The organism is Sphingobacterium sp. BS-2 (assembly GCF_046161205.1).
Classification (GTDB): Bacteria; Bacteroidota; Bacteroidia; order Sphingobacteriales; family Sphingobacteriaceae; genus Sphingobacterium; species Sphingobacterium mizutaii.
Genome location: NZ_JBIXGO010000007.1, coordinates 1 through 57,671, shown reverse-complemented (window position 1 = coordinate 57,671; position 57,671 = coordinate 1). Strand labels below are relative to the sequence as shown.

The window sequence follows — 57,671 nt, the reverse complement described above, 5'->3', positions numbered from 1 at the left end:
ATTGACCCATTGGCCTTGTAAGAATTCCATGGTCCCCATTGCATCGGCACTGATGGCAAGAAAATATTGGCCACGTTCCTTGCCATCATTCTTGGTGACTTCCGGTGGAACTATATCCCCAAAAGTGACACTCTTACGGATGATACGGTGCAAGCGAACATCTTCCATAACGAAGTTTTTAGAATCCCTTGGATTCATCCTGCGTATATGGGAAGAGAAAGGACATTTCTTTCCATATTCATCATGCTTGAATGAAAAGTCATTGTTCTTATGCATGTTCGCACCCAATTCCTTATCATCCTCTTCAGGACTCAATACCAAAGGAGCACCACTTCGCCAACGGCCAACCGTTTTTGCTGCCAATAATTCGCCTTCCTCAGGACTATTGCTGTTTTCTTTGATAAACTTATTGAACTCTGCAACTTGGCTTTGGTATTTTCGTACAGCCAAGAAAGAACCGTTCTTTCCCAAAACTTCGGGTTGAGGGAAAGGGGCTACTACACCGGCTTCGCCAGGGTATCCTAAAATAAATTCACCTGCTTTGATTGGACGATCGTAGCTTGCGGGTAACTCAATCCCGCTGCCTTCAATCTCAGGATTGCTGATGCCATCTCTAAACCCGAATACATTTTTGACCTCTTCTGTCGCTCCAAAATCATGTTGAAACAAGATCTCAATACCAGATTTGCCCTCCAGCTCCTTTCTAAACTCTTGCAATAATGCTTGCCATGACTCCTTCGAATCTGCTATTACAGCTGCCGCGACATGGATCTCCTGCTTAAATGCCTTTTCCCAATGCTTGGGATCATTGACATCAATGTCCTTTAAAAACTTGGCTCGAGCAGCCATACCTTCCTTAAAGGATACAGGGAAAGAGTCCAAAGATTCCTTAGGCAAACCCAAAGCTTCCAACCCTTTGTAGGTAAAGGTTAAAAATACAGTCGCACCTTCGTTTTTATCCCAATCTTGGGCAGAATGGACCAAAGGTAAAACGGCTCTGACCAATTCTTTACCAGCCTCTGCAGACTTGATTCGGATGGCCGCCGTGGTGCCATAGTAGGGGATAGGACGACTCCTCAGAATCATGGATTGGATATCGTCCAATTCTATTTCAACCTTATTCGGGTTGAAAATCCTTTTTAATATCTCAAATGCCATATCTTAACTCTTATTTGCCTCATCAATCACCTTATTCAATCCAGATACGATCTTATCTTGCCTACGGATGTCGTTGACCGTTAAATGTGGTACACCGACATACCAACCGGTTGCCGTAATCTGATGGTCAATGATAAATTGTTTAACACTTGGATCCTTGATCCCAGGCCATCCTTCTACATTACCAAAGATGATATCCATCAATTCCGGGATTTTGGTTGCAAAATCATCGATATAAGCATCCCAATCACCATCATAGGCGGTACAGAACAGTATTTTGCTGTCATTATCCAACAGGACGATCCGTAGGTCATGTAAGGTACCTACGCGTGTTGCTCCTCCAAGATTACCATCGGCAATCTCCATGATTTTCTTTAATCGCTCTCCACCTCCAGGTTTTAAATCTGCAATAGCTGTCAGTTCAGACACACGGCCAGAACGAAGACCTTTTTTTCCCGCAGACTCAATCGAATGGTCATAACCATCGTTTGCTGCTTCCTTGAAATTGGCAATAATCAGGTCCTTCTTTAGTTTCAAATCTTCTAACATACTCATCGTTTAATCATTTAAATTTTAAAACTCTGTTTCTTATACTCTTAAAAAACAGGCTGCTTTATTAAATGTTTTAAGAAAGATAGATGAGTTGAGCTAATCAATTTGTTGTTTAAACTCATAAATTTAACCAGGAAAAGAACCACAAATTGCTGACTTATTAACAGGATTAAGGTCGGGAATCCATTGAAATCAAATCCCTGAGTTTAGCAATATCTTCATCCCTTCGATTTCCAAAAATTGGAATCTTTGAGATTTCATCATCCAATAATTTAAATTCTTCATCAGTGAAGGATATTTCAGATCCAGCAAAATTTTCTTTGATCATGTTCAATTTCTTAGCACCAGGAATGGCTACCATATTCTGGTTTTTTTGCAACATCCAAGCTAGAGAAATCTGTGCTGGGGTCGCTGCTTTTTTACTGGCAAAGCTGTTTAATAAATTTAGAAGTGGTTCATTTGCAAGCATGTTTTTCTCTTCATATCGATTGATTACCCTTCTGGCATCAAAACCTTCAAATGTACTCTTGGAAGTGATTTTTCCAGATAAAAAACCTCCAGCGAGTGGTGAAAAAGCAACAAATCCAATTTTTAATTCATTGCAAAGCGGGATGATTTCTTTTTCAAACTGCCTTGCCATCATCGAATATTCGCTTTGGATACAGGTTAATGGAGTAATCCTGTGGGCTTTGATGATTTCATGAGGTTGGGGCTGTGATTGTCCCCAACCCATGATTTTTCCTTCATCAATAAACTTACCCATGATTTCTGCAACCCATTCCACGGGAATATCCTTATTGACGCGGTGCTGGTAATAGATGTCCAGGTATTCAGTCTGCAATCGTGAGAGCGAATTTTCCAATCTTGTTCTAAGCTCCTTTTCTAGGTTGGCTTTACTCTTGTTTTCCCAAGGTTCTTGGATCATGAACTTAGTGGCCAAAATAATCTCTTTCCGATTGCTCCTTAAGGCTTCGCCAATCATTTCTTCATTTTGCCCATTAGCATAGATTTCCGCGGTATCAAAGTGTCTGTAACCTGTATCGTATGCTTCCTTCAACATTTTGATGGCATCTGAGGGTGAAGGAGCTTGACCATAACCCATACTTAATCCCATAGCTCCAAATCCAATTGGAGGTACGGTTAATTTTCCGAATTTTCTTTCTTTCATCATTGATATAAATTTTCCACCGGTAAAGTTTGGTCTTTTCCGATGGAAAGGATTTACCATTTGGTAAAAAGAAAATTATCTGATGTTTTTTCTAATCCTACTTAAAGATTGTTGGGTAATTCCAATATAAGATGCGATATAAGCCAAAGGGATCTTATTTGCCAATAGGGGATATTTAATTAAAAATTCCTTATATCGAGTACTTGCGTCTTGAGAAACTAAAGGGCTGACTAATCGTAGTTTCTTTATCAGGGCAGATCTTTCTGATTTCTGGACCATTCCTTCCCAATTAGGAATAACTTGATTTATTTCTTTCCAATCTTCCAGTTTAAAAACCAGCATCTTGCAATCTGATATTGCCTGTATATATTCAGAAGATGGAACATTTTCCATTCCCAACAAGAGATGGACCGGCTCTAAGAATATCTTCGTGATTTCATTTCCTTTGTTATCGAAATAACAAATCCGCATTATTCCTTCGAGAATAATTCCGACAGATTTAAAAACCCGCCCAGCCTCAATAAAATATTCGTCTTTTTTCAGATCTAAATAAGAGGCCTTTTGCTGTACAAAATCAATTTGTTCTGTGGAGAACTCTTCAAATTGGTTTATGTATTCAATGAAATTATTCATGATTGTTCATCTTATATCTCATGCCATTAGGAGGGACAGGCCATTTATCTTCAATTTTAAAATCATGTTGTAAAGCTCTATTGATCATTGCGCGCATTTTTTGTCCGCTGAGTTTCTCCACTAAATATAGTGCTGCATCAATGCCTGATGTTACTCCAGAAGAACTGATAATATTACCATCTTCTACAAAACGAACATCTGTAATTAAATTTACCTTTGGAAATCTTTCCTTAAAGTCTTGTGCAACAAAAAAGTGAGTGGTTGTTTTTTTATTGTTCAGCATATCTGATTTTGCCAATAAATAAGCAGCTGTACATACGGAAATGATATTTTGATTTTTTCCCGACATCGCTTTTTTAAATTTCTCCATTAAACTTGAGTTAGCCAAGATTTCTTGTATTTTTTTCATATTGGCTCCAGGAATTATTAAATAATCAATCTTAGGGGCGTTCGCAAGGATGTATTCTGTTTCCACCACTAACATTTCATTGTCAAGTTTTATGATCTTATTTTCTAAACCAATACTAAAAGTTTTGTATTTGCCATGACTTAAGGATTTTGCTTTTGAAAAAACTTCCATAGGTCCGGCAAAATCTTGTAAAACAGCACCATCATATAAAAGGAAACCTATATTGATGGTATCATGCTTAATTTGACTGGCTAAATTATCCATAAGCTTTTCATGGTTTTCAGGATGGTTTTGAGCATTTGCATGTTGAAAGAAATTAAATAGAATTAGGAATAATATTTTTTTCATGTGTGTAATATTTATTGTGAAAGCAAAAAACTCCTAGTCTACTAATAGACTAGGAGCAACATTATTTACTATTTATTATTGGGAATTCATTAATCAAGCCTTGGAAATTGTGAAATCCTTAATTGTGTACAACCATAGGGGACTAAGGTGATTTCTTCGGTGTTTTTTGCGGCTTGCATTCTATAAGTTCCACTATAGGGGAGTGGACCAGCCATCCCATTATAGAGTTGCCAAGAAGGAATACGTTTTGCCTTTGTTTTGATTCGGATTGGAGCATTTTCTAAATTCCAAGGGTAATTCACTCCAGGGTCATTGAATTCAACAATAAAATTATCTTCAAATTTTCGATGTTCTTGGACTAACCCATAGTTCCAAGGAGTGGTAGGGTAGATTTCATAAAATTCTTTGCCACCATACGATCCTGGGGGATTATCATTTTGGACTAATTCCATTTTTTCACCCATTTTTAGAGCAAAGGTAAGTGGGCCTCTTTGGATACTAATTGAGTTTTCATCCCATTTTTCTTGATAAAGATTCATTGGCAAGTGTAATTGCACAACATCATTACTATTCCATTTCCTTTTTAAAATAGCAATACCATCTTTTTGACTAAAACTTACGGGTAAACCATTTATCCTAATTTCAGCAGATTGGCACCATGAAGGAATCCTTAAATGGAATGGGAATTCACTATCCTTTACACCTTTTTCAAAATGGAAGGTAAAATTGATGTCCTCTTGGAAAGGATAGTTAGTTTCTTCCACTATTTTAACCGCAATGTTTCCGGCAACTGTCGTGTTCACCTCATTCGGCGAATAGAGGAGGGCTGCAATACCATGATCAGCGGTTGAATACCATAGGTTTTGGGCAAATTTGGGCCAGCCTTGATGCATATTGGCCGTGCAACATGGGAATCCGGTCAATAAGCCATAACAATTATCTGTTCCATCATGGTTGGTTTGGAAATTCCTGATTTGGTTACTCACCATTACTTGGTTTGCCTGTTGGAAATATTGTCTATTCATGAAATCATCCGTCGCTTGCGCCGGTAGAGCATTGAATGCTATTTTTTCGATTTGGTCGGCATATTTGTTTTCTCCCGTAATCTGTAGGACAGTTTCCATAGAAAACATCATTTCAACTGCTGAACAGAATTCTGAACCTTGCGTTGGATTGTTTCCATGTAGTGCTTCATCACCTCCAAACATGCCATGTGCCATCCCATGGAATTTGCGAATATCAGCTAGGGCAGTTTCAACAGATTTTCTGTACTTTTCTTCAGGATGTCTTTGATAATAAACCAGTGGGGCTTTAATACCTTGAGCGAGATTGACACAATGTATACTTCCTTCTGTGGTCAGCATTTCCCTTTCGTTAAAAGCTGTGGTATAATCAAAGGTTTGTTTATGGATGATTTCCCCTAAGTCCAATAAAAATTCGTCTTTTGTGATATTATAGAGCCAATAAACCACCATTAGGTTTTCCGCTCCACGGTATCTAGCCCAAAAGGTCCAATTATCCAATCGTGTGCTCGGTAAATGTTCCAATTGATATTTAAAGTAATTGGTCAATAATTTGATTACCCTTTTGTCTTTAGTTGCTGAATAATATTGTTTTAAAACCTTCAACATGACCATTTTCGGCCACCAGTCCCGGCTATTGTTTCTTTGCAGGCCAGTCTCTTCATCATAATCCTGTGATGGCCCAAAATAGCCATCTGCTTTTTGGCTTTTGATTGCCCATTCCACCCAGGGTTTTGTTTTTTCGATCAACTCTTTATCTTCCAAAATATAGGCTAAAGGTAATAGGCCATCTATCCAGTATGGTCCTCTTTCCCATTGATCACCATCACCACCTAACCAGCCATTTCTTTCGCCCATCACTTCAGGATAGAGTACATCCAATTGACCAGTTAATCCAGACTTTTGGCGCTTTAACATTTCCAATAACCATCCCTTCGGTTTTATTTCACCTAATGAAAGTTCTATATAAGGATTTTGTCTTAAACCTTTCGTTGTATCACTGATTAGCCTATTACCTGGTCTATCTCTTGCAATTGCTGTGGTTTGTACCAATCCTAGAGTTATTAGGATCATAATTTTGAAAATAGATTTCATGCTCTGTTTTTATTTCTAATTATTATTTAAGATTTGGATTTGCGTCTACAGCTGCTTGTGGAATCATAAATGTTATCCGATCATTACCTTGGGGTTTATGTGATAACCAACTTTTCTTTGTAAACACACCATATCTAATGATATCTCTTCTCCTTTGAGCTTCCCAAGCAAACTCCCAACCTAGTTCATCAAGTAGACCACCGTATTTAATAACTTCTGTATTACCTTTGTCAACTAATTTATAGTCTTTGATAAGCCCATATTGGTATTTTGAATTTCCAAGAAGATTTTCTTCAGTTACCTTTGCTTTAGCGTCATCACTGAAATTCCTAGCCCGAACTTGATTAACTAATTTGACTGCTTCGGCGGATTGTCCTAATCTTAGTAGGCACTCGGCTTTTATTAGCAAGACCTGTGCATATCTGAAAAATGGAAAATCATTGCTTAAATCAAAGCGAGCACCTACCTTTACTTCGAATTTATTTTGTCTATAGCCTTCTGATTCTCCTGTAAATAGACCGTCAGGCAAGTCTTTAGTGAAAATTAAGGGTTGGCCTGCTTTATCATATGAACCTTTTAAAACTGTGGTTCCGTTTAGAGCATACTGCTGTCCCATTAGCCAGGAATCTTCTAATCTTTTATCAGAAGGGTCATAAGTGTCAATAAATTGTGAAACTCCCATTGCTGATCCACTTCCCCAAGGGGTACTTTGGGTAGCCCTTTTATCCCTTAATGCCGCATGCCAGGAAAATTGTTGAACAAAGAAGCCCCCGGCTTTATTTTCATCAAACGGAATGGCAAAAACTATTTCTTTGGAATTTTCATTATTCGTAATGAAATTATTCTTATAGCTGCTTTCCAAACTGAATTTATTGGAGGCAATAATTTCATTCACCTCCTTCAAGCAATCACTCCATCTGTTTTCGCCGGAATAGACCTCGGCGTTTAAATACAGGTTAGCAAGTAAAGTTTTTGCAGCCCATTTGTTAAAACGACCATAAGTTTTGCTGCTTTTTTCTTCCGATAACTGGGGGATGGATTCCTTGAGTTCCTTTTCTATAAATTTAAAAATATCCTTTCTAACGGTCTTTTGGGGCAAATCAGTGGAAGGGTTTGTCACCAAGGGTGCGTCTCCAAAATTGTCGCAAATTAACCAATAGAAAAACGCACGAGCAGCTCTCATCTCTGAAATATATTGTGATTTATTTTGATCACTTTTTAATTGTATCTGGTCATTTTCAAGTTGAGAAATTAATCGGTTTGAATTGATTACCCCTCTGTAAAAAACATTCCACATGTTTATTAATTGAGGATTTTCTGAATTCCAAGTATGTAAATGTAGGGTTTTGAAAATTCCACCATCATCCCATCCAGAAGGATTAGCAGGCATAACTATTTCATCGGAGGTAGTTTCCTGAACCATATAAAAGTTGGTGTGGCCAAACAGACTTCGCATATTAGCATATACAATTCCTATGGCTGCATTCGCATCAGTATAGGAATAGGAGTCTTCAGTAATATCTGAATAGACCACCTCATTCAGGTCAGTGTCGCAAGATCCAAGACTAAGGAACAGCGAACTCATTAATATATAATATAAGATTTTCATTTTTTTAATGCTTAAAAGGTTAAAGATGCTCCAAGGGTGAAAGTGCGACTTGACGGATAACGATCCCTTTCATCCACCCCGGGTGTCAGGCCAACAATGGGTGTTTCTGGGTCAATACCACTATAGTTTGTGATGGTCACCAAGTTTGATCCTGAAAGATATAAACGCATTGACTTAATTTTACTTTGGTTAAAGTTTAGGCGATAACCTAAGGTCACATTGTCTATTTTCCAATAATCACCCTTTTCAATATAATAGCTTAGATAGTTCAGGGATTGATCGTCAGCTAAAGGTCTTTTGCCATATATTTTATCATACGAATTGGCTAGAATATTTCCTCTTGTCAACATTACTGGTGCTGAGTAAAACATTTGTGGTAAGTTTAAAATATCAAATCCAAAAGCACCACGCATGCTGATTCCTAGGTCAAAATTTCCATATTTGAAATTGTTGTTGAAATTTAAATAATGCTTTGGAAGACCATTTCCGATAATTTGTTTGTCTTCAGCTTTTTGATCGGCAATTGGTTTTGGTTTGCCATCTTTACCTTCAATAATCCAATATCCGTTCTCATCAATGTCCACTGATTTGTATCCATAGAAATTTCCTATCGGTTGACCGATCTGGATCCTGGTCAATGGTTGTTGTATTGGTTCTTCAGTTGTTCCTGCATCAAAATATCCTGCAGCCAATTGGAAACTTTTATCTGACAAAGACAAGAGCTTGTTTCGGTTTGTAGAATAATTGATCGAACTATTCCATTGGAATTTTTCATGCATAATGGGCGAATAGTTCAATTGGACTTCTACTCCCTTATTTTCCATCGAAGCTGCATTCGCCCTGATTCTATTATACAAGTATGGTGGAGTAGGAACAGAATAATCAAATAATAAATCGTTGGTCTTTCTTTGGTACAAGTCAATGCTTCCTGTTAATCTATTGTTCCAGAAACCAAAATCCACGCCTAGGTTGGTTTCTTGTTTCCTTTCCCATCTCAAATTAGGGTTGGCATTAGATGACACATTCACCACTTGTGACCAAACCCCATTTAAAAGAGCGTTGCTGTCAAAATTCAAACGATTGAGAGAGAGATATGGGGTTTCAGGTTCAGTTCCTGTTATTCCAAAACTAGCTCTTAATTTAAGGGTACTCAGGACTTGGTTGTCCATTAAAAATCCTTCATTCTTGATATTCCAACCTGCAGAAATGGCCGGAAAATTTCCATATTTATTGTTTTTTCCAAATTTTGAAGATCCTTCTCTCCTGATACTGGCCATTAATAGGTATCGGTTTTTGTAGGCATAATTAAGTCTAAAAAAATATCCAATTAACCTATTGCTACTTTGGTAGGAATTCTGTGGTGCTTCACCCCGAGATAAAGCAAGACCAGCCCCAATATTGTTGTATGAAAAATCATCAGATGGAAAATCCCAGTTTTGCATCCAATAGTCTTCATGATTTGTTTCTCTCCAACTGTATCCCAGCAACCCTTTCAAGTCGTGATTGCCAAAATTCCTTTGATAATTTGCCGTCAATTCCATCAATGATTCCTCCCGTCTAGTTGTCCCTCTTGATGCAAAACCATTTTTACTGTCCCTTCTCGTCGAATAATGATTTTTTGTCTCATAATACCCTCTTACACTATTAAAGATTTCCCTAGATCCCATGGCCATGATATCTAATCCTTGAATAGGTCTATAATTTATAGAACCTAGTGATCTGAGTGTCGTATTTTGGTTTTTCCCTTTGGTCTCCATTAATAATGCAAGTGGGTTTGCATAGTTTGTTTTATCTGTATGCTCAGTCCAATTGCCATCTTCGTCCTTTAATGGGTCGGTTGGATTGTAGGTGATAGCATTTCGGTAAACATCACCCCGATAGCTACTTCCGTCTGCACCAGCAAAATATTTTTGTTGTGACCCAGTTAGGTTGGCAGTTAATTTCAACTTTCCATCAAACATTTGATGACTGACTTCAACTCGAGGTATTATCCTTTGGTTATCTGATTTTAGGATGATACCCTGATCATCTCTTAGGTTCAGGTTAGCCAGATAGCTGGTGTTTTTACTTCCGCCACTGATACTAAGGTTATGGACTTGGGATATAGCGTTACGACTGATTTCATCTAACCAATTGGTGGAATGTCCATAATCATAAGCTCCAGCTTTTTTCTGAGCCACCAGCTCTCTATAACCTTCCGGACTCAAGAAATCCAATCTTCGATTAATTTGTTGAGAAGAAATATAACTATTGATCATAATGGAGGGTTCCAGATTACCATCTGGTTTTCGCGTAGTGATCAAAATTACCCCATTTGTACCTCTGGTTCCATAAATAGCAGCTGCTCCACCGTCCTTAAGAACGTCAATGGACTCAATGTCCTGTGGAGCAACTGACTGTAAACTGCCAGGAACCCCATCTATAATAACCAGGGGCGAGGTCCCTGCAGTTAGGGTCGTAATTCCTCTTAAGTTGATTTGGGAATTTCCGACCGGGTTTGCGTCGGGGGTGACAATATTTAATCCGGCTACTTTTCCTCGGAATAATTGAGCTGGATCTTGGACAGCTCCTTTAATAAAATCTTCTGCTTTAACTGAAGCGACTGACGTAGTGATTTGATCCCTTTTTTGAGTTCCATAACCGACAACAACTACAGCATCTAACGAGGTGGAAGTCGTTTTTAAAGTAATATTTATTTCGGTTTGATCAGAAACTTGAATTTCAGCAGTCTGGTAGCCCAACATGTGGACACTGATCCAATCTCCATTTTTGGCTACTTCAATTTCAAAGTTTCCATCTGCTGTGGAAGAGACTGCATTCTTGGTCAATTTAGTTCTAATGGTAGCCCCGCTCAATGGTTTCCCCATTTCATCCCTTACGGTTCCTTGAATTCTTTTTTGCTGCTGGAAACTGGCCGGCATGGAAATTAGATGCGACTTGTTCCCTGCAAATACTCCAGAACTGGAGTTAGGTAAGGTCAAGAAAATCAAACAGAGGCATTTTAAGGAAACTCCGTAAATTTTCGAATTTGTTTTTTTCATAACATTTATTGTTGAATAGGTTATTCGATGGGTTAGTAATCATAAATGGTTCATCGAATTGTATTTTGATTTTTCCCTTCAACAAAGTAAAAGCGAAAAAAAATGGGAAGATTAGCAATCTGTTTCAATAATCTAGCAATTTGTTCCATTGACCTATGTGCGCAGGAATTCAAGTCTGATCTCCTTATATTTGATTAATTAATCTATCGTTATGAGGCTTGTGCTAATACTGTTGTTGCTGTTCTCACAACAGTTAAAAGGAATTTCTGATCCGGTTTATTTCCGCCATTTGCAAGTAGAAGATGGGCTGGCCAATAATACCGTGTTTGTAAGCTTTCAAGATTCTTGGGGATTTATGTGGTTTGGAACCAAAGAAGGACTATCAAGATATGATGGGACGAATTTTCGGTCCTTTAAGATAATCCCAAATGCCGAAAATGAGGGGAATGAATTTGTCTATTCCATTGCACAAACAGACGATAATATGCTGATACTTGGAACCCGTAGTGGCCTATATGAATTTAATCCCATCACTGAAAAATCCAGTAGCCTTTACAAAACTAATACAGATGAAATATTAAAGGTTTGCAAAGCAAAAAAAGGTAAAATATTTTTTTTGGTTTCGGGCAAGCTATATGAATATCAAGCCCATGGCAAAAAAATAAGGAATATCAATAAAATGGATATTTTCAAAGATCAAAGACTCTTAGGGATGACTTTGGACTTTGAAAACAATCTATGGTTGATTTCTCAGAATGGAGAGCTATTCAAATATGATGTAGATTTAGAAAGGTTTCATTTACAGGATAAACTTTCTGAACTTAAAAGCACCATTATCTCTGTACTGCATGTTCCTAACCCAAATGAAATATTGGTCGGGACAACTATGGGACTTCTCAGGTATAATCGGCAGACTAAAAACGTAAAATGGATTTTGGGATCTAAATTAGGAAAGGAAATTTTCGTGCGAGATATTATCTCCAATAATAGCAAGGAATATTGGGTAGCATCTGAACAAGGTTTGTTTATTGTTGATGGAAAAACTGCTTCATTCAAAAGTTTGAAAAAAGATGATACAGATCCCTATTCAATTTCAGATAATGCCGTTTATAGTTTGTTCATAGATAAGGATTCAGGTATTTGGTGTGGAACATATTTTGGCGGGATAAATTATCATCATCCACGATTTAATAATTTCAGAAAATATTTCCGCCAAAAAGGTATTCCAAGTATTAGTGGCTGGGCTGTTAGAGAGATGTATCCAGATCGGTCCGGGAAGCAGCTATGGATTGGGACAGAAGACGCTGGACTTAATCGAATGGATTTAAAAACCGGTAAAATTCATCCGATAGAAAAATTTAATGCCATTAAACCTTTCAATGTGCATGCTATCGCTGAAACCGATAAAGGTTTATGGGTCGGTACTTTTCAGGATGGACTATTTCTCCTAAATACTCAGTCAGGTAAAATCGTAAAGCACTATGAGAAAAATAGTAATCTTGATGGACTGAAATCAAATTTTATTATCTCCGCCCTTAGGACTTCAACTAGTATTTTATTATTGGGAAGTAGCAATGGAGTTTATGAATATTTTCCGGCTAAAGATCAATTTCTATTATCGTCAAATTTCCCTAGGAACCTTTATGTTTTTACCATGTTGGAAGATAAAGCTGGCAGGATTTGGGCAGGAACAATTGGAGAGGGAGCCTTTTGCTATAATCCTAGAACAGGTACAACCGAAAATTTTTCGCATCAATCCCGAAGACAAAATAATTTGAGCCATAATTCAGTCTGTGGAATATTTGAGGATAGGGCAGGTAATATTTGGTTTTCTACGGAAGGCGGAGGTATCAGTAAGTACCATGTGAGAAGTAAAAGCTTCAGCTATTTTACCGAACGAAATGGTCTGCCTAGCAATATGGTATATGTGGTCCTTGAGGATCAAAAAGGGAGATTTTGGGCGAGTACTTCCAAAGGTCTTGCCTGTTTGCTCCCTGGAGAAAGCAAATGGGTCAGTTTTACAAAAGATGATGGTTTATTAACTGACCAGTTTAACTATTCTTCGGGATATATTAGCAAAGAGGGGGAGCTGTTTTTTGGCAGTGTAAAAGGTTTGGTAAGTTTCTTCCCTGACGATCTATTCAAGGTAAACAGCAAAGCACCGATCTTCATAACAAGTTTTCAGGTCAATGGAAGTGAGCTGAGCCCAGCAAATCAACAGAATTGGCGTTCAATTCTCTTTCGGGATTCAATCTATTTAAGGCATGACGAATCCTCTTTTTCAATAGGTTTTTCTTCGTTAGACTTTGCAGCTTCTTCCACATTGAGTTATCAATATTGGCTTGAAGGGGCTGAAGATAAGAGAACAGATATTTCCAGAAACCGAAACGTCAACTTTACCAAATTGCCTGCCGGAGAATATAGATTTCATGTAAGGGTCTTAAACAGACAAAATGGAAATGAAAATGAAAAAATACTCCATATTTTTATTGCTCCTGCATGGTGGGCATCTAATATAGCCTATATCATTTATAGCATTCTGTTGATTATGATCTTGCTAGTTTCCTTCTTATTGTACCATAAAAGGCAAAGACAGATTCGTGAAAATGCCGTTAAAGAACTTGATTTAAAAAAACAATCGGAATATTATTCTGCTAAAATGAATTTTGTTACGAATATAGTACATGAAATCAGAACTCCACTAACCTTGATCAAAGGCCCTTTGGAATTAATTTCAGAGAAGATGAATAATAATCCAAAACAGCAGCAATTTCTCAGCCTTATTAATAGAAATACAGAAAGATTATCTTCCTTAACTGACCAATTATTAGATTTTCAAGCTTTGGAAAGTAATCTTGAAGGAAATAATCCTCAAAATATACACATTGCTTCAGTATTAGAAGAATTGATTTCGGAATTTGATATCCTTGCAGAGTCTAAAAATTTAAAAATTCAAAGTTATTGCAATACAGGAAATGTTAGTATCTACATTGATGAGGAAATTTTTCATAGAATTATCAGCAATCTATTATCAAATGCAATAAAATATGCAGATTGTGAAATCATTATTGAATGTGAGGTTGAAAATAGTCAGTCTCAAACTCTTATCTTTTCAATTGCGAATGATGGCGCTTTAGTTCCAGCGGATCAAAAAGAAAAAATATTTGAAGCTTTTCATCGGGTTCAAAATAAAAAAGGATTAGGAACTGGCATAGGATTGACCTTGGCGAGGATATTAACTGAAAGAAATGCTGGAACACTGACCTATGAATATCTAAATAATACTATGAATCGATTTATTTTGAAGCTCCCAATTATTGGATAAAACTTAGTATATGAAACAAACGGTCTTAATTGTGGATGATAATCAGGATATCTTGGAGTTTATTTCGGTATTTCTCTCCGAGCATTATGAGGTTTATTTGGCGGAAAATGTTGCGGGTGCCTTGGAAATTTTAAAAGAACAGACTGTTCACTTAATTGTAACAGATATTATGATGCCTAGCGTAGATGGTTTTACGTTTTGTGATATAGTAAAATCTTCTGAGGAATTTTGTCATATACCTGTTATCATGTTGACAGCTCGCAAAGAGCTTTCCTATAAATATAGAGGTTTAGAATTTGGCGCTGACGCTTATTTAGGCAAACCTTTTTCTCCTAAACATCTTTTATTACAGATTTCCAATCTTTTGAAAAACAGAAAAATTATCAAATCCTATTTTGCGCATTCGCCTGTTGTTATGTTAAGTGCAGAAGAGCATGGCGCTGAAAATAGGTTGTTTTTAGAGCGATTGAACCAGATTATTATGGAGAATTTGGACAATGTATTGATGGATGGTGAATTTTTGTCTAGAGCGATGAATATGAGCCGAACTACGTTGTATCGAAGACTTAGTGAGCTGAGTGTATTAAAAGTTCATGAACTTATCATAAATAGTAGGCTGAAAAAAGCTGCAGAATTACTTGCCACAGGTAATTATAAAGTTTATGAAGTTTCAGATATAACAGGTTTTAGTTCTCCCAATCATTTCCATAGAAGTTTTCTGAAAATGTATAAACTATCACCCTCCCAATTCATCAAAGATAATGGCAGTTAACCATAACCCCCTTAGCGATCCAACCACCTTTTAAATTCAGCAACCTTGTTTTTGCTAATCAGGATAGGAGTTTCACTTTTGGCAGTAGTTTCTATACGAAGTTGATTTCTTCCATAGACCCAGATATTGGAAATGGCTCTAATATTAATGATAAACTGTCGGTTGGCTCGATAGAATACTTCTTGGTCCAACTCATTGACCAGCTCATCCAGGCTACCATTGACCGTATAACTGTTTTCATCAAAAGTCCGGGCGACAATAGCATTGTTGTTCAGCTCAAAATAGGCGATGTCTTCTGTGTCCAAGGCAATAACCTCATCCCTGATATATGAGATAATACGTTTTCGATTCGGTTTCTTTTCTGGAGATTCATGTGCGATATTGTTCTTTACCGTTTCGAGTTGCTGGTTCATGGCCTGTAGGGTATTCACTTGAATATTGAGGTCAGCAATTTCAGCTTCTTTTTGCTTTTCATAGGACCTATAGATCAATCGGATCAATAGGAAGGAGGAGAAGCTAATGAATAAAGTAAATATGATTCCGCCAACGATAAATTTTAGGAATAGATCCTCTAATTGACTTTGAATTGCAGCAATATTGGCATGGCTGGCCAGCATCCAATCTGTTCCCTTAACAGGGTAAACGCTGACAATTTCTGAACTTCTTTCGCTATTAAGGGGGAATTCTCGGGTTCCGGACTGTTCCTTCCCTTCCTGCAAAATCTGGCGAAACGAATTCTGCTGGCCGGCAATTTTGATGGAAGAATTTGATGCATCGATCTTTTGTCCGATCAATGCTGGATCGGGATGGCAAAGCTCAATTCCTTGGGTATTATACATGCACACAAATTCACTATGGACATCAGTGTTCAGGATGCTTTTCTGCAGGTTCTCAATCACTGTTTCTTCTGCAATCCCTGCAAGGATTTGCTGTTCCAACAAAATACCCAATTCCCTGATTTCCCTTTTACCTGCACTTTCCTTCTGTTGGAGCAGGGAAGTCTTGGCTTCTTGGTAATAATAAGTCAAGGAGGCAGTAGTAGCTAGGAGTGCCAGAAAAGTAAGGCCTATAAATGTCCATAAATAATGTTTGGAGCTTTTCATTTTAAGTGTTGAGACATCCAAATGTATAGCTTTTGTTAGGGAATCAAAAATTCTTGCAGCTGTACTTGATTTTAATTCCCTTTTTAACAGATCCATGCCCCCCTTCAGGGGCAAATATTCACTTTTAGGTTTCAATTTCTCCCTTTCGAGGTCATTGAAGCTGCTTTCCGTAAGGTTACAAGGTAACTTTGGATTAATGAACCAAAAATCAGTTAAGATGAATAAATCATTTTTTGTGCCCTTAATTCTATTTGTCGGCATCGTTATTTTGCAATTTTTACCCTTTGTAAAAGCCGATCCCATTGAGTCGGTCCCTGCTAAACCATTGGCAGGAGTACCCGAGGAGATCAATGCTATTTTAGAAAAGTCATGTTTCGATTGCCATTCCTCCCAGAGCAATCTCAGTTGGTATGATAAGATAGTACCGCTAGATTATTTTGTCAATGGCCATATTGAGAAGGGTAGGGCAGCTTTGGATTTCTCAAAATGGGATTCCTTAGGAAATCCCGCCAGAAACAATCTGCTATATTACAGTTTGAATAAAATATTGGAAGGGGAAATGCCATTGAAATCATATAGCTATATACATGGAGATAACAAGCCTTCCGAAAATGATATCGCTCTCCTAAAAAGTTATTTGAAAGAGCGGACTCCAAGGAATGCATTTGATCCAAGCCAAGGGGTAGATAGCAATAAAACCCTGATTTCACTTAAAAAGGAAGAAAAGATTGTGGTTGCTCCGAATGCCAATGGCATCGAGTATATCCCCGATTATAAAGATTGGAAGCTAATCAGTTTTTCAGATCGCTTTGATAATGGTACCATGCGGCTTATCTATGCAAATGATATCGCAGTAAAAGCAATCCAGGACAATAAGGTTAAACCTTGGCCAGATGGGGCCATATTTGCGAAGGCAGCATGGAAATCTAAGACCAATTCAGACGGAAGTCTTTCTAGCGGAGAATTCTTTCAGGTAGAATTTATGATCAAGAATGCACAAAAATTTAAGAATAGCTTGGGATGGGGCTGGGCAAGGTGGCGAGGAAAAGACTTGAAGCCTTATGGTGGGGAAGCAATTTTAACTACGGAATGTACAAACTGCCATAAGCCACTAAAAGAAAGTAATTATGTATTTACTAGGCCATTCCTTCTTACGAACCTTAAATAAGAATTAACATGAAAAACATCCTATATATTTTTATTGCCTGTATGTTTGCACTAAATATAAGTTGTAAAAACCATACAGGGACATTGATTAATGTTGAAGCCTCAAGATTAAGTTTCAAAGATTTACCTGAAAACCCATTGCTATTGCATCCCGTAACGCTGTGGAATAAGCCAAAGGATGGCAATATGTCGGTAATTTATGCGAATGACTTAGCGTGGCAAGAAATAAAAAGTTCCAATCGGCATGGTTTTCCTGAAAAGGCTAGCCTATATCAAGTAACTTGGACGGTAGAAAATGACAAGGAATGGTTCGGAGCCCTTACTCCTAAAAGAATAGTTCGGATTGAACAAATTCAATTCCTTAAAGATTTTAATTATCAGTACCGACAATACCTAAATGAAAATTTAGGCGAAAACTCTGGAGCGGAAAAGGAAAATAGCGCCGAATTAATCCTAGAAAAACTGAAAAACACAGCAGAATAATCCTTCGAAACAAAAAATAAATTTCCATCAGAATTTCCTGATCTCTTCCTGCTCTCATTCGAGACATATTCGGAATTTTCCGAATATGTCTCGAATGAAAGTAAAACAAGGTCAATATAAAATGGCTCATCAAAAACCAATATTTTCCGAAAAATCAATTTCTACGAGTGTAAAATTTTCTTGCTCATAGCTAGATTCCCGCTTTGAATTGCTCATAAATCCATCGAGAATAATTTTTGGAAAAAATAATCGATTAAAACATGTTTTTATCAGACTCTAATATTATAGCAGCTTAATTCCTTGATGTTTACTTTAAAAAATTAGAAAATATATAAATGATAATTAAAGAATTATGTAAATCCCCTGAAAATGCACAAGATCTAAGCCATCAGATCTTTATTAAATTTTGGCAATATAGACAGATTTCACGAGTATTTTGCCGGTAGATGTACAATTATTTAGAAAGGAGAAAGGATATTTATGTTGGTTATGACCCTCTGGGCTGGCTATATACAGATCCAAGAGATCTTATCCCTAATGGTCAATTTCCATTAGCTGGCCTTCCCGCTATCGCGATGTTCCTGTTGTCTATTGTATTTGTAGGAACCTTTGTCCGTTGGGCTAAACTGATGAAAATAAAAAGTTTAGAAAAGGACCTGAATGCTGAAGAAGTCAAAGAATTGGTCGATAGGTAGCTGGAAAGGGGATGTGCTTAATACTTTTATGTCAATTTCTTAACGTTAAAGCTACTCATAGTGTTTAATTAAAAATTAAATTTGATCATTAGGGTAGAGTTGCAATTGGATAAGTACATGATAGTAATCAAATCATAATATATGAACGAAAATCCATCCAGACCAAGATTCAATGAATTGCTGCGGGTGAGAAGGTTGTTGGAAAAAAAGTATGAAACGTTAGTCGATCATACCGAGATTTCCCGAACAAACAGTGAATTCTTTAAAAGTGCCCAACTTTTTAACGAACAGACTAAACACACTAAACCAATTCCTGATAATACTCTTATTGATGCTGATGATCTAATTAAACTGCTTAAAATAAGTAAATCAACCTATTACAGGATGAAAAATGACCATATTATTAAACCCATTAAAATAGGTGGACGTGATTATTTTACACTAGAAGAAATCAATAGATTGCTGGGAAGGAAGAGGTAGAGGGTGAACCATAGGTGAAATAAAAATGGCAATAGGATAATTGCCATTTTTATTTGGTTAGGAGTTTGAAAAATCTATATTTTAAATAGTTAATTGTGATCAAAAAATTAACTATTCTCGTATTTATCCAGGAAAGGCTGGAGTCAATTATTTACTTGCGAAAAACAAAACAAATATTTATGCTGTTAGCTTCATAGTTATCAGTATATTAGTTTAAGCTAACCTAAAAATCATCGCTATGAAACTCAACAATATCAGGTTATTGGTAAGGGATTTTGATACCTGCTTTACCTTTTACAAGGAAACTTTAGGACTGGAATGTGTGCATGGGGATTTGGGAGAGGTTTATGCCAGTTTTAATATTGGCATACCTGGGGGCTTGGCGCTCTTTAAATCGGAGTTGATGAATATGGCCTTGGGTATTTCGGCCATGGAGAACAGGCGTGGTTCGAATGATCAATTTGCTTTGATTTTGGAGGTCGAGAATGTGGATGAATCTTATGAGGGGCTAAAGAAAAAGGGGATTGATTTTATTACCGTTCCTATGGATATGGATGATTGGGGGATTCGGGTTGCCCATTTCCGCGATCCTGAAAGCAACTTGATTGAAATCTATACCGACCTAAAAAGATAAAATCTTCGGATCGTTGTTTGGTTAATGCGTAGTTTGGGTAATTGGTTTTTGCCATTTAAATTGACTACTGCTAGCTATTGCTATTTCTGCATTTCCTGCGGAAATTTAAGGGATATGTCCTAACGATTCCGATATGAAAGCTGCTGAAGCAAAGTCAGTGGCAAGTCCTGCCAAATCGAGCAGCTCTTTTTTCTCTAAAGGGGCTGATTCATCATTTTTTTGTGATAGTGCTTCGCATGCTGATTTCTTTCAGCGGAAGTCGGAGAGCCATGCATTTTTTGTCCAGACGAAGTTGAATGTTTCGGAGCCGAATGATCGCTATGAGAAGGAGGCTGATGCTACTGCCGATCGGGTGGTACAAAGGATAGAGGAGAAGGAAGCCGGAGGGAAGGAAAGGGATGAAAGTAGGCATTCGATTACGCCATTGGTTCAGAAGAAATGTGAAAAATGTGAACATGAGGACAAGCTGCAACGCAAGGAGGCGGGAAATGAAGAGCTACAATTGAAGGAGGAGGAAAAGCAAAAAGTCCAACGGAAGGAAAAGGCTCAGGAGGAGGAGGTATTGCAAAAGCAGGCGCTTGCCAATGAAAGCCAGATGAGCGTGGTACTGGAGGATGGTAAGAGGCAGCGAATGAATCTGCGCTTACAGAATCGGCGTACCTTAAGGAACCAGACTAGGCGTAGGCTGCAGAATGAGCCTGAGCTGATGCGGAATGTGAGCCCTGAGCGTAATGTGGATCAAAAGGAGCGGGATGAAGCGGTGCAAAGGAAGGTAAGTAACCAGAATCAATTTACGAATCAGCAAACTAATGCTGTTGAGAATAATCTATCGGCTTCGAAGGGGGCAGGTAGACCCTTGCCAGAGATTATCTTAAGGCAGATGGAAAATTCCTTTGGCGTTGATTTCTCGCAGGTCCGGGTGCATGATAATAGCTTGGCGGTTCAAATGAGTAAGGACCTGCATGCGCAGGCATTTACCCATGGAAATGATATTTATTTTAATACGGGCAAGTTTGATGTCAATAGTCCAGCTGGAAAGCATCTATTGGCCCATGAGCTGACCCATACCATACAGCAAGCTGGGGCTAGACCGAAGCAGGTGCAGCAGAAGTCGGCCCATGCTGCTGGTACCAATCCATCGCATGCCGCGGTCAATCCGAGTTTGAGCCAAACCGAAAAGAAGGTTGCCAAGCAGGATGAAGAAGATGGCTTTTTATTGGAACAGGCCAAAGAGGCATTGTGGACCTTGTTGAGGGAGTCATCGCCTGTGGTCTATGAGATATTCAGGGTCAAAGGTTTCACGAATTGGGCTAAGGAAAAAGTAGCCAACTTTGTGAACAGCACGGTGAATACCTTTAGCGAGCCGATTCGATTAGGGGCTTCCATTATCAGTATGATCAAGACCAATTTCCATCTTTTCAAGGCTTGGATGGTTACTGCCATTGAGCGCTTGAAACAAGGGGATTGTTCGCCATTTGTAGAAGCCACAGATTTCATTAATAATATATTAGAAGGGATTGCCGATCCTGTCTTGGATAGGATCAAGACCTTTTTGGCTCCGATCAAGCGCTTTATTGACCATGTTTGGAATGATATCGGCAAGCCGATCTGGGATTTTGTCTCGAGGATATTCGGTAGGATCTGGGACGGCATCAAATGGGTTGCGGAAAGGATATGGAACCATATACAGACGGTCATTTCGGTTTATGCGGATATCTGGCATTGGTTTGCCAGGGCGATAGGCTTTGAAGGGGATGATCAGGATAGTCTATGGGAACAGATCAAACGGAAAGTATTGAGCCTCTGGGAAGAGGTAAAACAAACTCTTGAACCTTATAAAACCCAATTGATGATATTAGGCGGCATTATTTTGCTGTTGTCACCAGCGGGACCATTTATTGTTGCCGGAGCGATGATAACCGGAATTATGTATGCAGCTTCCAGGATCAGGCATTATATCATACATCGGGATGCCATCATTCGGGAAAGAGGCTTTATCAATGGGGTCTTGATACCGGGCTTGTTTCAATCGATCCAAAGCTTGAGTAATTTCTTGCGTGCTAAGATCGCTATGATAAGTGGTACCTTGCGTACAGCGGTGGTTTCCTTGCAAAGTATCCCTCAGGATGTTTCTGCCTTGATGCTGACGGCTATCAATTCGGCTGTGAATTGGTTGACGGAAAAGTTTGTGGAGTTGGAAGCTTGGGCAAATATACAGGCAACCCAGTTGATTGTCAATCTGCAGCTTGCATTTGCCAGAATCAGAACATTCTTGCAACCGATAACTAGGATCTTGGCGAAGATAGGTCGAGCAATGACCAATTATATTCAATTAGGTTTCTTGATCTTGGATGATCTATTCCATAGGATTCCGAAATGTATCAGAGATAAAATAATTGCCTTTTTTGTAAAATATATATTCAAGCATATCCCATTGCTTCGAGAGGTTCAGGATGTTGAAGGGGCTTGGACGGCCATGCGGACTAGGTGCATGCTGATATTGAACATGATGTTTGTGCATGGTGATGTAAAAGGTGCACTATGGGAAGTGTTTAACCTATTGCTCGAGGTATTGAGGTTTCCAGCAGAGCTGGCAGTAAAAGTATTCAATAAGGCCTTTGAAGTTTTTGATAGTATCATTGAAAGGCCAAGGGTATTCTTTGTGAATATGCTGCAGACGGCGAAGTTGGGCTTTATAGGTTTCTTTGAACGTAAATGGACCCATTTGAGAGAAGGATTTACGACTTGGCTGTTTGATGCTGTCCAAGGTAGTCCGATCTATATCCCTAGGGCATTTAACTTTTCGGAGATATTCAAAATGTTAGGTAGCCTATTCAGTGTGGGTATGGAAAAGGTGTATCGGAGCATTGAGCGGAAAAGAGGGGCAGAGCTGGCCGCTAGGGTCCGGTTATGGATCGGAAGGATCGGTCGAGCAGCCGCCCAAGCATGGAGTTGGGTCGTTGCCCTCCATGAACATAGTTTGGATGAAATCATTAGCATGATCAGGGATCGCGGTGCTGAACTGTTGCAAACCTTGGTGGATTCGGTCATTGATTGGATCGTGAGCAATATTATCACGCGGGTGAGTGCAAGGCTGGTCAGCATGTTGGACCCGACAGGGATCATGGCAGTTGTCAATTCCATCGTGACCTTATATAGAGCTGTGGAAACAGCTATAGATAGGGCAAGGGAAATCTTGGAACTGGTCGAAGGGGTGTTGGATAATGTTGGGGAAGTGATGGCAGGTACCTTTATGAATGCGGCTCGGCGTTTTGAGAATAATTTGCAGCGAGCAATACCATTGTTTTTAGAGTTCTTGTCCAATCAAGTAAGCATGAGCCGGGTAGGTAGAAGGATTAGGGAAATGGCCACTCGGGCTGAGGAATGGATAGATGAGAAGATAGATTGGTTAGTGGATCGATTGCTGGCAGCGGGAGATTGGTTGGTTGATCGTGGTCGTGAAGCTGTAGCAGCCATTGTGGGTTGGTGGACAGCGATGAAATCGTTTAGGGCTAGGGATGGCAGGGACCATGAGTTATATTTTAATGGGGAAGAGGAAAATGCCACGTTGATGGTAGCCAGTAGAAGGGGTACAACATTTGAGAGTTTTATTCGAAATGTTCCTGTTGCCAATGATGCCGATAAACAAAGGGCACAACAGGCAGCTATACCTATAGCGCAAGAAATAGACCGTGAAAAGATGAATTTTATTCCTAGGACATTGACTCCGGAAGAGAGGCGTGCAGCATTCTTGGCTAAGAAAGCCAGATTGGATCTGATGTTGACTAATCTTTCTGAACATGTAGCCATATTGATCTCTGAAGGGGATTTGCCAGATGGAAGTTATGAAAATCCGATTACCATTCGTTGGACCAAACGGGGACATCTGCTTGCTATGACTGACCTGATTCCAAAAGATTCTTTATGGAGAAGCAGGGGTATGAATCCACCAGATCCGATTGAATATGCACCAGCCGACCGAAGGACCCGACTGGAGCTTCCGCCAACAACCCGAAGGGGCTACAGTGGAAGGAATGAGATGCCGGGTGAGGGATCTGAGTTTATTATGATCGGGGTTGATAGCGATAATTTTGTAAGGATAGGGGATAAATTGCAAAGGAGTTCGAGTTCTGGCAGCGGCGCTGAAAAGGATAGGTTCAGAAGATTGATGACAGAGAATTATCATCTGACCTTATCGGGTTATGATTTTGACCATGTCAAAGACCTAGGCTTTGGGGGCAGGGATCAGGTGTCGAACCTGTGGCCATTGCAGAATGACCTAAATCGGAACTGGGGTAATTTTGTCTATAGACAGACGGTTGCCTATCGGGATGCTGATGGAAGACCACAAGTAAGTACCCCAATGGATCTAAGGAATAAATGGTTTGTGGTCAATGAAATTGGAGATTTATAAAAAAAGTGGCTGCCAAAAGGAGCAGCCACTAGAATATAATAATTAACCGTTTTTCTTACCAACCTGGGTTTTGCACCAGGTTTTCATTTTTTACAATCGCCGTAGCCGGGATAGGATACAGGTATTGTTTGTTGTTAGGATCCCAAGTACGAGGTTGGGCTTTGAACCATTCCAAGTGTTTATCCGCAGTAAGGGTTTGGAAGTTGGTCGCCTTTCCACCGATGGCGACTTTTGCAACACCTGAAGGTACCGTTATGGATGGTCCAGATTGACTTCCATCATAGAATACGACATCCATCTTACCATCATGGTCTAAATCCATTAAAGTATTCAATGCTGGTACATAAATACCAGTCCAAGGAAGGTTTGCCATTAATTCTCCTAATTTCCAACGTTTTAGGTCATTGAATCTAAAGCCTTCCAATGCTAGTTCTACTTGTCTTTCACGACGAACTTCTAAGAGGATAGGATCAGAAATATTAGGGAAGAAGGTCTTTTGAAGGAAAGGGTCAACCTTTGTAGGTAAAGCATTGATTCCTCCAGTCACGCCCGCACGAGCACGAAGTGCACCAATTGTTTTCTGCCAGTCTGTAACCGATAATTGTTTCAATTCAGCTTTTGCTTCGGCATAATTTAATAAGACTTCGGCAAAACGCATTAATGGAACAGCATTGGTATTGTATCCGCCGTTATCATAGAAACTGTCGTCCAAGGTATATTTTATAGGCTGATACCCGGTATAAGTAAAGCTGCTGAAGTTCGGCGGAGCCGGAGCATCATTGCGTTTGTATCCCGGGGTACGGATCAACTGCGAAAGACGATTGTCCCTGTTTTGGGTCTCTTCAAAGAACTCTTCTGTTTTATAATTTGCACGGTCGGTGTACGGTGTTCCGTCGATGTTCAAGATGCTATTCACGAATTCTCTAGATAAGCTCAATCTTGGTCCATAGGTGGCAGAAGTCCACCACCAGTTGGCATCATTTAAAATTGCCAATTCCTTGCTGAATGCTACTGCCAACATGACCTCAGAGGTCACCGGCGTATTGCTGATAAAGAGTTGTCTTTGAGATAATTTAACCCCTTGAGCTGTATTTAGGGTGTAAGGTCCTTTTGACATTAGGATATCGCCGGCATCAACCACCATTTTGAAGAAATCATCTGGTTTAGTTGGTAGATCCAGAGCATGGTATTTACGAAAGGTCCCTTCGAAAAGTGCTACTCGGGTTTTTAGTCCTAATGCCGTCCATTTGTTGATTACTGTTCCATCGCCTGCGCTCTCCGTGATATTTTGATAAGCATAATCCAAGTCCTCCATGATGTGCTTTACGACCACTTCACGGGAATCTTGCTTTGCGAATAGGACTTCTCTTTCATCTTGTGAAATGGGATGGTCTATCCAAGGAACATCGCCAAAACGGACCACCATATTATAATAGAACCAAGCCCTGAAGAAACGAGCTAGACCGGTATAATTATTACGGATAGTTTCGTTGACTTCCTCGCGGTTGTTCTTGACTATCATTTGGTTGATGTTTCTCAGGGTTGACCAAGACCAGCCCGTGCTTACTTCAGGAGAATAAGCACCCTTGACCATAAAGTCATTGAGACTATTGACAACGGAGTAGTCGGTCATGGCATCGCCTTTAAAGGCATCTGAGCCCGAGGTAATGTTGTTATAGAATGAAATACTGTAGGTTTTCAATCCGTTTTCGGTTCCAAAGATATCATCTTCGGTTGCGGTAGCTTGCGGCGTTTCAGATAGTTCACAAGAACTAAACAGTAATGCGATAGCAGGTAGATATAATAAATTTCTTAATGTTTTCATGATTATAATCCAATAGATAGGTTAAAACTATAGCTTTTCATAACCGGGTAATTGAAACCATCGCCATGTCCTGTTGAGATATCAGGATCCGAAGGTCTTAAGTTGCCCACATCTAAATCTTTTGTTCTCTTGTAGAATGGAGACCAGGTAAATAGGTTTTCGCCAGACAATCCAATCCTTAAGCTTTGAACCTTAAGTTTTGAGGTGATAGAACTTGGGAAGTTATAACCTATCTGCAGGTTTTTCATTCGCAGGTAAGAGATGTTCTGTAAGAACCTTGTTTGTGGATTGACCTTGATGGATTCATTGTATCCTGCATAACGTGGGAAATACCCATTTGGATTATCTTCAGTCCAGTAATTGTCCACATGCCAAGATGGTAGGTTGTTGTAAGGTCTGTTGTATTGTCCCCAGAAGATAGATTCATTTCCAGGATACCATTGCTGCTTGCCTACTCCTTGGAAAAAGGAGGAGATATAAACGTTCTTCCAATCCAAGTTCAGGTTGAAGCTATAGATATAGCGAGGTTCTTTGTTGCCAATGATTCTTTTATCACCATGGTCATTCAAGGTATTGGTTCCATAGTCAATGACACCGCTGCCATCTAAATCTGCAAACCTGACATCACCTGGATAGATCTTTCCGGAATTGGAAGATTTAATTAAAGATTGGGTCGCTGCTGCATCAATTTCGGCTTGGTTCTGGAAAAGACCTTGGGTTTCATATCCCCATATTTCTCCTAGGGTCTGGCCGATATAATAATCGGATAGATTTCCGGTTTCATTGTTGTAGCGATCAATGGTTGACACATAATCAGCCAAAGTTCCTTTCACGGACCAGTTAAATGGACTTCCTGATGCCTCAAAGCTATCTCTATATCCTAGTGATAGTTCAAAACCTTGGGTGGTCATGTCGGCATAGTTTCCTTTAGGGGAAGCTGCTCCAAATACATCTGGTAAGGTCATGCCAACGGTATACATATTCAAGGTTTTACGTTGGTAGAAATCGGCTGTAAAGGTCAGTTTATTGTTGATAGCAGATAGATCCAAACCAATGTTGGCTGTTCTTGCTGTTTCCCAGGTTAGGTTATTTGGGATAACCACAGGAACCCCGGTATATGGGTTTTTTACACCGCCAATCACTCTATTGGAAATGCTGATGGAATATTGGTCCATAAAGGCATAAGGGTCAATATTACCATTACCCAAAGAACCATAAGAAGCTCTTAGTTTTAAATCAGAGATCGCGCTTTTGTCCACTTCAAAGAAAGGTTCTTCAGAAATCCTCCATCCAACGGATGCGGAAGGGAAAAATGCCCATTGTTCATTGATCGGGAATTTAGACGATCCATCATAACGGCCGTTAAATTCAAATAGGTATCGATCTTTATAGATGTAATTCGCACGCATAAAGACACCGATATTCCTGTATTTGTTGTAACCAGCTGTTGCGTTGGTGTTTTGACCCAATGCCAGGTTGATATTGTCAACATCTTCGGTCAGAAGACCAGTCTTTGTGATGTAATCTGATTCATAAACGCGTTGCTCATAATTATATCCTAACAAGCCTTTGAAATAATGATCTCCAATGGTTTTTTCATACTCTCCGTATAAGTTTCCGAAAAGGTATCTCCATTGTTGATCCACGAGGTAGATGTTATTGTTCATGGAAGTTTCCAGTTTCAGCATCTTACCTTCAGCAACACTATAGGGAACCGGTACTCGTACCCGGGTAGAATTAAAGTCCCGGTTTCTGAATGTGAAATCACCCTTAATCCTTAGAGAATTGTCCAAAAATTTGCTCTCGAATGCGGTGGTATTGCGGAGGTCAGCATTTTTTGTTCCAGTACCGTTTTTACCATAAATGAAATCACCGACTGTATATGCAGCCGAGAAACTGAAGGAGCCATCTGGATTGAAGATAGGCGAGGAAGGGTGGCCTTCATCGGCAATATTCCTCCAGATATTTCCACCTTCACCAGCTGTGGAAGGATCCCAATATTTAGCAAAGGAATAGTCGATGTTATTGGTAATCCTTAACCAATCGTTGACTTGCATTCCTGCCTTTGCTCTGGTGTTATAAGTATTGTAATTGTCGGTATTGTAATTGTACATACCGTTGTAGTCATAAGTTCTTCCGGATATGTAATAATCGAATCTTCCAGAGTTTCCAGAAATGGAAAGGTTATGGTCCTGCACAAAGGTGTTGTCTTTGATCAGGGTGCCATAATAGTCCTCATTGCCATAATAAACGTAGTTTCCTTTCTCATCAACTGTTACCTCTTCGGTGATTCCCTGTTCCTTGCGGCGTTTGAACTCCTCAAGCCATTCCATTGTGAAAATCTGTGTTTTGTTCAGTTTACTAGGAATGGATGAATAGTTGTTCCAGGCATTGTAAGCCGTGAAGAAGTGGGAAGCATAAGTGTAACCATCGGTAATAAAGTCGGGTCTTGCAATGGGCTTCTGGAACGAGGCATTTCCTGAGTAAGTAATGCTAGTACGATCAGTTTTAGCCCTTTTTGTTGTGATCAGGACCACCCCAAAAGTACCTCGTGAACCATAGATAGCCGATGATGAGGCATCCTTTAAAACGGAAACCGATTCGATATCATTTGGGTTAAGAGAGGATGGGTCCCCTTCAACTCCATCGATCAGGATCAGGGCACTTCCACCTTGTCCGATAGAAGTGGTACCACGGATGTTAAAGCTGGGGTTACGGGTCGGCTTACCATCAGCAGGCACGATGTTTAAGTTAGGTACAGCACCTTGCAGCATTTGGCTCGCATTTGCCAATACCCTTCCTTCGAAAACCTCAGGACCTACTTGGTCTACGGCTCCGGTTAGGTTGGCTTTCTTTTGCGTTCCATAACCTACCACAATCACTTCTTCCAGATTGGTGTCATCAGGGCTCAAGGTAATCTGCACATTACTGGAAGTAACCGTTACGTTTTGGGCTTCAAAACCTAGGTAGCTGATCCGCAATTGTTGCCCTTGATTGGCTTCAATTTCGAACTCACCATTGTCATTTGTACTAGTGGACTTTTGGTTGGTCAGGTTAGTAATTGTGACGGAGGATAAAGGATTTCCATCCTTATCTTTTACGACACCTCGGATAGTCGATTGTCGCAGTTCTGAACCAATAGCTTTGAAAGGCTCAGCAAGTCTCAAGTCCACATTTGCCCAACTAGGGTAGGATAGGCATAGGGCGAGACTAACAATTAATGTTTTTCTCATAGTGTATTAAAACGGTTTAGTTATTTGGTCAAAATTGTAGTTTTAAGATTGATTCAATGTTAAGCTAATATTATATTAACTTAAAAATCTTAAATAAGTTTGAAAAATACTGGATAGATAGGAGTTATGTTAAAAGATATTTTAAGATTAATAAAGAAAAAAAAGGAAAGTTTTAGCAAACGTTTCTTAAAATATCCTTGTATTTTTAAATCATAACCTTGGTGACATGAGAAAATTATCCCTTTTTATAGCATGCAGTTTAGACGGCTTTATTGCTAAACATAATGATGATCTCAGCTTTTTGGAAATAGTTGAAAAACAAGGCGAAGATTATGGATATGCTGATTTTACCGCAGATATCGATACTATTATCATTGGCAGAAAGACCTTTGATTTTGTGGAAAGGACCTTAGGTGCTGAACATTATGATCAAGCAGGTCGTCAAGTTTATGTGGTTACAAGTTCTGAAAGACCTGCACAGGGGAATATCATTTTTTTCAATGGAAATGTAGTAGCATTAGTGAAGGATTTGAAAGCTGGGGAAGGGAAAGGTATTTATTGTGATGGAGGTGCAGAGCTGATCAATGAACTTCTAAAAAATGAACTGATTGATGAGCTGATCATTTCAGTAATTCCAATTTTATTGGGCGAGGGTGTGAGGCTGTTTAAGGAGCATCAGACGGAGCAAATCTTGGAATTGCAATCTGCAAAATCATTCGAAACTGGATTGGTACAGCTACATTATCGACGAAAGCAAAGTCCAAAATAGCATCGGGAAATCAATAGAATTCTATCAGTTTTTCATTGATTATGTCATACTCATAAAGTTTCCTGTTTTCATTATCGATATACAGCCATTGAATAACGCTTTGCTTATTTTCATGGTTAGTTTCTAGGCTAATGACCATATAAGGTCTGTTTTTAAAGGTTATTTCATTCACTTGATAAATCATCTCGGCTTGACCCTTTTCCTTTAGGATTTCCTTGATAAGGGGTTGGGTGCTGTAAGCGATATAGTATTCCAAGTATGCAGTTAAATAGGCTAGATAGGAATCCGTTAATTTGAGTTCGGAAGACTTGTCATATTGTAATAGGTTCGGATGATTCCTTCGGAGAGCATGTACCTTTCCATCCTTTAATTTTGAATAGTCCAAAAGGACTTGATTGATATCCATCAAATCATTATCCATATTTCTTAATTTCTCCTTTTTCCATACCACTTCAACGATATCTCCGCGCAGTAAATCTGTACTAGGCTCATTTTTGGCTTTGAATACCATGGGCCAAGATTTATTCCCTTCTTGCACATAGAAAAGCGCAATGTCGCCGTCATCATTATACTCCTTAAAGATCAGTGTATCCTTAACCTGTGCATCAATAGCATTTATTTGGATAAATATTAGTGTGCAGAAGAATAGTAAATGTCTAACTATCATGATTTATCAATTTGGAATTGAAACGATGAATTTTAAAGCATTCAGAATTTACGAATAAAGCTTTAGAAATTTAGCGTTATAATCGATTATTAACTGAAAGTAAAAATAATGAAACCTATGAATATTGTTTTGAGTACAGGTACACATTTGCTTTTCGGAAAGCTATATTTGCGGCAGATTTATAAAAATAGCTGTATTAAATAATAGAAAACATGAAGATCATTTTAACTGCCGATTTATGTGATGCGTATATGCCAAATCTACAGGTTGTAAAGCCGATAGGATTCAAGAATTATGGGAAGAAGAAGAGCTTTTATGGGCAGATTGCAACTGTAAAGGTCTATGAAGCCAATGAATTGATCCGTGCAATACTGGAGGAAGATGGAACAGGAAAGGTTTTGGTTGTTGATGGTGCTGGCTCTGATCGCAGAGCGTTGGTAGGTGGTAATATCGCTGCTTTGGCTCAAGCGAACGGCTGGTCTGGAGTGATCATCAATGGAGCTATCCGTGACGTATTGGAAATTGCTGAAGTAGATATGGCTGTTCTGGCACTGTACAGCAATCCACACCGTAGCGCCAAAGAGATGCAAGGCGAAAGAGATCTTACCCTTCATTTTGCCGATACAGACTTTATCCCTGGGCATTTTATCTATGCTGATGAAGATGGAATTGTTGTTTCAGAAAAGGAGCTTTCTTAGTTACTCTAGATCAAAAAGAACCATAGATATACATTCTTGGCTGTAAAAGATGCGCTAATACACATAGACTGTATTAATTTAACTAACTTTGTAGCTTACATTCATTTTAAATATTCAGCAGTGTCTTTAGATAAATTAAAACTTAGCAAGCGTCTCCATGCATCGATGACCGAATTGGGTTATTTTACAGCCAAGGAATTCCAGTTAAATGCTCTTTCTCGTATAGTTGGTGGCCATAGTATCCTTGGGATTGCTCCTGAAGGTGCCGGAAAAACCACGACTTACGTCTTGGGGGTATTGATGCGCTTGAAATATACGGATGATGAAGCTCCCAAAGTTTTAGTCTTAGCACCTAATGAAGAAAGAATCAATGAAATCGTAGAGCGCTTTTACACCGTAAGCCGTAATAAGAACCTGCATATCATGGGACTGAAGACCAGCGGTGGGATGGAAGAGGAGATTGAAGACCTGGTACGCGGGGTAGATATCGTGGTGGCGACACCAGCTCGTGCTCGTGCTGTCTATCTGAAATTGGGTCTGAACCTGAACCGAATTGAAACCTTTGTTATCGATGATGCTGAAGAAATTGTAAAACAAGGTTTTCAAACCAATGTTCGGGAATTGGCGCAAAGTTGTGGAAAGGTGCAATACTTATGTTTCAGTACTGTTGAACATGAAAAGCTGCACCTGATGATCGATGACTTTATGCCTTTTGCTACCTTGGTTGAAGTGGATGAACTGGGAGAAAACAGTCATGAGACCCATGATTTGATGCTCTATCAGGTTCCTAACTTCAGTACCAAGATCAACCTGCTGAATGATCTTATGTCTGACGATGAAGTCTTCGATAAGGTCGTTGTCTTTGTCAATACTAAACATACGGCACATAATCTGTTGGATAGACTTCATGTCAAAAAAGGCGTGGCTGCTATCTATAAGCCTATGTTCCATGATGATTATGGATTTGATGATATCAATATCTTTAAGCAAAAGCCGGAATGCCGAATCTTGATTGTTGCCAATGAAGGTCTGGATGATATAGACTTATCCTTGGTGCCTTTTATCTTTCATTTTGAAATCCCAGAGAACAGAGAGGAATTTATCAAGCATGTCCTGAAAACTGGAGATGATGAAAGTATTGCCATTAGCTTTGCAACTGATATTGAACTTCCTGATGTTAAAAAGATCGAACAGAGCCTTGGCAAAAAGATACCTGTGATGCCGCTTCCAGAGGACCTAGCGATTTATAAACCTTCGGAGACTGCCAAAGAAAAAGCTGTTGAAGATGAGAGTAGAGGTGGGGCCTTCCATAAGAAAAAGGAAAGCAATAGCAAGACCTATAACTATGGAAGTGGTGAGAAGGCGCGGATGACCAGAAAGAATAAAAAAAGGTAGTTGCTTAGATCAGCTTTTTGATTTCTTCGATATCATCTATTTCTGATGCTAGTTTGTCTTTTCGCCAACGAACTATTCTGGGGAATCTGAGTGCGACTCCCGATTTGTGCCTGTTGCTTGCTGCAATCCCTTCGAAGGCGATTTCGAATACCAATTCAGGTTTTACGGTACGGACAGGGCCAAACTTCTCTAAAGAGTTTTCACGGACGAATTTGCTGACCTCAGCAATTTCTGTATTACTGAGACCTGAATAGGCCTTGGCAATGGTTACCAGTTTATCGCCATCTTTCACTGCAAAGGTATAATCTGTATAGTGCCCGCTTCTGCGACCGCTACCACGTTGCGCATAAATCAGTACAGCGTCTATGCTCATCGGATCCACTTTCCATTTCCACCAAAAGCCTTTCTTTCTGCCTACTTGATAGGCGGAATCTTTAGCTTTCAACATCAGACCTTCTGCGTTTTTATCCCCTGAGCCTTCCCGAATCGTATTAAGTGAATTCCAATTGTTGAAATCCAATAGCTCCGATAATAAGTAATTTTCTGAATTCAATTTACCTAGTAGGTCTTCTAAGATTTTCCTTCTTTCCTCCAAGGGTATGTTTCGAAGATCTTGCCGGTTTAGTTCCAAGATGTCAAAAGCAATAAATTTTATTGGAACCTCCTGCATCATTTTCTTGGAGATATTCTTCCGATTCAAACGCCTCTGCAGTTGGTTGAAACTCATTACCCCATTTTCATTGTAAGGCACAATCTCTCCATCGATCACAAAATCAATATCCTGATCCTTCAGTTCTTCCAATAATTCTGGGAATTGCTCATTGACAAGCTCTTCTCCACGCGACCAAATAAAGATTTCCCCATCCCTTCGGATAACCTGTCCGCGGATCCCATCCCATTTAAATTCCACTTGCCAATCCTGCTCCTTACCCAGACTTTCTAGATCTTGAACTAAAGGATTTGCTAGGCAAAAAGGATAGGGAACAGAAAGGTTGATGTTGATATGTTCACCCTTGATAAATTTTTCAAAAGAGAGCAATTCAGGGTCCCAATCCGACATAATGCTATGGGCTACCAAATTCGCGTCCAGTTCATAGAACTTAGCAAAGGCATTGATCAAGGTTTTAGAAGATACACCGATCCTAAAACTGCTTCCCATGAGTTTGTTGAAGACAAAGCGTTCGGTCTGTCCTAGGCTTTCCCATGACGTCAGGATATACCCCTTGATTTCATCCTCAGGCATTCCTTGCAGGGACATGATTTCCTGCATCCATTGGTCCAAGCTTTTGTCGATGGTATGTTTGGCAGGTGGGATGATCAAGGCGATGGTTTCCGCAAGGTCACCAACTGCAGAATAAGATTCTAGGAACAACCATTCGGGAATCCCACTGTATTCAATGGCCAATTGGCGCATGGTAGTGGTCTTCACTGAACGGCGAGGTCTTTTACCGGTAAATAGACGGATAAACCAATACTTGTCCATTTCAGAAGATTCCGCGAGGAACTGTTCAATTGCAAGGATCTTGCTATTGGTCTTATTGCTGCTGTCCAGCGCATTTATCAATCTTGCCAGTACCTTCATCCTTATTCCTTGATTAGCGGTTCATCAGTTTCATCTTCAGTTCCAAAGGCGGTGGTTATTTCCTCAGCTTCTATGCCTATTTCATTTAAATACCTTGTAAATTCAGCTTTAAAGCCGTGCGTCACATATACCTTTTCGGCTCCTGTTTCCTTCACTGCAGTCAATAGTCCGGGCCAATCAGCATGGTCGCTGATGGCAAAACCTGCATCTGCACTGCGCCATCGTCGGGCACCGCGCACCTGCATCCATCCGGAGCAGATGGCTGTCTGTGCGTTGGGAATATTCTTCAATAAATTGGAACCAAATAGGGAAGGCGGGACGATAATGATTTCTCCTTTCATATCCTTGGGGCGATCATTGAAATCAATGGTTTTATATGGAGGTAGGGAAATACCACTTTCCGTAAATGCTGCATTGATCCTGGAAATAGCATAATGCACATAATGGTCTTCATAGCCTTCCAAAGCCTTCATGATGCGCTGTGCCTTTCCTAAGGCATAGCCTATGAGTATCGAATTATTACCGTTCTTTTTATTGTTTGCCACCCAATCCACAAGGTTTTGGTTGATCTGCTCAACAGGGAGCCAATTGTAAATGGGTAAGCCAAAGGTGCTTTCAGAAATGAATTCATGGCAGCGAACTGGTTCAAAAGGAGTGGAGAGCCCATCATCCTGGATTTTGTAGTCACCAGAAACAACCGATACTTTCCCTTGAAATTCCAATCGGACCTGTGCAGAACCAATTAAATGCCCTGCAGGGTGCAGGGATACCTTTACAGAATTGATATGGAGAGATTGGTTATAAGCTAAAGTTTCAACTTTAATATCTTGACCTAGCCGCAGTTTCAGGATCGGTGCTGTCAGTTCATGGCAGAGATAATGCTTCATTCCGACCCTAGCATGGTCGGAATGGGCATGCGTAATGATGGCATAATCCACCGGCAGCCAAGGATCAATATAAAAGTTTCCCTGAGGACAGTATATCCCTTCTCTCCTAAATTCCAGCATAGGCGTTAGGCTTTCGTTCCTAATCTTTAAAATTATAAAGGAAGATTACATCACCTACATAAACAGGCTTATCAGATTCCTCACTAATCAATTTAGCTTGAATGGTCGCCTTGACCGTACCACGTAGGTTATTGATAGATTTTACCAAAGCATGCAATTGAACCCGGGTATTGACCTTTACTGCCTGTCCGAATTTAAGGTTTTCAATACCGTAGTTGATTTCCATTTTCACATTCCTAACATCGGCGATCTGCTTCCATAAATGGGGGATAAGGGATAGGGTCAAGTAGCCATGGGCAATAGTGGTTCCAAATGGGCCTTCATTCTTCGATTTTTCCTCATCCACATGGATCCATTGATGGTCCAATGTAGCATCAGCAAATAAATTGATCTGTTTTTGGTCGATTAAATGCCATTCAGAAAGACCTAATTCTTTCCCTTCATAAGTTTTGTACTCTTCGTAATTATTGATGATTACCATAGGTATTATTAGTATATAAAAATAAGCTAGTGATTTTTTTTGATTAATTAAAGGTTATTAATCCATATAAATCCCAATTAGCTCAGTCTGTAGGGTTTAATTACCCTAATTTCTAACAATTGATAGCTCCATATGTTTGCATAGGAGCCTAGGTTTCCCTAAATGGGATGTGAATTGAATAGGGAGTTATTTGAAAAAGCGTATATCTTTTTATCAGTGCGTAATATAATAGAAAAACTCACCTGCAGCTTCTCCTAACTTATACATCATCAATACAACAATCAATGCTGCAAATCCAAGTATGATTTTTTTATTTATCATAATCCGTTTTTATAATTGGTTATCTTAATTCGGTATTCGTTACAAAATTTACTTAATTTAAGTAAAATTCTTTTTTCAAGCATTAATTTATTTCTGATTCCATGCAATTATACAATTCCAAAATAGAGTTAGACAGCTTAGAACCATCTGAATTACAGATATATCAAGATTTAGATAAGGAACCTTATGGCATTGACATAGCTACAAAAGTCTGTAAAAAGCTAATGCAAAATCCTGGCGAGGATCATGGTCTTTATTTTTCCCATCGCGATTATTGCGGAATGGGATTGTATTATATCAACCTACAATTTATCCTAGGCGTGGTCAATGATGGGTATGGACCGGTGCCATTGCTTTCAAGCTGTGATTCTGAAACTGATTTTGTTAACTGGCTGAGTCAACAATCCGATCAATCCATGTCTTTATTTGGAAGTCACTTCAATAACCAAACCATTACAAAGTCCCGTTTGGAATGGTATCTCGAAGAAAATTATTCGCCTACCTGGAATATGTACTGTTTGTACATGAATGATAGACGAGGGCAAGAAAGATCATCCTAATATTTTGAATTTTGAATAAAGCCTAATCCAAAAATTAGGCTTTATTGATATTAGTTGATTTTTTTACCGGTAAATAGGATCTGCTTAGTAGCCTTGCTACCCAAGGTAGATACCGATAATGAGTTTTCGTCTTTGATATAAACGAACACTCCCTTTGGATCATCGTCATCATTGCTCATAGTGCCGTTCTGCTCATAGACATCAAAAGTTTCCGAAACACTTCCCGAAGCTGGATTTGTTGTGAATTTTAACTGGCCTTCACCCACTTGGGTAACCGTTACGATGCTATTGTCATAACTTGTGAACTTGCCGGTAGAGAGATGAATGCTCAAATCCCCCTGATAACTACCCACGGCATCAATCGGCTTCAAATTACTGTCTTTGCTACAAGACGTAGTTCCAATAAGACCCAATGCAATAAATAGCATAAAGTGTAATTGCTTTTTCATATTAAGTAGATTGTGTGATTTCTTGACGAGAAACAATTTCCTTGCCAAAGATAAAAAAGCTGGGTAATCGGTAAGTGGTTAAATAGGGATGTATTATAGAAAATAAAGAAAACCAAAAAGTTTAATCCTAATGCAGGCTAAGCTGCTTTTTTGGAGTTATTCAAGGCTAAGTAGATAATTGAACCAATCACATTAAAAACCAATACAACCAATATCCAGACCACTCTTTGGCCACTGGATAGGTCTCGGTTCGTGACGATATGGTAGATGGAAAAGACTGTAATAAATAACATTATTATCCAAATCGCACTAGCTAATAAACTGCCTATGAAAAGTAAGTTCATAATGATTGATAATTATGATGATTGATGTTGTTTTCATGAATTTAGGAAGAATAGTCGGGGAATCAAAATAGGGAAGGGGGACTATTATGATATATTTATGAAGGGATATTTCTAGCAATGATAATAATTTCACCATAGCTTAACATCTGTTTCATATTCAACATCTTTATTTGTGCCAATTTATTAAGCTATATTAATGATAAAACAAATTCACACACTAGCGACTGCTTTAACCTTTATTGCAGCACTAACTTCTTGCGAAAAAGATCAAGATCACAACAAGTCCAAAGTTGTAAACTATCCTGCTATGGCGGAGGTTGAGACTCCCAATGTATTAATGACGACCAAAGAGGGTGTAAAAGTCTACAATGGGGGTTTTGGTTCAGCCGTAGTCGCAGACCCGAATGATCCTGAAGTCTTTTATATGATGACAGATCGAAGGGCTAATGTAGCTGGACAGGCTAAGAACGCTATCATCATTGGAAAAGCAGACTTCGCACCACAGATTGGGAAATTCAGATTGAAGGAAGGAAAATTAGTCCTAGAGCAAGTAATCGAATTGAAGAATGAAAAAGGTGCCAAGTTAAATGGTTTACCGAATCCAAAGGGAATGGGTTCCACAGGTGAAATTCCTTTTGATCTGAATGGACAGCAATTGGCTGCATCTGCAGACGGTATCGACTCTGAAGGATTGGTAATCGCGGCGGACGGCACCTTCTGGATCTCGGATGAATATGGTCCACATATCGTGCATACTGATATGAACGGAAAAACCATTGAACGAATCAACCCTTTTGGTACTGGCTTCGGCGGACGTAAAATACCTGCTGTCTTTGCGAATCGCAGGGCTAATAGAGGGATGGAAGGCTTGACGATTACCCCTGATGGCAAAACCTTGGTCGGTATTATGCAATCCCCAATGTACAATCCCAGTTCGGCTGCCGTATCAGGTTCTATGATCATTCGTATCCTAACCTTTGACATCGCAACCGGAGCTACAAAACAATACGCTTACCTAATGGACAACCCCTCACTTACCGGTGTAAGTGAAATATTGGCCTTGAGTAATACAACTTTCCTAACCTTGGAAAGAGATGGTCTCTATAGCGGAGATCCTGCAAAGCCTGCACTCTTCAAAAAGATCTTCAAAATCGATATAAGCAAAGCGACCGATATCTCTGATGCCTCAAATGCTGCTTCTGGGAAATTGTATAAAGGAAAAACTGTTGAAGAATTAAAGGACCAAGCTGGACTAGCTTCTGCTGGTATTACGCCAGTAACAAAAACGCTAGCCATTGATTTATTAAAGGATCTACCTGAGGTCTATCCACACGATAAGGCGGAAGGTCTTACCATGTTAAAAGGAAATATTCTGGTGGTTTCTAATGATGATGATTTTGGAGTAGTCGATAATGGAAATAGTGGTTTTGCCCAGAAAGTCCTTCCAAGTTCCAAAAGCGTGGATAGGAATAGATTGTATTTCATTAAAATGAAATAAGAAGGAGTACAGGATATAAAAAAGATAAATGAGGCCGTATCAAAATATGAATTGATACGGCCTTTTTATTTTGTTTGATTTAGGGGGAACTGAATTTGTTAGTATATTATTCCTAATAATTGTCATTACCCTGTACCCAAATTCAAGAATGCTTTGCATTAAATATGGATTTAAGGTACAGTATCAAGGGCAGTAAATTTTAATTGATCATCAGACCTAAGCCAAATACCAAAATCAACACCTTCATGACCAGGAGCAATTTCATCTTTAGCAATTATCCTGTAGTATACTATATAAGAAAGATAAGGTTCACTTTGCCTGACTATAGACTTAGGAGCTGATTTTAATTTAGAAATTAATGCTGGAGTAAATATTTCCTGAACCCTTTCCGTGAAGAAAATTTTAGAATCTATGTATTTTTCTATTCCAGTTTCATTACATAGAATGCATCTAATTGAATCGGTACTATTAATGATTAAGGAGTCAATATTCTTGTTTTCAATCAACTTAATTATGTAATCTGCTTTCTTGAAGATTAAACTTGAGTCAATCTGTCCATAAGATTTTGAACAGAGTAAAAAAAGAAAAATTACAGCTAGAGTCTTCATGATCGCATTTTGAGTATTGGATTGGTTTGTACATCAATAATAATTACAAGCTATTGATCAATGAATCTTTTATACAAAGCCCCTCAAAAAGACTAGGTTTATTTTGTGATAAGCGAAATAAACTCACCAACGATAAAACCGAATCTATAAATAGCAAAGGCAGATAATATCACTAAAATTGCTAGAACTAACTTTCTATTCTCAATTAGTATCTCAATTGTTCTATTCATAGCCTTAAGTTATTAAGAAATATTGAATATTTGAATGTGTTTTTGTGCTTGCTTTATTAGGAGGAAATAAATACAAAAATATTAATGATAGGAACTTCTTTCGATATTAATAAGTAAATGATCTACCTAGACCTTAATCCACACAATAAGGCGGAAGGTTTAACCATGTTAAAATTAAATATTCTGGTGGTTTCTAATGATGATGATGATTTTGGGATAGTCGATAATGGAAATAGTAGCTTTTCCCAGAAGTTCCTCCCAGGTACCAAAAGTGTAGATAGGAATAGATTGTATTTCATTAAAATGAAATAAGAAGGAGTACTGGATTTTGTAAATTTAAATGAGGCCGTTTCAGAATATGAATTGAAACGGCCTTTTTATTTTGGGGTGAAGATGTTTCTAAATATGGTTTTACTTAAGCGATTTCATAGAACAAATGAATCTTATTATACTAATCCAATATTTTTCAACTAAAAGTAATTTAGAAAACTGATTCTTTTAAAAGTGGATTTATTGATTACATTCATTGGAAATAAGAATCCTCAATTGGATTGTCTTCTCATTCAACTTCTTCAGAATATAATATCGTTTTGAGTTCTGAATCTAAATAAAATTCATACAGAGAAACTACTAATAATCCATAGTCATTTACTGCGCGAAATTTGTGTAATATTTTATACCCCTTCTTTTCCTCTTTTTTAGAATTTAAACCAAGGTATTCTCCAAAAGCCATGCTTAAATATGCTTGTTGAATTTGTTCAGACCTAGATCTTCCTTGTTTCTTTGCTTCTTCTCGAAATTTTAAAAAGCCTTCATCAATTTCAATCAAATTTGCAGAATCCAATTTTCCAAATTCTAATGATTCATAAGTACTTGGGTCATTTAGGTTTTCTAAAATCAAATCTGAAACTAGATTTTCAGCTATTTCTTGGTCTGAAAATACCGTATTTTTACAACTGAAAAAGAATAATGTTAATAAAATTCCAATAAAAAGGGTTAAATAATTTTTATTCATTTTTAAATTAATTTGGTAAGATGTAAAGGTATTGATATTGGATACACTAATTATTACGGTTTTCCGTAGTCAAGAATAAAACCGAACATTAAGATTTCATTATTATAAAATCAATGATTTCGAGGTCTTATCTATATTTTCAAATATTGTTGCTTTTTATTTATCGATAAATGATATGTTTGCAGATCCAAATCATTTATTATATATGAAAAACAAAATTATTAAGTCCGCTATGGCGATCGCTATAGCTTTGTCTTTGTCAGGTTGTGGTAAAAGTGGAGAAATTGGACCTCAGGGAAATCAAGGGGATAAAGGTCAACAGGGAGATAAAGGTGATAAAGGACAGGATGGCAATAGAATCTTTAGTGGAAATTTACCTCCTGAAATAACCATTGGTAATGTGGGGGACTTTTATATCAACCTCATAAATATGGATTTCTATGGTCCTAAGGCACAGTCGGGATGGGGTGAACCTAGTTCATTAAAACCCAATTCATCTGGTGCAAGCTATTATTACAATACTAATGAAGGAGATTGGAAAAAAATATCAAATTATGAATATGAATTAGAACTATCCATTCCTGAATTAGATAACATAGTCTTTGAAGATGGTTTTGTTTTAGTTTCAATTCTTGAAAGAATTAGTAATCCAAGAGCATTTCATTTGATTCCTGGTGAAATCAATGGTTTTAAATATTCAGCCAGTTATTCCGTTGGTAAATTACACCTTAATTCAGAATATTTGGGACCAGGACCAATGCCTTATTTACGTGATTTAACTATTAAAGTTATTTTAGCAGATTCTAAAATTGGTAATTAAAAATAAGTTTTTCTTGTTAGATATTCACAATATAGAATTCTATAAAGCCTGACAACATGTTAGGCTTTAATAGAATTGAGCTTGAAATTTTTTCAGTTTTAATGGTATATCGAAGAGTTATTTTTTGAACTGGTATATCTTAATGAAAATTTAATGTTTATCAATAATTCATAAACACTAAGTTTTTAAGAGGAGTAGTAATTATCATATCTACCGCAAAATATCTATGTCTCCAAAGCAACTTTTAGAACTTTTTCAAAAACACCAATTACCTTAAAATTTATTGTGCCTTCATCCCTTAAGATTATAGGCTCATAGGGGAGTGTTGATAATGGTTTTAAGATGATTTCCTCATGCTTCCAACCATCCTCGTCGATTGTTTTTTTACTAGTATATTCCTTAATGGTAAAGGTTGATCCAAAATCAACATCATGTATTTCACTACTTTCAACAAGTGTAATCAAACCGTTTCTACTTCCACCAGTATATTTTTTAAACAAACATATACTACCATTTGGAATAACTTTATTCATTGAATCCCCAACCACCTTACAAGCAAAATAATCATCATGATTTACGAGGGTAGGCATTTCTAAATATTTTATTTTGTCTACATTCTATTCATCAGAAAATAGTCCTGCTGCTATTTCTAGGTCATAATATTGAACTGTATGTTTAGTCGGCTCTTCGGTAATTTTTATTTTTGTTTCCTTTCCGCTATCACTTACTTCAAACTTTGAAATGTATTGACCTAAATATTTTCTAAGATTAGGATTGCAAACATAAACATAAGTGCCTTCTATTCCTCTCAATAATATGGTTTTGTAAATGTTAATTACGTAGTCCAATAAGATGTTATCATCCTTGATAGTATTCTTTCCGTTTTTATCTTTATAAAGGTCCTTATAGATAATAAACCTATTGGTATTAAAGTCATAATCTAATTCCGGGCCTATAATTATTCCTGTATAATTCAAATCATAACCCTGGGTTGTATGAATACAACCTACTTCATTGATTGCATTTTTAGAATTTACCCAATCTACTGTTATGCTATTCCATTTGAGTTGGATATCTCCAATCACAATATCAAATGCCTCGGGATTTTCATTAGAAATCCATTCCCAAGCAAATCCAGCAATCATTCTTGATAAACCTAGCGATTTCTCTTTTTTATTAATTTCTTTAACCATTTGCTCCAGATTGTCAAACAGTTTAAAATCATACAATCCAATATCATTAGTCTTTGTTGCATTGCTGGCTTCATTAAATATCTCATGAACCAAATTCACATATTTATTTCCACCTTTTACTCGGAATTGAGTAGTTAGTTTTTCAAATCTCGTCGTAGATAATTCTGTTAAATCACTAAACTTAATAGAATCTACATCAGATGGTTTAATGGATTGTAGTGGATCATAAAATAGAATGGATTTATCACAACAAACTTGAATTAATTCTAACTCATCATATTGTTTAGGGTCTAAGTTTGCTCTTTTAAATCCATCATCAAAAGTCTTATAACCTACTAGATTACGTCTTTGTCTTAAACGATGTGCTTCGTCAACAATTATTAAATCATAATTTTCTTTGCTGATATCTGAAGGACCGATTACCATATTTTTTGAGAGCCCTTTTACATTTCGGAAAACATTGGCAATTGTTTGTCGAAAAGATGTCATGGGGATAACCAATGCCATTTTCAAAGTATTATATTTTTCCCTAACCTTTGATACCAAAAGAAATAATTCCTCATCTTCTTCGTCAAAATCGGAATAATTAAAATCATCCAATTCAGTTTTCAAGAGTTTGAAAAGAAAAATTGCTAAAATGGATTTTCCAGTTCCAGCACCACCTTGTATTAAACTTACTTTTGCATTCTCATCCAGCAAACATTCCAAAATAGTTTTTAATCCGGATACCTGTTCCTTTGATAAAGATTTATAGGGGGAGTATTTAAATAAATCAGAATTATCTATATGTTCCAAAGAATGACGAGCTATTCCTAAGCTTCGTAATTCGCTCCATATCTCGTTGAAGAGTTTCCAATAGACTTCCTTTTGGTTAAGATATTTATGGTTTGAAAGACCTAGATTTCCATTTTGAAGCGAATATTGGCCATCCGCAGCAATATATCTTATTAGATTTGATTCAATGTCAAGCGTAGCAGATTTATTAAATAATTCACTGAAAATTAAATTAACCGAACTTAATTTCTGCTTTTTGAATGTCTTTGAATGTGTTTTTAAGCGGCTTATTACATCGGTCGTTTCACCTACATAAGCTTCACGTAAAACATTTTCTTTTAGTGCTTTTTCTTCCAAAAAATAGACTAAAGGCCAGTTTAAATAGTCTCTATGATTATTAACTATAGTAGACTCCAAATCAAAATCGGAAGGATATTGATGAATACTAAAATTCATGTTTTAAGGTAGGATAGAATTTATTAGGTTATAATTCGTTGTACTTTTTTGCAGTACCCTTCGATTTTTCTTTAGGATACTTTCTGTTATTGATTTCAATTTTTGTTTCAATAATCTCTTGGATATTCAATTGATGTTTTTCTGCAAGAAGAAGGGCGTACATAAATACATCTGCTAGTTCTTCTTTTAGCTTTTCTAAATTTACATCCTCATTGCTTTTCCATAAAAATAATTCCAGTAATTCTGATGTTTCTATATTTAAAGCAATTGCCAAATCTTTGGAATTATGGAATTGCTTCCAATCTCTTTCATCTCGAAATGCAATTATTTTCTTTATTAATTGATTAAGCTCCATTTTATATGCTCCAGAATCCCTTGTTATATGTTATAAATATACCTATTAAATCTAAAATAATTAATAATAGGTAATATACTGAATAACATAAAGTCAATAATTAGGATTCACGGCAATTTTTTTATTGATGTATTTGTTGTTTTCCCATTTCAATATAACCAAATTTCAAAAGTTGAATGTTTTATTAAAGAGAATAATAGTTTTTATAGGAACAATAAAAACTAATAAATAATATAATGTCTTATATTTATCTTTCACTTTATGTGATATGACTCTATATTAACCCTTGTATTTACTTTGTCCCTAAAGGTATAAGTAGAGCTATGATTTTTTTGGGTACCTATGAATAGAATTAAAATGATACAGCTTATTTATGAGTATCGGATTTTATTAATCATTATTATTTCGATTGCATTAATAATCCTATACAGATTTCTAAAGCCAAAAATAAAAGGTTACTTAGGAGAATTAAAGGTTAGACTGCGATTGTTTTTTCTAAATAAAAAAGAATATAAAATCATTCATAATCTTCGAATATTCCACAATGGAATGATGTCACAGATTGATCACGTCGTGATATCAAAATATGGAGTTTTTGTAATTGAAACCAAAAATTATAGTGGTTGGATTTTCGGTGGTGAAAACTCATTAGAATGGACCCAAGTTATTTATAAGAACAAATTTAAATTATACAATCCTTTACGTCAAAATTTGGGACATGTCAAAGCAATTAAAGGAAACCTAACCAGTTATCCCTACCTTGATTATTATCCAATAGTTGTGTTTTCAGGTTCAGCAAAATTAAAGGTGAATAGTAGTTTTCCTGTGATTAAACTTTCTAAATTGCTGAAAACCATAAAAGGCACGAATGATATAAATATATCAGAAGAGACAAGAGATGAAATTTATGATCTATTATTAAGGTTAAACGGTAATAAACCAAATATTAACCTTAAAAAGTTAGAAGATGAACCATTCGTTAATTCTAGCAATTTGTGTCCTTATTGCTCGAATCCATTGGTTCTTAAACATGGTAAGTATGGTGATTTTTTTGGATGTACCGACTTCCCAAGATGTAGATACACCAAAAGAATTAGTAAATAATATAAATAATTAGTAGTCAGGAAATGTTTCCAAAATCTTATGAACATCTAATAGAAATTACAAAGATAGAGGGGAGCTACTTAGAGAATACTTAAAATAGAAAAGAATAATATCCTTTCTTCACGCAAGTTTCGTAATTACTTTGAGCATTTTGATGAAAGGGTAGAAGAGCGATTTAATCATTCCTCATCTGGAGTTTATATTGATCGTCAGATAAATCCTTCCTTAAACAAATCCTTCAACGATCCGGAACCAAGCTGTCAAAGAGGCTACAATACATTCGATAATACATTGATATTTAATGGCGAATTGTTGGATGTTAAAGTAGTAATAAAATCTCTTGAAGCAATTCTTAGATATATCAACGTTAACAAGGTTTCATTAAATTGGAAGTAAGTCTATTAGATAATTGAAACAAACTCACCAATAATTTTCATGTTTTCAGCTTTGGCTTCAGTGATAATTATTGGGGAATATGATTCATCGAAGGAGTTTGGCAAAAGTTTGATTTCCGAATGAGCCCAACCTTCATTTGTAACTATCTTTTCACTAGTATATGTTTTCACAGTAAATGCTGAATTAAAATCGACATCTTGTTTATCGAGGTTTTCAACCAACACAATTTTACCATTTCTACTTCCACCTGTATAAAGCTTGAAAAGACAAATTGAACCATTAGGAATAACTCTGTTCATCGATTCTCCTATAACTTTACAAGCAAAATAATTGTTTGCGTTTTTTAAATGACTTGGCGCATCTATCATTTCAAATTCATTGTCAGTTTGCAATTCACTAAAACTGCCGGCAGCTGCATAAAAATTGTAAAGAGGGATTTGAATCAATTCTATTTTTGTTTCAATAGATTCTATAACATTTGATTTCTGAATCTGCTCAGTATTTAGTTTGTTATCCGAACTATTATCATTGATATAGTTATAGATTGATTCATTAACAGAAGGAAATACATTAAAACGAATCTTAACAACAGAAACTTTACCGCCTTTCCCATTATCCATCGAAGTCTGTTCTACTAAATCTAATTTAGGCTGCATTTCTCCCATATAATAGAAATCAGTTCCTTCGTCATTATTCTTTTTAATAAATAATGGAAGTCTAATTTCTCCCCTATTACCGAGTATAGCCTGCACATCCTTACTTTCTATTTTTCGGTTGGATTTAGACATCCAATCAAACTCATTTCTATTTACAAACTCATCCTCATATTTTGTAGTTTCTGAAATATGGTCTTCTTTGTGATAATTTACAAAAATGGGACAATTTGAATTATCAGAGCTTACAAGATAACCACCTACATTCTGAGCAACTGGATTTTCAAATGCATTCAATATCCTGAAAACATCTTTTCGTGAATATTTTTTGTATAAAACAAAACCATTATTCCAATTCTCTACATCGAAAGATTTATCAAATTCATTGATTGAATATATTGCTGAATCGAACAAAAAGTCATGAAACAATTTACCTTCTAAAAGTTTTTTGAATCTATCGGAAAGACTAAATATGTTGTTTTGTAGCTTAATTATATCTAAATTATAAATCTCTCGAACAGGAATAAGTTGTTTATTCTTGTTCTCTCTTACAAACTCAAAAATTCAAGTTGACAATACATGAATTAATCGTTTTGTCAGTTACTTCATAACCATATTTTTCTTTGATATAGTTTTTGAAATCAGTAACGGATACTTCGTTTTTTTCTATTAATAATTTTAGTATTAAACTATCTTCAACTCGTTTACCATTATTAATTTCTTTTGCAAAAAGTTCTAACAGCTTAGTTTCAGCACTATTTAATTCACCGATTGAATCCTTATCAACTTTCTTCACGAAATTGAAGTACGACTTAGCGTACTCCACAAAAAGAAAAGGATCTCTACCATCATTCTTGATGAAATCCATCATCATAGGTGTTCTCCCTAATCTGAATTTCAAAAGGTTATAATCTTTCTTCAAATCTGCTAACAATTGCATATTTGCAGAGTCGATTGATCGAAAGATTCTTTCTTTTGTAATTTGGTCAAAATTTATTGTTGATGAACCTGGAATTAATCGACTTCCCTCGTTCAATAATTTACGAATCGTATCTTTATTATACGAGGTGTCGCCGTATAAAGCGATAGGAATCAGGTAATTATTATCATAATTCCAAATAAAATCAATTACTGTTAAATAACCTTTACCATCCGCTTTTCTTAACCCTCGTCCTAATTGTTGAATAAAGATTATGGCTGATTCGGTAGGTCGAAGCATGATAATTTGATTGATTTTAGGAATGTCAATTCCTTCATTGAAAATATCTACTGTTAAGATATAATCCAGTTTCTCCTTCAAATTATCGGATTCTAATAGTGTAATAGCAGCTGCTCTTTGTTCTTCAGAATTATCTCCTGTTAAAGCTTTCGTTTTTAATCCTCTTTTATTTAGAAGGTTTGACAATTCTTTAGCTTCTTCCTTTCTAGAACAAAAGATCAATCCTCTTATTATTCCATTGTCACTTCCGTAGAATTTCGATTGTTCAATTATCTTATTTACTCTTTCTTCTGAAACCAATAAATTAAAATCAGATTTATTATCAATGGTTTTATCACCAATTATCAAATCTGTAACCCCGTAATAATGGAAGGAACTGAGCATTTCTTCTTCCATTGCTCGGTTTAGACGAATTTCATATCCAATATTATAATCAAACTGTTCAAAAATATTATTTCCATCTGTACGCTCAGGTGTAGCTGTCATTCCTAAAAGGAATCTAGGCTTAAAATAATTTAATATACGGTTATAGGAATCTGCTGATGAACGATGCGATTCATCAATTATGATATAATCAAAATGATCTTCAGAAAATTGTTTAAAATAATTTGGTTTAGAGATTGTTTGAACTGTCGAAAAAATAAAATCACTTTCCACTTCTTTTTTATTCCCAGAATATACCCCCATAGTTCGAGTATTTCCGAAAATCTTTTTAAAGGAATTCAAAGCGTCTTTGGCAATAGTTTGTCTGTGAACGACAAATAAAAGTTTTTGAGGGTTGAAGTTTTTAGCATCGAAAGCTGATAAGAAAGTTTTACCGGTTCCTGTTGCAGAAATAATTAATGCTTTATTTTTCCTAACTAAACGTAATGCTGCCAGATTAGATAATGCCTCTTTCTGCATGGTGTTTGGAACAACTGCTTCAAACAAATCAACCGTCTGTTCTTTGATTTTTCTATTTAATAAAAACTGTTCTTGAAATAATTTATCATATTCTATTATATAATCAAGCGTGACAACCGTTGCTTTATCAAAATCAGCCTTAAACTCTTTTAAAACATTATATACCAATCCACTTTCATCAAATGCTGATAATTTAATATTCCATTCTTTGTTCGTAGATAATGCATTTGCAGTAAGATTACTACTACCTACTATCAGGTTGTAATGGGTATTGTTTTTAAAAATATAGCCCTTAGCATGTGCGTTACCTGAAATCATAATTCGCAATTCAATATTTTTAAACTGCATTAATCTTTTAAGTGCTTCAGGCTGAGTGAAATTAAGGTATTGAGATACTAGAACATAACCTTTCACGTTACGTTCTTCTAATTCTTTTAATTGATTTATAATTGTAGCAACTCCACTTGTCGTCACAAAGGCTACAGAGATATAAAATTCTGTACAGACACTTAATTCGCTTAATAAAGTTGATAAGATTTTCTTAGGTGGAGTCTTTTGATTGACTAATAATTCAGGTTGATAGGCTGCATTTGATAAAATTTCTTTATCTATAAAACCTGTATAAAGACTATCTTTAAACTCCAGTTTTATATTATGCATCTGCGATTAATTTATTTACGATAGGAATGTCAGCAGCTGCCCAATCTAATAAATGAATTTCGTCTATAGTCAACCATTTATAATCAATATGCTCGTTTAATGTAATATCAGTATTTGCGACTCCACAAATAAAGCTATGCATTGTTAATTCAAAATCTGGGTATTGATGAATTACAGTTAAAAATAAAGATTGAATATCTGCCACAATATTTAACTCTTCTGATAATTCACGGGCTAATGCATCTTCTTGTGTTTCACCCACTTCTATTTTACCTCCTGGGAACTCAAATTTCTCTGAGATATAGGGTAATTTGTTCTTTGCTCTTTGAACACAAAGAATTTTATTCTCAAATTTTAAAATAGCTGCTACTACTTCTACTTTCTTCATTATTTATCACAAAATCTAACCATATACAATAATACAAAACAATAATAAAGTTTAATACATTTAAAAATGCTAAATCAAATGCTCGAGACATATTTAGAATTAAAGCTAACCTATTAGTTTCTTTATCATCATATGACACAGGGTAAGGAATAATATGACATGCATCAACAAAATTAATATTATCCCCTTTACTTCCCGATACAAAACTTACTAAAAATATTCTCCAGCAAATCATCTGTCGTCACCGTCCCAGTTATCTCCCCAAGATGATGCAGCGCCTGCCTGATATCCATCGCTAGAAAATCCGAAGTAATCGGGTTATCGATCCCATACAAGACCTTCTCCAGCGCTTCCTGCGTATGCTGCAAAGCTTCCACATGCCTGATATTCGTCACCATGACATCATCTGTATTAATATTAGAAAGATTAACCTGGTTCAGGAGCTCATCCTTCAGTTCATCGATACCAATTTGCTGCTTAGCCGAAATATATAGCGGATTCAGTACTTCATAATCCTTTTTCTGTTCTTCCGACAGAAGATCAGACTTGTTAATAATGGTCACAAATGGAATATTCAAACCTTTGACCTCATCGATCTGCTCCTGTACGGCAGAGATCTGGTCTTGGGTAGGGTCGAAGAGGTAGATGATCAATCGGGCCTGCTTCATTTTCTCGCGGGTCCTTTCCACGCCGATGGCCTCCACCACATCTTCCGTATGACGGATTCCGGCGGTATCGATAAAGCGGAAAGTTACGCCGTGTATATTGATCTCATCTTCGATGGTATCGCGAGTCGTACCGGCAATGTCAGAAACAATGGCTCTTTCCTCGTTCAACAAGGCATTCAATAGGGTAGACTTACCCACATTGGGTTTCCCGGCAATCACCACTGGAACACCATTCTTAAGCACATTCCCTTGTTCGAAGGAACGGATCAGTTTGGCAATGACCGAGTGGATTTGTTGGATCAGGGCTTTCAGCTGGTCACGATTGGCAAATTCCACATCTTCCTCGGCGAAATCAAGTTCCAATTCGATCAGGGATGCGAAATGTACAAGGTCTTCACGTAATTGCTTAAGTTGATTGGAGAATCCCCCGCGCATCTGCTGCATGGCAATCTGATGGGAAGCCGCCGAATTGGAGGCAATCAGGTCTGCCACTGCTTCCGCTTGGGAAAGGTCCATTCCACCGTTCAGGAAAGCCCTTAAGGTAAATTCACCAGCACGGGCCGCTCTAGCACCTTTCTTGATCAGAAGGGTGATAATGCGTTCGATGATATAGGCCGAATTATGGGTCGATATTTCAATGGTATCCTCCTTGGTATAGGAGTTAGGCCCCACAAAAAGGGTCACCAATACCTCATCGATAATATGTTCGCCATCGCGGATGGTTCCAAAATGCACGGTATGCGAAGCTTGCTTCGTCAAATCCTTACCTTTGAAAACCTCATTGACCAAGCTGATGGCCTTGGAGCCCGATAGACGGATCACGGCAATTGCGCCATTGGCCCCTGGAGAGGTCGCCAAAGCGATAATAGTATCTTGTGAAATTAACCCTGTAGACATATCGCAAAGATAAGAATAGTCGGGAGTATTTGGAATGGAGGATAGCTAAGCTTATGCTATACTTCATTAAAATCTTTAGGTTTTTAACTAGGCTAGCCTGTTTTTGAACCGCCCTGAAATCAAAAAAAGCATTGCTCTTCCTTTCGGAGATTAGATTGATCTTATTCGAGACAAGTTTTGAATTTTCCGAATATGTCTCGAATAAGGGTAAAGCAAGTCCCGAACAGTAGTCAGGAGCAACTCCCCAACTAAAATCCAGATTTTTTGGCCGATTGCATTTATTCAATAATTGAGGAAACTACTGTACAGCAAAATAGATTGTCAAAATTTCAATACGCAAATACAAGTGCTCGATGCAATCCCTACCTTTGCTCGGCTTAGAAAATTATTACACATATTTAGCCGAGCAATTTTTTATATGGAAGAATCCACTAAAGCACCGCTTTCTGCGTACCAGAAATTGGTGATTTTCATACTAGCTTTTACTCAATTTACCGTTGTCCTGGATTTTATGATCATGTCTCCAATGGGGGATATGCTGATGAAAGCAATCGACCTAAAACCTTCTGAATTCGGTGTGGCCGTTTCTGCCTACGCCTTCAGTGCCGGGATTTCTGGACTCCTGACCGCAGGATTTGCCGATCGTTTCGATCGAAAAAAACTCCTGTTGTTCTTCTATACCGGATTTATTATTGGAACTTTCTTTTGCGGTTTTTCGACCAGTTATCCCATGTTGGTGGCTGCTCGAATAGTGACCGGCCTGTTCGGTGGCGTGATCGGTTCCATTTCCATGGCGATTATCACCGATGTTTTCACCTTGGACCAACGTGGTAGGGTAATGGGTTTTGTACAGATGGGTTTCGGTGCCAGCCAAGTCTTGGGGATTCCAATCGGCCTCTATATCGGCAATGCCTGGGGTTGGCAAAGTGCTTTTCTGATGATTGCCATTGTAGCGGTCCTGATTGCCATCTTGATCTTCCTGAAATTAAAACCTATTACCGAACATATCGGCCTGCAGAAAAAGCAATCAGCCCTTCAGCACCTGTGGGGAACTTTCACCCGCAAGGAATATAGGATCGGCTTTATGGCGACCGCATTACTTTCCGTTGGAGGTTTTATGATGATGCCATTCAGCAGTGTATTCGCGGTGAACAACCTACACGTTACCCACGAACAGCTTCCACAGCTCTTTATGATCTCAGGAATTGCTTCTCTTTTGATTATGCCCATGGTTGGTATGCTCAGCGACCGTTTCGATAAGTACAAGATCTTTGCCATTGCGACCACCTGGATGATGATCATGGTCTTGATCTACACCTCTCTAGGTCCAACAGCGTTCCCGATCGTGGTTGTATTGAATATCTTGATGATGATGGGGATCTTAAGCCGCGTAACGCCATCATCTGCATTGGTGTCCGCTGTCCCAGAAAAAGAAGACCGTGGCGCCTTTATGAGCGTAAGCGCATCCCTACAACAGATGTCGGGTGGGATAGGAGCCATTATCGCCGGCTTGATCATCGTCCAACAAACCAACGAAAGTCCAATTGAACACTATACCACGTTAGGTTATATCGTCGTCGTGATCAGTATTATTACGCTGGTTATGATGTATGGGGTGAGTAGGTATGTGAAGGGGAAGAGTATTAAGTAGTTAGTATTTAGTATTTAGACGGTTGAACCAGGATTAATGGGATCCGAGGATGGACCAAGATCTGGGCATGAACCAGGATGCCCTTCGACGCCGCTCAGGGTACGGGATGGGGGTATCGGCTCCGCTCACCCACCGGATGGACCAAGCTCGACTTGTCACTGGAAAGTACCCGATACTGTAGGGGCGAATTGCATTCGCCCGCCATATACAAACTTGAAATAATTTCACCCTTTAAGGTGAATAAAACCTTCAACCATCTCTTTAAATCGACAAAAATATGGTTTCCTCATCTTACGATAGCGGAATGACAACCATCTCAAATAAATAAAATAAACAATAGATTCTTCTTTTTACTCTGAATCCCTCTCAGGAATATGCAATTCTGAACAAACAGTGAAGAATCTGTACGGTTCTCCACCCAAAAGGTCCTGTCATGCTGTACCGAAGGTACAGGAACTGTACGCCAATACAAATTATTGCAGATTAAAGAACTGAACGCCGATGCAATCTTAATTGGATTCACTTGAATTTTGCATGGTTCCGAGATTCTTCGTTCCTCAGAATGACCCCGAAAAGGGACTAAATTTGAAGAAAAATATTCTACCCACGCTGTGGGTTTTTCCATTGAAGATTTCTGATGTCTACAAAGATTTCACCCCTTCCAGGGGTTTAAAAATATAAACAAACATTTCCCATCCGAAGGAAGCGGTTTGGTTACTTTTGGGCTCCAAAAGTAACAAGAAGATTGTTGGTCCTCTCGACGGTTATCGAGCGAAGCTGAGATGTCGATGATGATCGGTGGTTGCCATCTGGACTCCGCTCGATGGTCATCTCATTTCGAAGGTTTTCGAAGCTGAGACGCCGCTCGACCTTTGGTCTTGGTGCATCCTCTCATCCCATTAATCCTGGTTCCTTACCAGATCTTGGTATATCCTCTCATCCCATTAATCCTGGTTCAAATGCATGTGCTGGCGAATGCAATTCGCCCCTGCAAAACGTGATAATTTATAGTTGAATGAAATTCTGGCAATGATCCTGTTTCCTGGTCTCGATGGTTATCGAAGTCGAGATGCCGCTCGTTGATCGGTGGTTGCCATCTCGACGCCGTTCGATGATCATTCAGCTCTTCCTACCAGCCGATCCAATAATTCACCTTCAGCATAAAGGTATTTGTCGGAGCAATCCTCCAGATATTGTCCAAGTTGCTGCCCCAGCCGGGTTGGTAAACGGGCATCCTGCCGGATCGGTTGTGTTCCCAAACGAGGTAAAGGGTTGAGCCGGGCAGATATTCCCAGCGTGCTACCAAATTGGAACGGAATTCATTGAAACTGAAATTCGGATCCTTGAAGCTTCCGGCTTGTGCACCCGTGCCTACACTGTATATGCCATCTGCATAGCTGAGCTGATCCGGACTAAATTCCTGGAAACGCTCAGAATAGGTTCTTGAAAGGGTATTTGTGGCGTATTTAAATCTATCGTACTGCGCGGTCGATGTAAATGGCGATCCATAATATTGAATGGATAGGTCTGGGGTGATATTGCCCTGCAATCTAAAGGTAAATCCATAAGTCTCCTGGCGCATCCTTCCCATCACATAAGTTGCTTCATCTGCATTGATGCTAGGGAGGTCGCTTGTGCTGACGTATTGCAGGTTATCTTTGTTCCACGCATAATTGAACTGGGTAACCAAATGTATATGATTGCCTAAACGGAAAGTCAGGGAAGGCCTGATTTCATTATATCTAGTTTCTCCATCCAAGAAATGTTTACCATCGTAGTCAACCTTAAGGAAAATACGTTTGGCACGGTCGGAGTTCATGGAGAAAGTACTCGTGAAGTTGGGGTTATAGCGAAGGTCGTAACCACCACGGAGCATACGGCTGTCGACTGAATTCCAGCTAAAGGCTTCCTTGAGATCCATTTCTATTCTACGCTTGATGGTCAAGCTCCTAAAACGTACCGCAAGGTTGTTGTCCATGGCCTTGCCACCATAGTTCCATACGTTCCTTTGGGTCAGGGTGATACCGGCAGCGCGGAATGGTCCCCAAGGATCAGTCTTGCGGAAGGCAAGTTCCGATTCGTTCAATTTATAGTCGGTCTGCTTAAGGTATCCAACCTCATTCAGGTCAAAGCCAGGGGAGGACCAGCTGAAAGTTTCGGCATAGTTCCATTGCGCATTACCTTTCTTACCGGCCTTGATATATCCGCCTGTACCGCTCAGTGAGGTGGCATCCGGATTCATGTTGAGGTATTCGGCTCCCGATTTGCGTTGGAAGAAGTGCGTAGCATTGGTCTTGGTAGCCATTAGGGCGTCTTTTGTTCCCGAAAGCGTACTGTACATAGCTTTGGTTTCTACATAATATAGGCGATTGGAGAAATACTTGGTAAAGTCCACACCTGCCGTAAAGGCATCTTTAACCAGGAACTCCTCTAGATGTGGAGCATCCATTTTACGATTGACCGAGGTGATCATACCGCCCAATAAGGTATTACCGTCCCAGTTCTTCTGTACCCTCGCTACGGTATAGTTGGTCAGAGGTTCGGTTTGGATTTTTTCTTCGCCGGAACCGAGTTGGGTAACCTTTTGGGACGTTTTAGCAGTTATACTTTCCAAGATCCCAATGGTAAGGCCTTTGCGGTTCGTTCCGGTAAGTTTCATCGCACCCAGGATGGGCACGAAATCGGTGCTGCTGGCAAAAATCTGTTGATTATCCACTAGTGGGTATTGGTATCGAGATCTGGAACCAATCCGGCGAGAATAGAACATCATTCCACCTTCATTGTTATCAAATTCCAAAATATGCTTTCCTTCTAAAAAGAAGGGTCTTTTTTCCTCATAGAATACTTCGTAGGCAGTCAGGTTCATGACCGAAGGATCGAGCTCGACCTGACCATAATCAGGATTGATGGAAAGATCCATAGTATAATCCGAGATCGCGAATTTAGCATCCAGACCTGCATTGGGTTTCCAGCGGTTTCCATCTTGGTAAGGGCTGTTAGCGATCTTAGGTTCGCGGATCAGTTTGTTCATCACATAAGGCAGGAACTCAATTCCCTTAGGTTTTGGGAGGTCTTGCATGCCATGCATCGTTCCGAAAGAGAACACATGCCCATTGTTTTTGATCGGGATCATGGACCAGTTTTGCACCTCATTATTTCTGCGGATAATCCGGCGGACATGCAGCCCCCAGATTCCATCGTCGTTCTTCTGGTTATAGCGGATCTGGTTGAAAGGGATCCTTAGTTCCGCAGTCCAGCTGGAATCCGCGAGATCTTGATGGGTGCGGCCTTCCCAAACGGCATTCCAGGAAAGGTTAACCGATAGCTTGTCCGTAACCGTTAAATCCGTTTTATTACCGCCGAGGTTGATATTGAATTCCACTGCCGCGCGGTAATCGTGGTAAGGGTCGAAAGCGATACTGATCAGGTCACCATTGCTGTTGTCGTCCCGGTTCCCGATAAAGGCGTTCATGGTTTCAGGATGTATATCCTTGCAATAAACTCCTACATAGATGTTCTTGTCATCGTAAAAGATCTTCATTTTGGTCCAAGAGCCGGTGTATGCCCTTTCAAAGGGGATAACCTGCGAGAATTTCTCCGACCAAACCCCTTGGTTTTGCCATAGGTCTTCATCCAGTTTTCCATCGAGTTTAGGTTGATGATCTGAGATTTTGGTGGCTTGGTAATCCCGTTTGTATGCATCTTCAAAAGATACAACAGGTTTACGTTCATCCTGACAGTATGCAAAGCTTATATTAATGATTAAAAGTAATGACAGTACGTATTTCATCGGTTGAGTTTAGGAAAACACGAGGTTTTAAATCGATCGTGCCAAATGTATTAAATTATTGATTAATAATAGGGGTGGGGATGTTTAATTTCTGTTACCTGATAGGAAAAAAAGAGGGGCAGGGGGGTATTTGAACCAGGATTCAAGGGATCCATGGATAGACCAAGATTTGGGGAGAGAACCAGGATTCAATGGATGGGAGGATTGGCCAAGATCAAAAGTCAGTATTACCGCCATGTTGGTAGGGGTTTATTGCATAAACCCGCTGCATATTTGAACCAGGATTCAATGGGTGGGAGGATTGGCCAAGATCAAAAGTCAGAATTACCGCCATGTTGGTAGGGGTTTATTGCATAAACCCGCTGACATTTGAACCAGGATTCAAGGGATCCATGGATAGACCCAGATTTGGGGGAGAACCAGGATGCCCTTCGACGCCGCTCAGGGGACAGGATAGGAGGATGGGCAAAGATAAAATCGAAGTTTACCAACATGGTGGTGGGCGTATTGCATACGCCCGCTGCATATTTTGAATAAATATTGAGGATTGCATTGGCGTACAGGTTCTTTACCTTCGGTAAAGAATGACAGGCATATATTATGGAGATCCGTACAGATTCTTCACTAATCGTTCAGAATTGGAAATGTCTCAGGGAGGGATTCAGAGCAGAGCGAAGAATCTATTTATTATTTTTTTTGAGGTGGTTGTTCATTTCGAAATCGTAAGATGAGAAAACCATTTTTTGTCGATTTAAAGAGATGGTTGAAGATTTTATTCACCCTAAAGGGTGAAATTATTTCATTTCTGTATATAGCGGGCGTATGCGATACGCCCCTTCTATGTTGTATTCCAAATTTTTTCTTGATTATTTGCCTCTATGGTTGTTTTTCCTTTCCCTTTCCCTTGCTTTGGGCCAAAGGTTGCCCGGCTGATGGTTTTTCCAACAGCTGCGA

General features: G+C 38.3%; 45 protein-coding genes (1 of these 45 running past the window's edge). 18 read left to right on the top strand and 27 right to left on the bottom strand.

Features of this window, described 5'->3' with window-relative positions:
• From ACK2WI_RS01225 to ACK2WI_RS01190, 8 genes are all read right to left on the bottom strand, one after another.
• A protein-coding gene (locus ACK2WI_RS01225) for a Dyp-type peroxidase (protein WP_409149417.1) crosses the window boundary here: on the bottom strand, positions 1–1,158 show its 5' portion. 195 nt of this gene lie to the left of the window's left edge; 1,158 of the gene's 1,353 nt are visible here — the first part of the coding sequence; the start codon lies at positions 1,156–1,158; the stop codon falls past the left edge of the window.
• Between the two features lie 3 nt (positions 1,159–1,161).
• A complete protein-coding gene (locus tag ACK2WI_RS01220) occupies positions 1,162–1,713 on the bottom strand; it encodes a hypothetical protein (RefSeq protein ID WP_093097237.1) in 552 nt (183 codons plus the stop codon).
• A gap of 166 nt (positions 1,714–1,879) precedes the next feature.
• Positions 1,880–2,881 (bottom strand): aldo/keto reductase, encoded by a 1,002-nt coding sequence (locus ACK2WI_RS01215; RefSeq protein WP_409149415.1) that lies wholly within the window; start codon positions 2,879–2,881, stop codon positions 1,880–1,882.
• A 72-nt stretch (positions 2,882–2,953) separates the two neighbouring features.
• Positions 2,954–3,511, bottom strand: a complete 558-nt coding sequence (locus ACK2WI_RS01210) for a Crp/Fnr family transcriptional regulator (RefSeq protein WP_409149413.1) — start codon at positions 3,509–3,511, stop codon at positions 2,954–2,956.
• Positions 3,504–4,268 (bottom strand): DJ-1/PfpI family protein, encoded by a 765-nt coding sequence (locus ACK2WI_RS01205; RefSeq protein ID WP_409149411.1) that lies wholly within the window; start codon positions 4,266–4,268, stop codon positions 3,504–3,506. The genes ACK2WI_RS01210 and ACK2WI_RS01205 overlap by 8 nt, the downstream gene beginning before the upstream one ends.
• Before the next feature lie 89 nt (positions 4,269–4,357).
• Entirely contained in the window at positions 4,358–6,364 is a 2,007-nt protein-coding gene (locus ACK2WI_RS01200) for a beta-L-arabinofuranosidase domain-containing protein (protein WP_409149409.1), read from the bottom strand.
• Between the two features lie 43 nt (positions 6,365–6,407).
• Complete coding sequence (locus tag ACK2WI_RS01195) at positions 6,408–7,808, bottom strand: RagB/SusD family nutrient uptake outer membrane protein (protein WP_409149407.1); 1,401 nt, start codon at positions 7,806–7,808, stop codon at positions 6,408–6,410.
• Between the two features lie 197 nt (positions 7,809–8,005).
• On the bottom strand, positions 8,006–11,035 hold the full coding sequence (locus ACK2WI_RS01190) for a SusC/RagA family TonB-linked outer membrane protein (RefSeq protein ID WP_409149405.1): 3,030 nt from the start codon (positions 11,033–11,035) through the stop codon (positions 8,006–8,008).
• A 679-nt stretch (positions 11,036–11,714) separates the two neighbouring features.
• Here ACK2WI_RS01190 and ACK2WI_RS01185 point away from each other — a divergent pair.
• Both ACK2WI_RS01185 and ACK2WI_RS01180 read left to right on the top strand, forming a co-directional pair.
• Positions 11,715–14,360, top strand: coding sequence for a two-component regulator propeller domain-containing protein (locus ACK2WI_RS01185; protein ID WP_409149403.1), 2,646 nt, complete (start codon positions 11,715–11,717; stop codon positions 14,358–14,360).
• 10 nt (positions 14,361–14,370) lie between these two features.
• Positions 14,371–15,132, top strand: a complete 762-nt coding sequence (locus tag ACK2WI_RS01180) for a response regulator (RefSeq protein WP_093097222.1) — start codon at positions 14,371–14,373, stop codon at positions 15,130–15,132.
• Positions 15,133–15,143: 11 nt separating this feature from the next.
• Here ACK2WI_RS01180 and ACK2WI_RS01175 read toward each other — a convergent pair whose 3' ends face one another.
• Positions 15,144–16,235, bottom strand: a complete 1,092-nt coding sequence (locus ACK2WI_RS01175; protein ID WP_409149401.1) for a LytTR family transcriptional regulator DNA-binding domain-containing protein — start codon at positions 16,233–16,235, stop codon at positions 15,144–15,146.
• 217 nt (positions 16,236–16,452) lie between these two features.
• Here ACK2WI_RS01175 and ACK2WI_RS01170 point away from each other — a divergent pair, with 217 nt between their 5' ends.
• The 6 genes from ACK2WI_RS01170 to ACK2WI_RS01145 all read left to right on the top strand — a co-directional run bounded on the left by ACK2WI_RS01170 (position 16,453) and on the right by ACK2WI_RS01145 (position 24,108).
• On the top strand, positions 16,453–17,403 hold the full coding sequence (locus ACK2WI_RS01170) for a cytochrome P460 family protein (RefSeq protein WP_409149399.1): 951 nt from the start codon (positions 16,453–16,455) through the stop codon (positions 17,401–17,403).
• Positions 17,404–17,411: 8 nt separating this feature from the next.
• Positions 17,412–17,885, top strand: a complete 474-nt coding sequence (locus ACK2WI_RS01165) for a hypothetical protein (protein ID WP_409149397.1) — start codon at positions 17,412–17,414, stop codon at positions 17,883–17,885.
• Between the two features lie 446 nt (positions 17,886–18,331).
• A complete protein-coding gene (locus ACK2WI_RS01160) occupies positions 18,332–18,580 on the top strand; it encodes a hypothetical protein (protein WP_409149395.1) in 249 nt (82 codons plus the stop codon).
• A 141-nt stretch (positions 18,581–18,721) separates the two neighbouring features.
• Positions 18,722–19,060: a helix-turn-helix domain-containing protein gene (locus ACK2WI_RS01155; RefSeq protein ID WP_409149393.1), complete on the top strand. Its 339-nt coding sequence runs from the start codon at positions 18,722–18,724 to the stop codon at positions 19,058–19,060.
• Between the two features lie 238 nt (positions 19,061–19,298).
• A complete protein-coding gene (locus ACK2WI_RS01150; RefSeq protein WP_409149391.1) occupies positions 19,299–19,694 on the top strand; it encodes a VOC family protein in 396 nt (131 codons plus the stop codon).
• 133 nt (positions 19,695–19,827) lie between these two features.
• Positions 19,828–24,108, top strand: coding sequence for a DUF4157 domain-containing protein (locus tag ACK2WI_RS01145; RefSeq protein ID WP_409149389.1), 4,281 nt, complete (start codon positions 19,828–19,830; stop codon positions 24,106–24,108).
• A gap of 55 nt (positions 24,109–24,163) precedes the next feature.
• On the opposite strand, the gene ACK2WI_RS01140 is transcribed toward ACK2WI_RS01145, so the two are convergent.
• Both ACK2WI_RS01140 and ACK2WI_RS01135 read right to left on the bottom strand, forming a co-directional pair.
• A complete protein-coding gene (locus ACK2WI_RS01140) occupies positions 24,164–25,933 on the bottom strand; it encodes a RagB/SusD family nutrient uptake outer membrane protein (protein WP_409149387.1) in 1,770 nt (589 codons plus the stop codon).
• Positions 25,934–25,935: 2 nt separating this feature from the next.
• Entirely contained in the window at positions 25,936–29,166 is a 3,231-nt protein-coding gene (locus ACK2WI_RS01135; protein ID WP_409149385.1) for a SusC/RagA family TonB-linked outer membrane protein, read from the bottom strand.
• Positions 29,167–29,392: 226 nt separating this feature from the next.
• Between ACK2WI_RS01135 and ACK2WI_RS01130 the strand changes: the two genes are divergently transcribed.
• Positions 29,393–29,935, top strand: a complete 543-nt coding sequence (locus ACK2WI_RS01130) for a dihydrofolate reductase family protein (protein WP_409149383.1) — start codon at positions 29,393–29,395, stop codon at positions 29,933–29,935.
• A 10-nt stretch (positions 29,936–29,945) separates the two neighbouring features.
• Here ACK2WI_RS01130 and ACK2WI_RS01125 read toward each other — a convergent pair whose 3' ends face one another.
• Entirely contained in the window at positions 29,946–30,602 is a 657-nt protein-coding gene (locus ACK2WI_RS01125; RefSeq protein ID WP_409149381.1) for a hypothetical protein, read from the bottom strand.
• A gap of 212 nt (positions 30,603–30,814) precedes the next feature.
• Here ACK2WI_RS01125 and rraA point away from each other — a divergent pair, with 212 nt between their 5' ends.
• The gene (rraA, locus tag ACK2WI_RS01120) at positions 30,815–31,300 is read left to right on the top strand and encodes a ribonuclease E activity regulator RraA (protein WP_409149379.1); all 486 of its coding nucleotides are present in this window, start codon (positions 30,815–30,817) and stop codon (positions 31,298–31,300) included.
• Between the two features lie 120 nt (positions 31,301–31,420).
• Positions 31,421–32,695 (top strand): DEAD/DEAH box helicase, encoded by a 1,275-nt coding sequence (locus ACK2WI_RS01115; protein WP_409149377.1) that lies wholly within the window; start codon positions 31,421–31,423, stop codon positions 32,693–32,695.
• A 4-nt stretch (positions 32,696–32,699) separates the two neighbouring features.
• On the opposite strand, the gene ACK2WI_RS01110 is transcribed toward ACK2WI_RS01115, so the two are convergent.
• From ACK2WI_RS01110 to ACK2WI_RS01100, 3 genes are read right to left on the bottom strand one after another with little or no spacing between them, the layout of a single operon-like run.
• Positions 32,700–34,277: an ATP-dependent DNA ligase gene (locus ACK2WI_RS01110; protein ID WP_409149375.1), complete on the bottom strand. Its 1,578-nt coding sequence runs from the start codon at positions 34,275–34,277 to the stop codon at positions 32,700–32,702.
• A 2-nt stretch (positions 34,278–34,279) separates the two neighbouring features.
• Positions 34,280–35,284 (bottom strand): ligase-associated DNA damage response exonuclease, encoded by a 1,005-nt coding sequence (locus ACK2WI_RS01105; RefSeq protein ID WP_409149373.1) that lies wholly within the window; start codon positions 35,282–35,284, stop codon positions 34,280–34,282.
• 19 nt (positions 35,285–35,303) lie between these two features.
• A complete protein-coding gene (locus tag ACK2WI_RS01100) occupies positions 35,304–35,765 on the bottom strand; it encodes a MaoC family dehydratase (protein ID WP_409149371.1) in 462 nt (153 codons plus the stop codon).
• 422 nt (positions 35,766–36,187) lie between these two features.
• Here ACK2WI_RS01100 and ACK2WI_RS01095 point away from each other — a divergent pair, with 422 nt between their 5' ends.
• Positions 36,188–36,646: a hypothetical protein gene (locus ACK2WI_RS01095; RefSeq protein WP_409149369.1), complete on the top strand. Its 459-nt coding sequence runs from the start codon at positions 36,188–36,190 to the stop codon at positions 36,644–36,646.
• 50 nt (positions 36,647–36,696) lie between these two features.
• Here the strand turns inward: ACK2WI_RS01095 and ACK2WI_RS01090 are convergent, their stop codons facing one another.
• Both ACK2WI_RS01090 and ACK2WI_RS01085 read right to left on the bottom strand, forming a co-directional pair.
• On the bottom strand, positions 36,697–37,095 hold the full coding sequence (locus tag ACK2WI_RS01090; RefSeq protein ID WP_093097177.1) for a hypothetical protein: 399 nt from the start codon (positions 37,093–37,095) through the stop codon (positions 36,697–36,699).
• Between the two features lie 137 nt (positions 37,096–37,232).
• Positions 37,233–37,388: a PLDc N-terminal domain-containing protein gene (locus tag ACK2WI_RS01085; protein WP_409149367.1), complete on the bottom strand. Its 156-nt coding sequence runs from the start codon at positions 37,386–37,388 to the stop codon at positions 37,233–37,235.
• A 247-nt stretch (positions 37,389–37,635) separates the two neighbouring features.
• On the opposite strand from ACK2WI_RS01085, the gene ACK2WI_RS01080 reads away from it, so the two are divergent.
• A complete protein-coding gene (locus ACK2WI_RS01080; protein ID WP_409149365.1) occupies positions 37,636–38,937 on the top strand; it encodes an esterase-like activity of phytase family protein in 1,302 nt (433 codons plus the stop codon).
• Positions 38,938–39,107: 170 nt separating this feature from the next.
• Here the strand turns inward: ACK2WI_RS01080 and ACK2WI_RS01075 are convergent, their stop codons facing one another.
• Positions 39,108–39,545: a hypothetical protein gene (locus ACK2WI_RS01075; protein WP_409149363.1), complete on the bottom strand. Its 438-nt coding sequence runs from the start codon at positions 39,543–39,545 to the stop codon at positions 39,108–39,110.
• Between the two features lie 347 nt (positions 39,546–39,892).
• On the opposite strand from ACK2WI_RS01075, the gene ACK2WI_RS01070 reads away from it, so the two are divergent.
• The gene (locus tag ACK2WI_RS01070; protein ID WP_409149361.1) at positions 39,893–40,087 is read left to right on the top strand and encodes a hypothetical protein; all 195 of its coding nucleotides are present in this window, start codon (positions 39,893–39,895) and stop codon (positions 40,085–40,087) included.
• A gap of 247 nt (positions 40,088–40,334) precedes the next feature.
• Here ACK2WI_RS01070 and ACK2WI_RS01065 read toward each other — a convergent pair whose 3' ends face one another.
• On the bottom strand, positions 40,335–40,790 hold the full coding sequence (locus ACK2WI_RS01065) for a hypothetical protein (RefSeq protein ID WP_409149359.1): 456 nt from the start codon (positions 40,788–40,790) through the stop codon (positions 40,335–40,337).
• A gap of 205 nt (positions 40,791–40,995) precedes the next feature.
• Here ACK2WI_RS01065 and ACK2WI_RS01060 point away from each other — a divergent pair, with 205 nt between their 5' ends.
• Positions 40,996–41,610 (top strand): lipoprotein, encoded by a 615-nt coding sequence (locus ACK2WI_RS01060; RefSeq protein ID WP_409149357.1) that lies wholly within the window; start codon positions 40,996–40,998, stop codon positions 41,608–41,610.
• 224 nt (positions 41,611–41,834) lie between these two features.
• On the opposite strand, the gene ACK2WI_RS01055 is transcribed toward ACK2WI_RS01060, so the two are convergent.
• Genes ACK2WI_RS01055 through ACK2WI_RS01045 form a run of 3 tightly spaced genes read right to left on the bottom strand, consistent with a single transcriptional unit; the run spans position 41,835 to position 44,388 of the window.
• A complete protein-coding gene (locus ACK2WI_RS01055) occupies positions 41,835–42,200 on the bottom strand; it encodes a S24 family peptidase (RefSeq protein WP_409149355.1) in 366 nt (121 codons plus the stop codon).
• Between the two features lie 27 nt (positions 42,201–42,227).
• Positions 42,228–44,033 (bottom strand): DNA/RNA helicase domain-containing protein, encoded by a 1,806-nt coding sequence (locus ACK2WI_RS01050; RefSeq protein ID WP_409149353.1) that lies wholly within the window; start codon positions 44,031–44,033, stop codon positions 42,228–42,230.
• 28 nt (positions 44,034–44,061) lie between these two features.
• Positions 44,062–44,388 carry a nucleotide pyrophosphohydrolase gene (locus ACK2WI_RS01045; protein ID WP_185216689.1) on the bottom strand — a complete coding sequence of 109 codons (327 nt, stop codon included), beginning with the start codon at positions 44,386–44,388 and terminating at the stop codon, positions 44,062–44,064.
• A 342-nt stretch (positions 44,389–44,730) separates the two neighbouring features.
• On the opposite strand from ACK2WI_RS01045, the gene ACK2WI_RS01040 reads away from it, so the two are divergent.
• Complete coding sequence (locus ACK2WI_RS01040; RefSeq protein ID WP_409149351.1) at positions 44,731–45,492, top strand: NERD domain-containing protein; 762 nt, start codon at positions 44,731–44,733, stop codon at positions 45,490–45,492.
• A gap of 401 nt (positions 45,493–45,893) precedes the next feature.
• Here the strand turns inward: ACK2WI_RS01040 and ACK2WI_RS01035 are convergent, their stop codons facing one another.
• The 4 genes from ACK2WI_RS01035 to mnmE form a co-directional block, all read right to left on the bottom strand.
• Positions 45,894–47,036 (bottom strand): DUF3427 domain-containing protein, encoded by a 1,143-nt coding sequence (locus ACK2WI_RS01035; protein WP_409149523.1) that lies wholly within the window; start codon positions 47,034–47,036, stop codon positions 45,894–45,896.
• 61 nt (positions 47,037–47,097) lie between these two features.
• Positions 47,098–49,323: a DUF3427 domain-containing protein gene (locus ACK2WI_RS01030; RefSeq protein WP_409149349.1), complete on the bottom strand. Its 2,226-nt coding sequence runs from the start codon at positions 49,321–49,323 to the stop codon at positions 47,098–47,100.
• A complete protein-coding gene (locus tag ACK2WI_RS01025) occupies positions 49,316–49,711 on the bottom strand; it encodes a (deoxy)nucleoside triphosphate pyrophosphohydrolase (protein WP_409149347.1) in 396 nt (131 codons plus the stop codon). Before ACK2WI_RS01025 ends, ACK2WI_RS01030 begins: the two co-directional genes overlap by 8 nt.
• Before the next feature lie 188 nt (positions 49,712–49,899).
• Entirely contained in the window at positions 49,900–51,276 is a 1,377-nt protein-coding gene (gene mnmE / locus ACK2WI_RS01020; protein ID WP_409149345.1) for a tRNA uridine-5-carboxymethylaminomethyl(34) synthesis GTPase MnmE, read from the bottom strand.
• A gap of 418 nt (positions 51,277–51,694) precedes the next feature.
• Between mnmE and ACK2WI_RS01015 the strand changes: the two genes are divergently transcribed.
• Entirely contained in the window at positions 51,695–52,927 is a 1,233-nt protein-coding gene (locus ACK2WI_RS01015; RefSeq protein WP_409149343.1) for an MFS transporter, read from the top strand.
• Between the two features lie 1,129 nt (positions 52,928–54,056).
• Here the strand turns inward: ACK2WI_RS01015 and ACK2WI_RS01010 are convergent.
• Complete coding sequence (locus ACK2WI_RS01010; protein WP_409149341.1) at positions 54,057–56,717, bottom strand: DUF5916 domain-containing protein; 2,661 nt, start codon at positions 56,715–56,717, stop codon at positions 54,057–54,059.
• A gap of 369 nt (positions 56,718–57,086) precedes the next feature.
• Between ACK2WI_RS01010 and ACK2WI_RS01005 the strand changes: the two genes are divergently transcribed.
• Positions 57,087–57,254, top strand: coding sequence for a hypothetical protein (locus ACK2WI_RS01005; protein ID WP_409149340.1), 168 nt, complete (start codon positions 57,087–57,089; stop codon positions 57,252–57,254).
• Positions 57,255–57,671 lie beyond the last annotated feature (417 nt).

Bases quoted from the DNA above. Each gene is read 5' to 3' on its own strand.
- ACK2WI_RS01220 (WP_093097237.1), bottom strand. From the start codon at position 1,713: ATGAGTATGTTAGAAGATTTGAAACTAAAGAAGGACCTGATTATTGCC.
- ACK2WI_RS01215 (WP_409149415.1), bottom strand. From the start codon at position 2,881: ATGATGAAAGAAAGAAAATTCGGAAAATTAACCGTACCTCCAATTGGA.
- ACK2WI_RS01210 (WP_409149413.1), bottom strand. From the start codon at position 3,511: ATGAATAATTTCATTGAATACATAAACCAATTTGAAGAGTTCTCCACA.
- ACK2WI_RS01205 (WP_409149411.1), bottom strand. From the start codon at position 4,268: ATGAAAAAAATATTATTCCTAATTCTATTTAATTTCTTTCAACATGCA.
- ACK2WI_RS01200 (WP_409149409.1), bottom strand. From the start codon at position 6,364: ATGATCCTAATAACTCTAGGATTGGTACAAACCACAGCAATTGCAAGA.
- ACK2WI_RS01195 (WP_409149407.1), bottom strand. From the start codon at position 7,808: ATGGTTCAGGAAACTACCTCCGATGAAATAGTTATGCCTGCTAATCCT.
- ACK2WI_RS01190 (WP_409149405.1), bottom strand. From the start codon at position 11,035: ATGAAAAAAACAAATTCGAAAATTTACGGAGTTTCCTTAAAATGCCTC.
- ACK2WI_RS01185 (WP_409149403.1), top strand. From the start codon at position 11,715: ATGGATATTTTCAAAGATCAAAGACTCTTAGGGATGACTTTGGACTTT.
- ACK2WI_RS01180 (WP_093097222.1), top strand. From the start codon at position 14,371: ATGAAACAAACGGTCTTAATTGTGGATGATAATCAGGATATCTTGGAG.
- ACK2WI_RS01175 (WP_409149401.1), bottom strand. From the start codon at position 16,235: ATGAAAAGCTCCAAACATTATTTATGGACATTTATAGGCCTTACTTTT.
- ACK2WI_RS01170 (WP_409149399.1), top strand. From the start codon at position 16,453: ATGAATAAATCATTTTTTGTGCCCTTAATTCTATTTGTCGGCATCGTT.
- ACK2WI_RS01165 (WP_409149397.1), top strand. From the start codon at position 17,412: ATGAAAAACATCCTATATATTTTTATTGCCTGTATGTTTGCACTAAAT.
- ACK2WI_RS01160 (WP_409149395.1), top strand. From the start codon at position 18,332: ATGTACAATTATTTAGAAAGGAGAAAGGATATTTATGTTGGTTATGAC.
- ACK2WI_RS01155 (WP_409149393.1), top strand. From the start codon at position 18,722: ATGAACGAAAATCCATCCAGACCAAGATTCAATGAATTGCTGCGGGTG.
- ACK2WI_RS01150 (WP_409149391.1), top strand. From the start codon at position 19,299: ATGAAACTCAACAATATCAGGTTATTGGTAAGGGATTTTGATACCTGC.
- ACK2WI_RS01145 (WP_409149389.1), top strand. From the start codon at position 19,828: ATGAAAGCTGCTGAAGCAAAGTCAGTGGCAAGTCCTGCCAAATCGAGC.
- ACK2WI_RS01140 (WP_409149387.1), bottom strand. From the start codon at position 25,933: ATGAAAACATTAAGAAATTTATTATATCTACCTGCTATCGCATTACTG.
- ACK2WI_RS01135 (WP_409149385.1), bottom strand. From the start codon at position 29,166: ATGAGAAAAACATTAATTGTTAGTCTCGCCCTATGCCTATCCTACCCT.
- ACK2WI_RS01130 (WP_409149383.1), top strand. From the start codon at position 29,393: ATGAGAAAATTATCCCTTTTTATAGCATGCAGTTTAGACGGCTTTATT.
- ACK2WI_RS01125 (WP_409149381.1), bottom strand. From the start codon at position 30,602: ATGATAGTTAGACATTTACTATTCTTCTGCACACTAATATTTATCCAA.
- rraA (WP_409149379.1), top strand. From the start codon at position 30,815: ATGAAGATCATTTTAACTGCCGATTTATGTGATGCGTATATGCCAAAT.
- ACK2WI_RS01110 (WP_409149375.1), bottom strand. From the start codon at position 34,277: ATGAAGGTACTGGCAAGATTGATAAATGCGCTGGACAGCAGCAATAAG.
- ACK2WI_RS01105 (WP_409149373.1), bottom strand. From the start codon at position 35,284: ATGCTGGAATTTAGGAGAGAAGGGATATACTGTCCTCAGGGAAACTTT.
- ACK2WI_RS01100 (WP_409149371.1), bottom strand. From the start codon at position 35,765: ATGGTAATCATCAATAATTACGAAGAGTACAAAACTTATGAAGGGAAA.
- ACK2WI_RS01095 (WP_409149369.1), top strand. From the start codon at position 36,188: ATGCAATTATACAATTCCAAAATAGAGTTAGACAGCTTAGAACCATCT.
- ACK2WI_RS01090 (WP_093097177.1), bottom strand. From the start codon at position 37,095: ATGAAAAAGCAATTACACTTTATGCTATTTATTGCATTGGGTCTTATT.
- ACK2WI_RS01085 (WP_409149367.1), bottom strand. From the start codon at position 37,388: ATGTTATTTATTACAGTCTTTTCCATCTACCATATCGTCACGAACCGA.
- ACK2WI_RS01080 (WP_409149365.1), top strand. From the start codon at position 37,636: ATGATAAAACAAATTCACACACTAGCGACTGCTTTAACCTTTATTGCA.
- ACK2WI_RS01075 (WP_409149363.1), bottom strand. From the start codon at position 39,545: ATGAAGACTCTAGCTGTAATTTTTCTTTTTTTACTCTGTTCAAAATCT.
- ACK2WI_RS01070 (WP_409149361.1), top strand. From the start codon at position 39,893: ATGATCTACCTAGACCTTAATCCACACAATAAGGCGGAAGGTTTAACC.
- ACK2WI_RS01065 (WP_409149359.1), bottom strand. From the start codon at position 40,790: ATGAATAAAAATTATTTAACCCTTTTTATTGGAATTTTATTAACATTA.
- ACK2WI_RS01060 (WP_409149357.1), top strand. From the start codon at position 40,996: ATGAAAAACAAAATTATTAAGTCCGCTATGGCGATCGCTATAGCTTTG.
- ACK2WI_RS01055 (WP_409149355.1), bottom strand. From the start codon at position 42,200: ATGCCTACCCTCGTAAATCATGATGATTATTTTGCTTGTAAGGTGGTT.
- ACK2WI_RS01050 (WP_409149353.1), bottom strand. From the start codon at position 44,033: ATGAATTTTAGTATTCATCAATATCCTTCCGATTTTGATTTGGAGTCT.
- ACK2WI_RS01045 (WP_185216689.1), bottom strand. From the start codon at position 44,388: ATGGAGCTTAATCAATTAATAAAGAAAATAATTGCATTTCGAGATGAA.
- ACK2WI_RS01040 (WP_409149351.1), top strand. From the start codon at position 44,731: ATGAATAGAATTAAAATGATACAGCTTATTTATGAGTATCGGATTTTA.
- ACK2WI_RS01030 (WP_409149349.1), bottom strand. From the start codon at position 49,323: ATGCATAATATAAAACTGGAGTTTAAAGATAGTCTTTATACAGGTTTT.
- ACK2WI_RS01025 (WP_409149347.1), bottom strand. From the start codon at position 49,711: ATGAAGAAAGTAGAAGTAGTAGCAGCTATTTTAAAATTTGAGAATAAA.
- mnmE (WP_409149345.1), bottom strand. From the start codon at position 51,276: ATGTCTACAGGGTTAATTTCACAAGATACTATTATCGCTTTGGCGACC.
- ACK2WI_RS01015 (WP_409149343.1), top strand. From the start codon at position 51,695: ATGGAAGAATCCACTAAAGCACCGCTTTCTGCGTACCAGAAATTGGTG.
- ACK2WI_RS01010 (WP_409149341.1), bottom strand. From the start codon at position 56,717: ATGAAATACGTACTGTCATTACTTTTAATCATTAATATAAGCTTTGCA.